Source organism: Blastomonas sp. (genome assembly GCF_046294995.1).
Taxonomy (GTDB): Bacteria; Pseudomonadota; Alphaproteobacteria; order Sphingomonadales; family Sphingomonadaceae; genus Blastomonas.
The window spans coordinates 9112-64361 of the sequence record NZ_JBKBOG010000004.1; the positions used below are offsets into that span (position 1 = coordinate 9112).

A 55250-nucleotide genomic window follows, 5' to 3' on the forward strand; every position below is an offset into this window, starting at 1 on the left:
CGTTCAAGCGCGCGCTGGCGGTGCTGGCCTTTGTCGCATTGTTCTTTTTCGATCTGCCGTTTCCGCTCGTGGTGCTGGGCTCGGGGCTGGCCGGATTGCTGGTTGCGTCGTGGCGGCCGGGCCTGCTGCATGTGCCGGGCGACGCGCCGATGCCTGACCGCGCGCCGCGCCCGTCGATTGCTGCAACCGCACGCACCGTCGCGGGCTGGGCAGTGCTCTGGGCCGCGCCGCTGGTCCTCGCATGGGCGGTGCTCGGGCGCGATCACGTGCTGGTCGATATCGGGCTGTTCTTCTCGCAGCTGGCCTTGGTGTCGTTCGGCGGCGCCTATGCGGTGCTCGCCTATATGGCGCAGGAGGCGGTGCAGGGCTTTGGCTGGCTGAATGCGGGCGAGATGGTCGATGGGCTGGGAATGGCCGAGACCACGCCGGGGCCGCTGATCCTGGTCACGCAGTTCGTCGGCTTCATCGCCGCCTATCGCGATGCCGCGCCATTCGCGCCGCTGGTCGCGGGCATCCTAGGCGCGCTGCTGACCGTGTGGGTGACCTTCGCGCCGTGCTTCCTGTGGATATTCACCTTCGCGCCCTGGATCGACCGGCTGCAGCATGCCCGGCGGCTCAAGGGCGCGCTTGCGGCGGTCACCGCTGCGGTGGTCGGGGTGATCGCCAACCTCAGCCTGTGGTTTGGGCTGCACGTAGTCTTCGGCGAGGTCGGCCAGCTCGGTTTCGGTCCGTTGCGGGTTTACTGGCCCGATCTCGCGACGCTCGATGCGGTTGCACTGGCGCTGGCGCTGCTGGCGGGCGTGATGCTGATGGTGCTGCGGCGATCGGTGGTCGAGGTGCTTGCGCTGTCGGCCTTGCTCGCGCTCGGCATCCACCTTATGGCCGGGATGTTCATTTAAGGCGCCATTATCCTGAACGAACGCTGTCAGCCCAGTTCAGGCTTGCCACAGCGGCGACTCGCTATCCCCTCCATTGTGACGCCGGACAGGTCGGCGATCGGAACCAGATGGAGGAGACTTTGATGTTCGTAAAAACGTTGCTTGGCATCGCCGCCCTCGGCTCCGCTGCCATATTCGCCAGCCCTGCCGAAGCGCAACGCTGGGGCGGTGGTCCCGGATTTGCGCGTGGCGGCCCTACGCAAGCCGTCAACCAGTGCACCCGCGCGGTGCAGGCGGATCTGCGCCGCTTTGGCCGCTTTGGCCAGGTCACCGATATCCGCCGGGTCAACGATACCCGCTTTGGCTATCAGGTCCGCGGACGGGTCGCGGTCGAGCAGCCGCGGGGCCCCCGCGTCAGGCTCAACAGAGGAAATTTCACCTGCTTCGTGGATCGGGGCCGGGTGCGTGACGTGCGTTTTAGCGGACTCGGCAACTTTCGCTAAGACGACACTCGCCCACCGGGCTCCCGGGCGGTTCAGCGTGGCGACAGGCTGAACCGCCTAAACAATCGGTTAAACACGGTACAGCCCACCGCAGCTGGACCATTGACTTGAAAGGCAAATGACATGCTGAAAGCTTTGACAGGCCTGGGTGCAGTGGGTGCGATGATGGCAACCGGCTTTGCGCCAGCGATGGCCGCACCGGTGCAGGCGCCCGTTGGCACCTCGGACTATTCGGCGGATTATTCGGCGCTGGCCGATCTCGCATGGGATCAGCGCGACGAGCAGGCCGAGCAGTGGCGCGGCGGATGGAACAACCGCGGCTGGCGCGGGCGCAACCGCGGCATCGATGGCGGAGATATCCTTGCAGGCGCGCTGATCATCGGTGGCATTGCCGCCGTCGCCAGCGCCGCAACCAACAGCGCCAACCGGCGCGGACCCAATGACCGCTACAGCTATAACGACGATGTCCGCTCGGCCTCCAGCCAGTGTGGCGCGGCGGCAGCGGCGCAATCGGGTCTGGGCTCGCGGATCGAGCGGATCGACAATGTCGTGCGCGAAGGCAATGGCTGGCGCGTTGAAGGGCTGGTCGGGTCGCGCAATGCCGGCGTCGACAGCTTCACCTGCGGCATCAGCTTTGGCCGGATCGATTACGTCCGCTTCAACCGTGCCAACGGCGCCTGGGGCGCGGATGGCCAGAATTATGGCGGGCCAAACTATGGCGGGCCGAATTACGGCGGACAGGCCTATGGCGGGCAGGACTACGGCAATCCTGGCGACCCTTCCTATGCACCGTATCCGGACGACGACGATTACGGCTATCGCAACGGCGCGGACCCGTATCTGCCTGAATAACCAATGCCTTTGCCGGGTGGCGGGGTGCCAATCACGCCCTTTCGCCTGGCTTCCACCCCTGCGGCGCGCTGCGCCCCTTCGCGCGCCGCAGGGGTAATAACATGATCCCGATCAGGATCGATATTCCCATTAACCCATCGACCGGCACCTCAGCCTGAATGCCATCGCGTCAGTCCTCGGGCTGGCCGCCGCCGCGATAGGCGGGCAGCGCGATGTTGTAGCGGATCGCAAGACCACGCAACGCGAACCCAGCGATCGCCGCGATGACCGCGGCGACGGGGCGGTCGACTGCGATCAGCCGCAGCCCGACATACGAGCCGGATGCCAGCGCGGCGGCGGTGACGTAAAGCTCGGGCCGCAGGATGATCGAGGGCACGCCCGCCAGCACGTCGCGGATAATGCCGCCGACGCACGCGGTGATCACCCCCATCATCACCGCAGGCAGCGGGTCGACGCCATATTGCATCGCCTTGGCCGCGCCGAACACGCCGTACGCACCCAATCCCACCGCATCGAACCAGTCGAGCATCCGCCCCTGCCACCAGCGTTGCGGCGTGATCCACAGCAGCACCGAGACCGCGAGCACCACGACCAGCACCGACGAATTGACGATCCAGAACACCGGCGCGCCGATCAGCAGATCGCGCACCGTCCCGCCGCCGACCCCGGTGACGAGTGCGAAGAAGGTGAAGGTGACAAAGGTCTGCCGCTTGGCCGCCGCCGCCAGCGCGCCCGATGCGGCAAACACCGCGATCCCGAACATGTCGAGCACGCTGAATATCATGCCGAGATCGAAGGCCGGGCCGAGCTGGCCGGACAGGAGCGGACTGGTCATCCGTGCCGATTAGCGCACGTTTGCCGCAATGGAAGCAGATTCAGGCGGGGTGACCCAATTCGTCACCAGGCCTCGGAGCAGGTTTCATGCAATACACCGCCTGCTTGCGCGGGGCACGGTGCACTGCATGGAACCTGTGCTCGATCAATCCTCGCGTTCGCGGCTGATGATCTTGTAGTCACGCGACAGCTTGAAATCGTAGACGCCATCCTTGCATTTGGCGTTGTCGGCTTCGAATCCGCCATCCTCGCGCTCGATTTCGGTCGGGTTGGTGCAGCCGACCTTTTTCAGCGCGGCGATCACGCCCGCGCGCTCCTGGGCCGTCGGCGTGTCGTTGTCCGCAAGTGCGGGGGTGGTCATAAGAAGGGCGGCGACTGCGGCAATGGCAGCCTGGCCTGCGATCATGGGCTTCATGGCGTGTTCCTTTGTTGGGGTTACCCCAACCTTACGCAGCACCGCCGCTGATCGTTGCAAGCGCCGCCCGCCCGTGCGCCGTACGTCCGCCTCTCGCTTGAGGGGAGAGGTTCCTTCCAATGGCCCCTCCCTTGATGGGAGAGGCAGCGACACTTGGCAGCTTGCTGCCTAGTTGCAGCGGTGAGGGTGAGGGTGCGGCTGGGCGCAGCGACGCAGCATTCGTACAATCCGGAGGGATCACCCCCACCCAACCCTCCCAATCGAGGGGGAGGGCTTTTAGGTGAGGGAGAGGTCGATCAGATGTGGATCGGCTTGCCCTGCACCGCCATCGCGGCTTCCTTGAGCGCCTCGCTGTGCGTGGGGTGGGCGTGGCAGGTGTAGGCGATGTCTTCGGACGTGCCGCCGAACTCCATCGCCTGGGCGGCCTGCGCGATCATCGTGCCGCCGAGCGAGGCGATGATCCATACGCCCAGGATGCGGTCAGTCTTGGCATCGGCGATCACCTTGACCATCCCGTCGCCCTCGTGGTTGGTCTTGGCGCGCGAGTTGGCCATCATCGGGAACTTGCCGACCTTGATTTCGCCACGCTCCTTGGCCTGCTCTTCGGTGAGGCCGACGCCCGCGATCTCGGGCATGGTGTAGACCACGCTCGGGATGATGTCGTGGTTCACGATTCCGGTGAGGCCTGCGATGTTCTCGGCGACCGCAATGCCCTCGTCCTCGGCCTTGTGCGCCAGCATGGGTCCGGGAACGACATCGCCGATCGCCCAGATGCCGGGGACCGCGGTGCTGAAATCATGCTCGATCTCGATCTGTCCGCGGCCATTGACGGCGAGCCCCGCCTTGTCGAGCGCGAGCCCATCGGTGTTGGGACGACGGCCGATCGAGACCAGAACGACGTCGGCCTCGATGGTTTCGGCATCGCCGCCCGCCGAAGGCTCGACCGAGAGCATGGCCTTGCCATCCTTGACTTCAGCGCCGGTGACCTTGGTCGACAGCTTGAACTCGATCCCCTGCTTCTTGAACAGCTTGAGCGATTCCTTGCGGATTTCGCCGTCCATGCCGGGCAGGATCATGTCGAGATACTCGACCACGGTGACCTTGGCGCCGAGGCGCTTCCACACCGATCCGAGCTCGAGCCCGATCACGCCGCCGCCGATGACGACCATGTGATCGGGGACCTTGGCAAGCTCGAGCGCGCCGGTCGAATCGACGATGATTTGGCTCTCGTTATCAACCGTGATTCCGGGCAGCGGGGTGACCGACGATCCGGTGGCGATGACGATGTTCTTGGCGCGATAGCTCTTGCCACCGACATCGACCGTATCGGTGCCGGTGAACGCGGCGCGGCCCTTGATCCACTCGACCTTGTTCTTCTTGAACAGGAACGCGATTCCGCCGGTGAGACCTTTTACGGCATCGCGCCGCTGCGCGTGCATGGTCTCGAGGTCGAGCTCGCCCGAGCCCTTGATGCCCAATTTGGCGAGCTTGCCGCTGGCGGCTTCCTCGAACAGTTCGGACGCGTGCAGCATCGCCTTGGACGGGATGCAGCCGACATTCAGGCAGGTGCCGCCCAGCGTCTCGCGGCTCTCGACGCACGCGGTCTTGAGGCCAAGCTGCGCCGCCCGGATCGCGGCGACATAACCGCCGGGACCGGAACCGATCACCAGAACGTCGAAATCATAGTCAGCCATTTTCAAACTCCATCGTGCGCCGGATTTAACCGGGCTACGTTTGCAATTCCATCCCCGTCATTCCCGCGAACGCGGGAATCCCGCTTTGCGCTGCCGGAGAGAAAAAGCGGGACCCCCGCCTGCGCGGGGGTGACGAGAGCAGGAATTTCGTTTTCCTGCTCACGCCGGACACGAAATCAAAGATCAATCAGCAACCGCGTGGGATCCTCGATCGCTTCCTTGATACGCACCAGGAACGTCACAGCCTCGCGGCCATCGATCAGGCGGTGGTCGTAGCTGAGCGCCAGATACATCATCGGGCGGGCGGCGATCGAGCCGTCGGGCATCACGACCGGACGCTGGTCGATGCGGTGGAGGCCGAGGACCGCGCTCTGCGGGGGGTTGATGATCGGGGTCGACATCAGCGAACCGAAGACGCCGCCGTTCGAGATGGTGAACGTGCCGCCCATCATCTCGTCCATCTTGAGCGTGCCGTCCTTGGCGCGCTTGCCGAAATCGGCGATGGTCTTTTCGATGCCGGCAAACGACAGCGTCTCGGCATTGCGGATGACCGGCACGACCAGGCCGTTCGGCGCGCTGACCGCGACCGAGATGTCGGCGTAGTTGTGATAGACAATTTCGTCGCCCTCGATCTGCGCATTGACCGACGGGACATCCTTGAGCGCCAGGCACGCGGCCTTGGCGAAGAAGCCCATGAAGCCCAGCCGGATACCGTGCTTCTTCTCGAACAGATCCTTGTACTTGGCGCGCGCCTCGATCACCGCGGTCATGTCGACGTCGTTGAACGTCGTCAGCATCGCGGCGGTATCCTGCGCCTCCTTGAGGCGGCGCGCGATCGTCTGGCGGATGCGGGTCATGCGCACGCGCTCGGTCTCGCGACCGGCTTCGCCGCTGGCTGCAGGCTTGGCGGCGGCGGGTGCGGGGGCAGCGGCGGGAGCAGGCGCGGCCTTGGCGGTTTCGGCCGCGGCGAGCACGTCTTCCTTGGTCAGGCGGCCATCCTTGCCGGTGCCCTTGATGCTGGTCGGGTCAAGCCCATGCTCGAGCACCAGACGGCGCACCGCAGGCGACAGGCTGACAGGTTCGCCAGAAGGCGCGGGCGAGGGGGCGGGCGAAGGCGCCGACGCGGCAGGCGCGGGGTCGGCCTTGGCGGCAGCCGGAGCAGGCGCGGGCGAGGATGCGGGCGCCGACGATCCGCCGCTGCCAGCCGCCTCGATCATCGCCAGCAATGCGCCGACCTGCACGGTGTCGCCGGCGGCATACATCTGCTGGCCCATCACGCCGGCGGACGGCGCAGGCACTTCGACCGCGACCTTGTCGGTTTCCAGGCTGGCGATCGGCTCATCGGCGGCCACGGTATCGCCGGGCTGCTTCAGCCACTCGCCGATGGTGGCTTCGCTGATCGATTCACCCAGGACGGGGACTTTGACTTCGATGCTCATGGGTCTCAAACCTTCAACTTTGCCCGCGTTGTGACGGGCGGAAACGACTGTATTCTCTGCGGCGATCAGCTGCCGCGCTGACGGCGGATTTCATCGCGGACATCATGGCCCAGCGCGTCTGCGATCAGCGCGCCCTGTTCGACCTGGTGCCGCTTGGCCAGCCCCGTGGCGGGGGATGCCGCCGCGATCCGGCCGGCATAGCGCGGCCGCTTCGGCGCGACGCCCGCATCGGCAAGGCACTCCTCGATGAACGGCTCGACGAAGAACCAGCTGCCGTTGTTCTTGGCCTCTTCCTGCGCCCAGACGACGTCCTCGAGATTGACCATGCGCTTGAGGCGGATGGTCAACGGGTCACCCGGGAAGGGATAGAGCTGCTCGAGCCGGATGATCGCGGTTTCGGTATCGCCTGCGGCATCGCGCGCTTCCATCAGATCGAACGCGACCTTGCCCGAGCACAGCACCAGACGCTTGACGTCCTTGTCGTCGGGCTGCTTGGGATCGGACAGGATGCGCATGAAATGGCTGCCGGTGGCGAAGTCCTTGGCCGTCGACACCGCCATCTTGTGCCGCAGCAAGGACTTGGGCGTCATGATCACCAGCGGCTTGCGGAACGGGCGGTGCATCTGGCGGCGCAGCACGTGGAAGTAGTTGGCCGGCGTCGTGATGTTGCACACCTGGATGTTGTCGCCCGCGCACATCTGCAGGAAGCGTTCGAGACGCGCCGAGCTGTGCTCGGGGCCCTGGCCTTCCATGCCATGCGGCAGCAGCAGCACCAGACCGTTGGCGCGCAGCCACTTGGCCTCGCCGCTGACGATGAACTGGTCGATCATGATCTGCGCGCCGTTGGCGAAATCGCCGAACTGCGCTTCCCACAGCACCAGGGTCTTGGGGTCGGCCATCGCATAGCCGTACTCGAAACCGAGCACGCCATATTCGGACAAGGGGCTGTCGAGCACCTCGAACCGGCCGTGCGGAACCTGCTCGAGCGGCAGGTAGCGGCCGCCGGAGTTCTGATCGATCCACACCGCATGCCGCTGGCTGAAGGTGCCGCGACCCGAATCCTGGCCCGAGAGGCGGACCGCATAGCCTTCCGACACCAGAGACCCGAACGCCAGCGCTTCGCCGGTCGCCCAGTCGAAGCCTTCGCCCTTGGCGAACATCTCGCGCTTGGCGTCGATCACGCGGCGCAAGGTCTTGTGCACCTCATGGCCTTCGGGGACGGTGGTCAGCGTGCGGCCAAGGCTCTCGAGCAACTTCTTGTCGATGCCGGTCTCGACGTTGCGGCGCGCGCTTTCGGGGTCGGCGGGCATGTGCAAGCCCGACCAGCGCCCGGCGAACCAATCGGCCTTATTGGCCTTGTAGTTCTTGCCCGCCTCGAACTCGACCTCGAGATGGTCGGTGAAGGTCTTGGCGGTGTCGTCGATCCAGTCCTGGCTCACCACGCCCTGCGCGATCAGCCGGTCGCCATAGATCTTGCTGACGCGCGGATGCTGGCGGATCTTGGCGTACATCAGCGGCTGGGTGAAGCTTGGTTCGTCGCCCTCGTTGTGGCCGAAGCGGCGATAGCACCACATGTCGATGACGACATCGCGATGGAACCGCTGGCGGAAGTCGATCGCCATCTTGCAGGCGAAGGTCACGGCCTCTGGATCGTCGCCGTTGACGTGCAGGATCGGGGCTTGCACCCCCTTGGCGACATCCGAAGGGTAGGGCGAGGAGCGCGCGAACTGCGGGCTGGTCGTGAAACCGATCTGGTTGTTGACGATGAAGTGGATGCAGCCGCCGGTGTTGTAGCCACGGATGCCCGAGAAGCCGAGGCATTCCCACACGATCCCCTGACCCGCAAACGCCGCATCGCCGTGCAGCAGAACCGGCAGCACCTGGGTGTGATGATCGAGATCGTCGCGCACGACCTGCTGCGCGCGGACCTTGCCGAGCACGACCGGATCGACCGCCTCGAGGTGCGAGGGGTTGGGGACCAGCGACATATGGACGCTGATACCGTCGAACTCGCGGTCGGTGCTGGTGCCGAGGTGGTACTTCACGTCGCCCGATCCGCCGACGTCGTCAGGGTTGGCCGAGCCGCCCGAGAATTCGTGGAAGATCACGCGATAGGGCTTGGCCATGACATTGGCGAGCACGTTGAGGCGGCCGCGATGCGGCATGCCATAGACGATTTCCTTGAGGCCCAATTGGCCGCCATACTTGATCACCGCTTCGAGCGCTGGGATCATCGATTCGCCGCCGTCGAGCCCGAAGCGCTTGGTGCCGACGTATTTCTTACCGAGGAAGTTCTCGAAGGTTTCGGCCTCGATCACCTTGGAGAGGATCGCCTTCTTGCCGTTCTCGGTGAACTCGATGTTCTTGTCGACGCCTTCCATCCGGTCCTGGAAGAAGCGGCGCTCCTCCACGTCCGAGATGTGCATGTATTCAAGCCCGACCTTGCCGCAGTAATTGGCGCGCAGGGTGTCGATCAGCTGGCGCACGGTGGCCTTGTCGAAGCCCATCGTGCCGCCCAGGAACACCTCTTCGTCCATCTCGGCAGCGGTGAAGCCGTGATATTCGGGGGTGAGATCGGCGGGGAGCTCCTGCTGCGACAGACCCAGCGGGTCGAGCTCGGCTGCCAGATGGCCGCGCACCCGGTAGGTGCGGATCAGCATCATCGCGCGGATCGAGCGGTCTGCGGCGCGCGCGATCGCGGCCTCGTCGATCGGCTTGCCAGCGCCCTTGCCTGCATCGCGGATCGCCGCCTTGACTGCGGCCTGCATCTGCATCGGATCGAGCGCCGCGGTCAGATCATCGCCATCGCCCAGCGGCCAATTGTCGCGCTGCCAGCTCGGGCCCGCCTGGGGCGCTTCGGCAGGGTCAAAATCATGTGCGTCGTAGGTCATAATCTAGCGTCCCAATATCCCCTCTCCCCACCGAGGGAGAGGGTTGCGCAGACTTGGGCACGTATGTGCCCTAGTCGAAGCTGGGAGAGGGGGAAAACGCGCTACCGGTCGTCCTCCCAGCCCTCTCCCTCGCATCGCTTCGCGATGCTTTCCCTCTCCCGTGAAGGGAGAGGGAAGATTACGTCAAACCGTCTCGAGCAGTTCCGCCAGCGTGGTGCCGAGCAGCGAGGGTGAGGGCGAGACGCGGATGCCGGCGGCTTCCATTGCCGCGATCTTGTCGTCCGCGCCGCCTTCGCCGCCCGAAACGATCGCGCCTGCATGGCCCATGCGGCGGCCCGGAGGTGCGGTCTTGCCGGCGATGAAGCCGACCATCGGCTTGCTGCGGCCGCGCTTGGCTTCGTCCTTGATGAACTGCGCGGCTTCTTCTTCGGCGCTGCCGCCGATTTCGCCGATCATGATGATCGAGGTGGTCTCGTCATCGGCGAGGAACAGCTCGAGCACGTCGATGAAGTTGGTGCCGTTGACCGGATCGCCGCCGATGCCGACCGCCGTGGTCTGGCCCAGGCCAACCGCAGTTGTCTGGTGCACGGCTTCATAGGTCAAGGTGCCCGAACGCGAGACCACGCCGACCGAACCCTTTTTGAAGATACTGCCGGGCATGATGCCGATCTTGCATTCGTCGGGCGTGAGCACGCCGGGGCAGTTGGGGCCGATGAGGCGCGACTTGCTGCCGACCAAAGCGCGCTTGACGCGCACCATGTCGAGCACGGGGATGCCTTCGGTGATGCACACGATCAGCTCCATCCCGGCGTCGATCGCCTCGAGGATCGAATCCGCGGCGAACGGCGGCGGAACATAGATGCAACTGGCGGTCGCGCCGGTCGCATGCCTGGCTTCGGCAACGGTGTTGAAATTGGGCAGGCCGATATGCGTGGTGCCGCCCTTGCCGGGGGTCACGCCGCCGACCATCTGCGTGCCATAGGCCAAGGCCTGTTCGGTGTGGAACGTGCCGGTCGCGCCGGTCATGCCCTGCGTGATCACCTTGGTGTGCTTGTTGACGAGAATGGACATTCAGAGCTCCTAAAAGGCTGCGCCGATAATACGGACTTTGGGTTGGTCAGATTTGGTGTCCGGGAAAAATTGAAGCCCGCGGGTAACGGTGCCAGATTTTTTCATCCAGATGCTGGAGTCGGTTTGCTTGACGCCACGGCCTAATGCTTTCGAAAACGAATTTTCGAGCTGTTGCTGATCTGCTGCAGTATCCAAAGCGGATTCAACAACACAAATGCGTGTTACGCCATCTTTGTCAGGTGGAAAGGTCACGGCGATAGGCAATGTGCCGTGATTAAATCGATCTCCTTCAGGAGATGCGATCCAGGTTTCCGACCCTTGAAAACTCTCGCGTGATGCGCCGTTTTTCGATGCTGACAACATGCAATCCATGCCTGCCCGGTACGTATAGTAGATCAGCGGCGGTGGCACAGAGGCGTGAGCCGCTGTGCCAACGAGAACCGCTAGAGCCAAGGGCAGGCGGACGAAGTTAGCCAAGGCTCGAGTCCAGCGCCTTACACGCGTCGAGCAGTTCCTTGACCGCGTCGACCGAGACCTGCAGGTTGCCCTTGGCTTCGTCGTCGAGTTCGATCTCGACGATCTGTTCGACCCCGCCGGCGCCGATGATCACCGGAACGCCGACATACAGGCCATCAAGGCCATACTTGCCTTCGACATAGGCCGCGCAGGGCAGCAGGCGCTTCTGGTCCGACAGATAGGCTTCGGCCATCGCGATGCCGCTGGTGGCGGGTGCGTAATAGGCCGAGCCGGTCTTGAGCAATGCGACGATCTCGCCGCCACCGCCACGGGTACGCTTGACGATTTCGTCGATGCGCTCCTTGGTCGAGCGGCCCTGCTTGATCAGGTCGGGAACGGGGATGCCGGCAACGGTCGAATACTGGACCACGGGCACCATGGTATCGCCATGGCCGCCGAGCACGAAGGTGTTGACGTCGCGGACCGAGACCTGGAACTCGTCGGCGATGAAGTGGCTGAAGCGCGCGCTGTCGAGCACGCCTGCCATGCCGACGACCATGTGGTGCGGCAGGCCGGAGAATTCGCGCAGCGCCCAAACCATTGCGTCGAGCGGGTTGGTGATGCAGATGACAAACGCGTCGGGCGCGTTGGCAGCGATGCCTTCGCCCACGGCCTTCATGACCTTGAGGTTGATGCCGATCAGGTCATCGCGGCTCATGCCCGGCTTGCGGGCAACGCCTGCGGTGACGATGATGACGTCGGCGCCTGCAATATCGGCGTAATCGTTGGTGCCGGTGATCTTGGCGTCAAAGCCTTCGACCGGGCCGCACTGCGACAGATCGAGCGCCTTGCCCTGCGGCACGCCTTCGACCACGTCAAACAGCACGACATCGCCCAGTTCCTTGAGCGCAGCCAAGTGCGCGAGCGTTCCGCCGATGTTGCCTGCGCCGATCAGCGCGATCTTCTTGCGTGCCATGGTCAATCCTTTTTGCGAAAGTTATGAATTCCGGCCGAAGCTGCCTGTCACGAAAGCGCGGGGTGGAGTGGGTGCGTGCGCATTCCTTGAGCAGAAGTCCGGCATTATGCGTGTCCGTTTCACGACCTGTAGGTGGCGCGCACCGGATTCCCCCGGCCTGAATCGTCGCCTTGTCGGCATGCCTAGGCCGCTTGCATAACCATTTCAACCGTCAAAAAGCCCCCGAGCTGAATTATCTCTGCAATTGAAAACTGTTAGCAATAAACCCGCTGGTCGGCGCGCAGGTGGTGCAGCTCGTCTTGTCGGTATAATGCAGAAGGACTATGAAATGGCCCATTTCGAAACAAAGCGAATTAACATGGAATCGACTTTGCCCGCCCTCGGGTGTACTTCTTGCCGTGCTGCGACATCGGTAAGCTGGTCTTAACCGCCTCGACATAGAGAGTGAATGATGGTTACCAGAGTTCAGTTCACCGTCGATACCGAATTGTCGCTCAAGCTCTATCAGGAGGGTGCGAGCGCGCAGGAGAATTTCGACAGTTCGATCGCCGGCAAATGCCGCGACGGCGAGTACGGAATTTTTTACCAGATGGACCGGCTGGAGGCCGCCGGATTGACCGGTGTGTTCTTCGTCGATCCGATGCCCGCTCTGGTCTACGGCCCTGGCGTGGTGGCGCGGATCGTCGAGCCGATCCTGAAGCGCGGGCACGAGGTGCAGCTGCACATCCACACCGAATGGCTGGAATTTGCCCGCGATCACGAATATGCGCACCTGCGCGGCCGCAACATCGCTGATTTCGCGCTCGACGACCAGATCCGCCTGCTCGAGCAGGCGCGCGCGCTGCTGATGATGGCGGGCGCGCCCAAGCCGACGGCCTTTCGCGCAGGGAACTTCGGCGCCAACAACAACACGCTGCGGGCGCTGAGCGCGCTCGGCATCCCGTATGACAGCAGCTTCAATCCGGCATTTCTGGCGGGCGAATGCGATATCGATCTGCCGGTCCACACACCGCCGTTCAGCAAGCACCTCGGCGTCGGCATCATTCCGGTGAGCGTGATCGAGGACCGTCCGGGCAGCATCCGCGGGGTGCAATTGTGCGCGTTGTCCGCCTGGGAAATGCGCGATGCGCTGGTCCACGCCGCCGACGATGGCTGGCCGTGCTTCACCATCGTCAGCCACAGCTTCGAGCTGCTCAGCCGCGATCGCAGCCGCGCCAACCCCATCGTCGTCCGCCGTTTCGACGCGATGTGCCGCAACATCGCCAAGCATGGCCAGCTCGAGCCGGTCGGCTTCGCCACGCTCGAGCCGCATGCCCGGCAGTCGTTCACCCGGCTGCCGACCAATCTGGTGCGCACGGTGCTGCGCTATGGCGAACAGGCGGTCAGCCGCATGCGGTACGAAGCGGGGATATTGTCGACGCTTTTCCTCAACGAATTTGTCGCGCTGGAGGGAATGGTCGCGATTTGACGGTGGCCAGGCGGATGTCGCGGAGCCTGGGGCAGGCGCTGCACGACGTCTCTCGACTTCGCTCGGGAACACGGGCGGCCGGCAAAATGCGGATCGTTGCCCCCCTCCGTCTGTCCCGAGCGAAGTCGAGGGACGTGTGTTCCGAGGTAGCCGAAAGGTCGTGCCTTCAGGATTGAAGGGCCGGTTTGGCTAGCCTCACCCCCGCAGCAATTTCCTGATCTTCGCCTTCGCGCCGATGCGGTCGAGCCAGGCGCCGGTGCCTTCGACCGCGGTGTTGAAGCCGTGCTGCCCGGCGAGCAAGGCGCGGTTGGCCAGTGTCGGTTTGAGCAGGAACACCGTCGCGCACTGCACCTGATCGGTGCCGAACAGCATTTTGTGCGCGCCGTCGCCTTCGGTGAAATCGAAATAGCGAAAGCGCTGCTCGGCGAACAATTGCTCGAGCGCGTGCATCTGCAACACCGTGCCCGGCGACAGGTGCGCGCTCGCCTGATCGTAGCCGAGATAGGCATAGATCAACACGTCATCTTCGACCGGGAGATACAGATAGGCGATCGCGCGACCTTGCAGAAACAGGATATAGGCGCGCAGATTGTCCGACCCTGCCAGCCTGTGCGCCTCGGCGCGGAAGGCATCATTGCAGGGCAAGCCCGAATTGAGCAGCCGTGCCTGATAGGTCTGCTCGGACAGCGGCAACGCCGCTGCGAAGAATGCATCGATCTGGTCGGGGCGGTGATAGCTGCGGATATCGAGCGAACCGCCGCCAGCATCGGCCAGCTTGCGCATCTTGCGCTTGAGCGTTGCGCGGGTCTTGGACGAGAATTGGGCGAGATAACCGTCATGCCCGGTCGCCATGTCGATATAATGCCGCGCGTAAATCTGTGGCTGCGAGGCGATCAGCCCCGGAAAGTCACGGCCCAGTTGCGCGATCCGTCCGATCGGCGCCGATTGCAGGCGATAGCCATCGGCAGCGTCGGTCAGCGGCGCTGCCACCAGCGGCGCATCGCGCAGGATCGCATTGAGGCCGTACGCCACCGGCACCAGCATCCGCGTCGCAGCGAACACCGGCCGGTCTCCCAGCAGAAAACGGACGTGTGTGGCGACGGGCTGCATGAAGCGAAAGGGTCCGGCAAGATTGGCGATGTCTCCGCCCTAACCCAGCCCGGTTAAGATCGCTTGAACCCTCGTCTCGGCCGTTCGTCCTCAGTCGAGGATTTCATAAGCGATCGGCTTGAACGATCCGTTGTTCGATTGCAGCGCCGAACACGCGGTAAGCCCGATCACCAGATCCTGATGCGCCAGGAAGCTCACGCTCTCGCCAGCCTTGCTGCGCGGCGGATCGACCCGCAGTTCGCCGGTTTCGCCATCGACCGGCACGTTCATGAAGCAGTTGAACGCGATCGGGATCATGTCCTCGGTCACGCCATAGGGCTCGAGCGCTGCAGCGAGATTGCCGAAGCAACCGCGGTGCGGATCGGTATCGCCATAGATGATGCGAAAGGTATCCTTCGAGCACGGCGTGAGCAGGAAATCGTGCCGCCCGACCTCGTCGGCGGTGATTTCCAGCATCACGTTGCTGCGGTTGGAATACAGCAGATCGCCCGTCGTCAGATAGATCCTGCTGGCGTAATCGAGCGTGCGGCCCGAGGAAATCACCTCGTGGATGTCGCTGCGGTTGAACGCCAGCAGATCGGCCACCTGCTCGCCGCGCGGGTCGATGACGCGCAGCGTCTGGCCCTTGCGCAGCTCGAACGCGGTGCCCGAGCGCGGCGGGATTTCGTGGACGAAATCAGAAGGCATTTTGCGGTACCTTGCGCTGGCTCATCGGGCATTTCCAAGCATTGTCGACCGCCCGCCCGCTATACTGTCGCGCTTCCGACATCGTTCCGTGGACCGCGAGCATCGGATTGATGTCGCCCGCCAGCTTGATGTCGCGGTCGAGGATCGTGCCGCGCAATTTCTCGTACAGTCCGTTGGCGCGCAATTGCTCGAACTGGTCGTGCAGGTTGAACACCAAAGCCGGACGCTCGAAGCGGCGCGCGGGGCGGCTGGCACCTGGGTGCAATCCGACGACGAAGAAGGCCTCGCCGCCGAAGCTCAGCGAGAAATGCGGGTCGTCGGGATCGGCGCTGACGCGCGGGTCGGGCTTCTGTCCCAGCCATGCGTCCTTGTCGGTCAGCGACTGCACGCGCTGCCACAGATGCCGTTCGAACTGCTCCTCGGTCAGCCCGGCGTCTTCCTCGAACAGCACCGCGAGCGACTGGAACGGCACGGGGTCGCGCGCATAATCCTGCGCGATGTCCATCAGCGAGGGCAGGATGCGCAGATCGTCCCAGCCGGAGCGCAGATCGCGCCCGACGATGATCCGCATCTGCCCCTTGGCCAGCGCAGACTTGGCACCGACGCAGGGGAACTGAGGAGTCTTGATGAAGGCCCGAAACCGCTGTGCCAACGGGTGGTCTTGATTGCTGCTTGGGGTGAACATGCCTCCCCTACGCATTGGGGTGGCGCGGGTTGCATAAAACTGAATCACGCCGAGATGGCTTTGGCCAGCGACCGCGCGACGGCGAGATCGGCGACGAATGCGGCGCGTTCCACCGCCGCGCGCTGGCGATCGGGTAGCCGCAGCAGGAACGAGGGGTGCACCGTCGCCACCAGCCGCTCACCGCCTGCCAGCGTAATCGGTTTGCCGCGCATCGAGCTGATGCTCGCGCTCTTGCCAGTCAGGCCGCGCAGCGCGCTGCCGCCCAAGGAAACGATGATGTCGGGCTTGACCAGATCACGCTCCTGATCGAGCCACCAGCGGCAGATATCGATCTCGCCGGCAGTCGGGTTCTGGTGCAGGCGCCGCTTGCCGCGCGGTTCGAACTTGAAGTGCTTGACCGCATTGGTGACGTACAGTTGCGCGCGGTCAAGCCCGGCCTCGTCGAGCGCTTCATTGAGCAATTGGCCCGCAGGCCCGACGAACGGGCGGCCTTCCAGATCCTCGCGGTTGCCGGGCTGTTCGCCGACCAGCATGATCCGTGCGTCCGCCTTGCCTTCGCCTGCGACCGCCTGGGTCGCGTTGCAGTGGATCGGGCAGCGGGTGCAGGCCTGCAGGCCGCGCGCGAGACCCTCGATCGTCGCCGTTTCGCCCGGCATCACCGCCTCCGGCTCCCCGCGCACGCGCCATTTGTCGCTGCGGGGGTTGGCGAGCTGAACGGCGGTTTCGCGCATCCGCTCGACCCGCGCCCCGGCGCCTGCGAGCAGCGGGGCGATGTCCTGCGCCTCGGGCAGGTTGTGCCAGTATTTCTTGGGCATCTCGGCGCGCATCGCGGCGATCTTGACTCGCGCGGGGTTGAAGATCGATCCGTAATACATCCGCCACTGGTCCTCGACGACATCGCTGTCGGGCACCTCGTCGCGGGTGCCGCCGGGGCCGAAGCTGAGTGTCTCGTTCTGCCAGATCGCGCGCGCGTCCGGCGTCAGAATCGCCCAGTCCATGCCGTAGAAGCGCTTGCGGAAGAACGGTGCGCCCAGCCGCAATATGCGGTGTTCGGGCTCGAACCAGGCGGCGAAGGATTCGCGGCCGGTCTCGTCTTCGCCCAGCCTGCGAAAGCGGACGAAGGCGTGCATCTTGTGCAGGTCGCGGCGGATCGACTTGTCGGCCTTGGCGAGCCAGTCGACATCATCGTCGGTGCGCCGCTCGAGCAGCCGCCGATCGGTCAGAGCGCGCCAGGCGATGGTATAGAGCCGGGTCGGCACATTGGCGTCGCGGTGGCAGACCACGCGGTCGAGCGTGGTTACGAGCGCGCGGGGCAGGGTGATCGCGCGTTTCGGCACCAGCGGCGCGGTATCGGAAAACAGCGACGCACTCTCGCCTGCCTGCCGCCAGACGATATCCTCGGGCGGCACTTCGGCGGCGAGCAGGGTGCGCGCAGCATCGCGCCATTCGGCAAAGTCGCCCGGGGTGTTGAGGATGATCTCGCGCATCGTTCGTGGCTTCAGAGCGCGAGGCTCATCTGCTCGGGCGGCGGGGCGAAGCGCGCGCGCAAGTTTTCGCTGTCGGTCAGCCCGCCGGGCCGCCAGTCGGGGGTGGTGATGAACGGCAGCACCTTCTTCACCGACGCGGTCAGCTTGGCGAGATCGCCCAGCCGCACCGCCCCCAGCCTGCGTGCCATGATGATCCGCTCGACCGCCTTGGTGCCGAGGCCAGGTACGCGTAGCAGCATCTCGCGCGGCGCGCGGTTGATATCGACCGGAAACGCCTCGCGCCGCTGCAGCGCCCAGGCGAGCTTGGGGTCGATGGTCAGGTCGAGCATGCCGTCGTCGGCGCCCTCCATGATCTCGGCGCGCGAAAATCCATAGAAACGCAGCAGCCAGTCGGCCTGGTACAGCCGATGCTCGCGGATCAATGGCGGGCGTACCGGGGGCAGGTCGCTGCTCGCATCGGGGATCGGGCTGTAGGCAGAGTAATAGACGCGGCGGAGCTTGTACCCCGAATAGAGGCTGGTCGCCGATTGCAGGATATCGTCATCGCGCGAGGCATCCGCGCCAACGATCATCTGGGTCGACTGGCCCGCAGGCGCAAAGCGTGGCGCCTTGGCTTTCTTGAGCAACCGCCCGCGCGAGGCTTCGGCCGCATCGTCGAGCCCGACCCGAACGCCGGCCATCGTCTTACGGATCGTCGCCGAGGTCTTTTCGGGCGCAAAGCTCTTCAATCCCGCTTCGGTCGGCAGCTCGACATTGGTCGAGAGCCGGTCGGCATAAAGCCCGGCACGCGCGATCAGCTCGGGCGATGCGCCAGCGATGGTCTTCAGATGGATATAGCCACCGAACCGGTGCTCCTCGCGCAGCAACCGCGCGACCTCGACAAGCTGCTCCATCGTGTAATCTTCCGAGCGGATGATGCCGGAGGACAGGAACAGCCCCTCGATATAGTTGCGCTTGTAGAAATCGAGCGTCAACCGCACGACCTCTGCCGGATTGAACCGCGCACGCGGCACGTTGCTCGACGCGCGGTTGATACAGAATCGGCAATCGTAAATGCAGAAATTGGTGAGCAGGATCTTGAGCAGCGAGATGCAGCGGCCATCGGGAGCATAGCTGTGGCAGATTCCCATCCCGCCGGTCGAGCCGATGCCCTTGGTGCCGGTCGAATCGCGTTTGACCGTTCCCGACGACGAGCACGAGGCATCATATTTCGCCGCATCCGCAAGGATGGCCAGCTTTTCGAGAATCGGTTTTTCGCTCATCCCTCCGCTATAGGGTCAAGAACAAAGAAAGAACAGCGGCTTGGCAGCTTCGTCCGCCCGGTCCGTCGCAAATCCGGACCGGGCAGGGGAGCGCGGGTCAGCTGCGGATGAACGCCAGGATGTCGGCGTTGAGCTTGTCGGCGTTCACCGTCAGCATGCCGTGCGACAGGCCTTCGTAGATCTTCAGCTCGCAATCGGGGAGCAATTCGGCCTGGTGGAGCGCTGCGTTCTTGTACGGCACCACCTGGTCGTCGTCGCCGTGCAGGACCAGGGTCGGCACCGTGATCGCGCGCAGGTCTTCGGTCTGGTCGGTTTCGGAGAAAGCCTTGATGCCTTCGTAATGCGCCTTGGCGCTGCCCATCATGCCCTGCCGCCACCAGTTCTCGACCACCGCCTCGTCGGGCTCCGCATCTTCGCGGTTGAAGCCGTAGAACGGACCCGATGCGACATCGCGGAAGAACGCGGCGCGGTTTGCGGCGAGCGCGCTGCGGAAGCCATCGAACACCTCGATGTCGAGACCATCGGGATAGCGATCGGTCTTGAGCATGATCGGCGGCACCGCCGCGACCAGCACCGCCTTGGCAACGCGTCCCTGCGGAATGCCATGCTGCGCGACATACCGCGCGGCCTCGCCGCCACCGGTCGAATGGCCGATATGCACCGCGTTCTTCAGATCGAGATGCGCGGTGACGGCGGCGGCATCGCTGGCATAATGGTCCATGTCATGGCCCTCGCTCACCTGCTCCGACCGACCATGCCCGCGCCGGTCGTGCGCGATGACGCGGAAACCGTGGCCGAGGAAGAACAGCATCTGCGCATCCCAGTCGTCGGACGACAGTGGCCAGCCGTGGTGGAACATGATCGGCTGCGCGTCGCGCGGCCCCCAGTCCTTGTAGAAGATCTGCGTACCATCGGATGCGGTTACATAGGCCATGCTGGGTCTCCCTTGCTGCAGTTGAAGATAGCCGGTGTTTTGGACTCAAGCATGACATCGGCCAGGCGCCCATCCCATGCGGGCAGCCGATCAGTCGGGCTGGGGCATCGTCCCGGGTCGGATGAAAGCGAACATGTGCGCTGCATAATCCGCCTTGCCCAGAGCGATACCTTCGGCGCGAAGGATCGCATAGGCCGCCATCAGATGGAAATAGAATTGCGGGATCGCCCAGTCGCGGACGTATTGCGCGGCGGTGAGATCGAAGACCATGCCGTTGGGCAAAGCGTGCGCGACCGCCGTGTCGGGCGCCAATTCGGGGGTTTCGGCAGAGGCGGTTTCGACGATGCCAATCGTATCGGCAATCACCGCCTGTGCATCGGCAATGGTCTGCGCGCCCGATCCGGCGTCGAGCCCTTTGTTGCGCAACGTGTCGACCGAGGCGGGCGGGTCCTCCTGCCGGAGCCGGGCCATGCCCTCCTGCGCCTGGACGCAGGCAAAGCAGACCTGGGTGAACAGCGGGAACATGTCGGGGGCCAGCCGCGCACTCATGATCGCTGCGGCCTTGTCTTCGGGCAACTGATCGGCGGCCTTGCCCAGCCATGCCGACAGCGCGGCGAGCGTCTGGAGATAGGTTGGCACCAGAGTGTCGTTGAGCGTCATGACCTGATCCTTTCGTAAGCCACGACCATAAGCCGGCGCGAAGGCAGAACAAGCTTTGATCGACGAGCGAAGGATCTGGGAAAAAGTGGTGCCCGGGGACGGGGTCGAACCGCCGACACTGCGATTTTCAATCGCATGCTCTACCAACTGAGCTACCCGGGCATCCGGCCGCACCATAATGCGGCGTCGATCGCCTCACCGGCGATTTGGAGCGCCGCCTATAGGCAGGCGGGGCGGGACTTGTCCATAGCAAAATCGCTGTGCATCATCACAGCCTCAATCATAGTCCGCATCGGGATCGTCCACCGCCGGGCCGGGGACGGCATAGCCTTCGCCCAGCCATTGCAGCAGGTCGCGATCCTTGCAGGCCTTGCTGCAGAACGGCGTGAATTCGGCGCGCGCGGGCTTGCGACACAAGGGGCAGGGGCGGGGATTGGCCATGCCGGGTATCTAGGAGGGCTGCGGCGCGACTGCAACCGGGCGGCCGGTGCGCTGCTCCAGGGCCTGCGCCAGCGACCATTCGCGCGCCAGCAATTGCGATTCGGGCGGCGACAATGCCAGCGTCAGCGTGCCCGTGCCCTGATCGCGTTCGGCACTGCGCAGGCTGGCGAGCAATCGCCAGCGCACAGGGTCTGCGGCATAAAGCTCGATCAGCGAGGGGCGGGTGCGCTTGAGCACGATCTGCATCAGCCCGAAGCCGTTGATCGCGGTGCGCTCGCACGGGGTGGTCATCGCCGCATCGAAATAGTTCGCCACCGCGTTGCGGTCGGCCTTGTCGGCGAGCGTGGGAAAATCGACGACGATCCCGCCGCCGATGCCATGGCGGCGGATCGCATGCGCCACCTGAGTCGCAGCGGCCAGGCCCAGCGCGCGCGGGGCGATGTCGCCATCGACGTCGATCACCATCATCGCAGGCGTGGGCGACAAGGTCAGCGCTCCGCCGGCAAAGGCGATCTGGCCGGTCTCGGCTTCGGCGAGAACCTCGTGCCAGCCCGCCTCCGCGAGCAGATCGGGTCCGTGCGCGGAGGTTTGCCTGATCTCGTGGCCATCGGCGGTGATTCGCTCGAGCAGGGTGGGGCCGGGAGTGAGCGGCGTGGCGTTGGTGACCGCGCGCAGACGGGCGGGCTTGTGCCGCGCGGTGCCGGGCTCGAACAGGGCTTCGCGCAGCACCTCGGCGCGCACGGTCTTGCCCTCGCTCAGCTCCTTCGGCACCGGCTGCAGCATCGCCTCGCCACCAGCGGCCAGCGCAACGCGCGCGCGGTGACCGCCAGCGCTTTTCGCCAGCAGCCGTCCTTCGACGACCGCGCCGCAGCCCAACGTCGTATCGCTCCGCTGGATGCGCGCTTCGATGATCCGGCCCAGCTCGATCAGCGCCGCGCGTTCCTCGCCGATGCCGGCTTCGTAAATCCAGTGGGTCATGTGGCGGTACTCGCAAGCGCGGGGTTGAGCAGGCCGGCGGTGACCAGCATGCTGCGGGTCTCGTACAGCGGCAGCCCCATGATGCCGCTGTAACTGCCCGCGATCGAGCGGATCAGCGCCTCGGCGCTGCCCTGGATGGCATAGCCGCCGGCCTTGCCCTGCCACTCGCCGCTGGCGATATACGCGTCGATTTCGTCGGCGTGCAGGCGTTTGAAAATGACGGTGCTTTCGGACAGTCGGTGCAGGCTGCGGCCATCGGGGAGCGTCAGCGTAACGGCGCTGAGCACCATATGGCGGCGTCCAGAGACCAGATCGAGGCACATCCGCGCCTCGGCCTCGCTCTCTGCCTTGGGCAGGATGCGGCGGCCGACCGCGACCACGGTATCGCCCGAAAGGACGGCGCTGTCTGGATGCAGTGCGGTCACGACCGCGGCTTTCTCGGCCGCCATCCGCCGCGCATAGACGCGAGGCAGCTCGGCCTTGAGCGCGCTTTCATCGATATCGGCAGGAACAATGGCATCGGCGGTCACACCGATCCGTGCCAGCAACTGCTGGCGGCGCGGACTGGCCGATGCGAGGATGAGATGGGGCATGGCCGCCATGCTCATTTGAAGCGGTAGGTAATCCGGCCCTTGGTCAGATCATAAGGCGTCAGTTCGACCAGAACTTCGTCGCCCACCAGCACGCGGATGCGGTTCTTGCGCATCTTGCCGGCGGTGTGGCCGAGGATTTCATGGTCGTTTTCCAGCTTCACCCGGAACATGGCATTGGGAAGCAGTTCGACCACCTGGCCGCGCATTTCGAGAAGTTCTTCTTTTGCCATTCGGCCCCTGCAATGTGGTTCTTGTGACGAGAGTGCAGGTCTTGCACCAACGTTATGCGCCGCTGTTCCGGGGAATGCCCTGCGCAAAGGTGAGCGCGCCTTACAGACAAAGCGTGCAAAAGAAAAGACGGGACTTGCTGCCCCGTGCCACGCCGTCTCAAAACCCTTCGCTAAAATTTGTTACAATTCAGCACTGGCTAAGGTGGGTCGCCGCATCATATTGCGCTGCAACACGATCTCTCCCCCCGATGCCGTTCCCCACGGCGCTTGCAAGACAGAAGAGCATAAGTCCCCCATGACCCTAACGCTGCGCCTCCCGACCAGCCCGTTCCCGCTCGCTCCGGCCCAGCTGATGCGCCCGGCGCTTGGCCTTTCGCTGACGACGTTGCTGGCGCTGACCGCCAGCCCCGCTGCTTTTGCCGCTGCGGTCGATGCAGCCGCGCAGACGTTGACCCAGCCCCAGGCGCAGACCCCCGACACCGCGCCAGCCGATATCGAGCCCGATGACGACGGCGATACCATCGTGGTGCGGGCAGAGCGGCTGCGCGGATCGGTGCAGACCGATGTGCCCCCGGTCGCCGAACTGACGGCCGAAGATGTCGCAAGCTATGGCGCGTCGTCGCTTGCCGAACTGCTCGAGCAGATCGCGCCGCAGACCGGCAGCGCGCGCGGGCGTGGCTCGGGTGGCCCGGTGGTGCTGCTCAACGGCCAACGCGTCTCGGGCTTCCGCGCGATCCGCGATCTGCCGCCCGAGGCGATCCAGAAGGTCGAGGTGTTTCCCGAGGAGCTGGCGCTCAAGTTCGGCTTCCGCCCCGACCAGCGCGTCATCAACATCATCCTGGTCGACAACTATCAGAGCATCGCCGCGGAGGTCGAAGGCGGGCTTTCCACCCAGGGCGGCTATGGCACGACCGAGTTCGAGGCGACCTATACCAAGCTGGGCAAGAACACCCGGCTGATCGTCGATGTCGAATACGAGATGGCGACCGCCCTGCGCGAGAGCGAGCGCGGGATCATCCAGCCCGACAGCAGCGCGCCGTTCGCGCTGGGCGGCAACATCGGCGCGTCGCCTTTTGCCTCGGGGAGCGAGATCGACCCGGTGTTGAGCGCGCTGGCGGGCCGTCCGCTGACGCTGGCAGGCGTGCCGCAGGGGATCACCGGGGCGCCCGCGCTGTCGGCGTTCAACAACCCTGCCAACACCACCGATCTGGGCGAGTTCCGCACGCTCATTCCCAACTCGGACCGGATCCAGGCCAATGCGACCTATATCCGCAACCTGGGCCCCGACACCAATGTGCAGGTCAACGCGACCTACACCAACAATTTCGCGACATCGTTGCTCGGCCTCAACACCGCGACGCTGCTGATTCCGGCAACCAACCCGTTCTCCCCGTTCAGCCGCGATGTGTCGCTGCTCACCGCGTTCGGCGATCCGCGTGCGATCACCCGCACCATCGACAGCGACACCTATTCGCTGGGCTTCAACGCCAATGGCGTGCTGCCTGCCTCGTGGAAGTGGTCGCTGACCGGGGACTATACCCGCGTCGATACGCTGACGATCATCGACCAGGCGGTCGACGTTTCGGCGCTGCAGGCGGGAATCTCGAGCGTCACTAACCCGGTCAACCCGTTCACCGGGACGCTGGGCACGCTGCTGCCTGCGCTGATCAGCGATTCGGCGCAGAGCCGCAACCAGCTGTTCAACAGCCAGCTGACGGTCAACGGCACGCTTGCCGATCTGCCCGCCGGCCCGGTGAGCATGACGCTGGTCGGCGGATTTGCCCGCCGCCTGCAGGATTCGACCGACAGCCGTCTCGCCGGACAGGCCAGCACCTCGCTGACCCGCAGCGAGGCGAACGTCTCGGCCAACATCGACGTGCCGTTGGTCGACCAATATGCCAGCGACTGGTTCGGCAAGCTCTCGGTCAACGGCAATCTGGGCTATCGGCAGCTCAGCGATGCCGGCGGGTTGCTCAGCTTCGGCTACGGCCTCAACTGGTCGCCGACCGACACGCTGACGCTCCAGGCCTCGCTGATCGCCGAAGAGGCCGCGCCGGGAATCAGCCAGCTGGGCGATCCGCAGATCGTCACCCCCAATGTCAGCACCTTCGATCTGGCACGCAACGAGACCGTGCTCGCGACGGTCATCTCGGGCGGCAATCCACTGCTGACCCCCGAAGAGCGTCGCGACGTCAAGATTTCGCTCAACTATCGCCCGCCGTTCCTCGAAGGGCTCGATTTCCTCGCCGAGTTCATCCGCAACCGCAGCTATGGCACGACCTCGTCGTTCCCGATCCTGACGCCAGAGATCGAGGCGGCATTCCCCGACCGGATCATCCGCGATGCCGACGGGTCGCTGCTCGCGATCGACCAGCGCGCGATCAACTATGACCGCGTGACCAGCGATCGGCTGCGCTATGGCATCAACTTTTCCAAGCGCATCGGCGGCGACGAACAGCGCGGGGGCGGATTTGGTGGCGGTCGCGGACCCGGCGCCGGTGGCGCTCGCGGTGCTCCGCCGGCAGCGGCGCCCGGAGGCGAGGGCGGTCCGCCGCCCGCCGATGGTCAGCCCGGCGCGGCGCCTGCGGACGGCCAACCGCGCGGCGAGGGGGCAGCGCCCGACGGCCAGCGGCGTGGCCCAGGCGCTGCGGCCGGCGGTCAGCGTGCCGGGGCAGGCGGTCCTCCCCGCGGTGGACCTCCGGGCTTTGGTCCCGGTGGTCGCGGCGGCCGCTGGAACATCTCGGTCTATCACACCGTGCGCTTTGCCGAGACGATCCGCATCCGTCCGGGTCTTGCCGACCTCGATCTGCTGGGAGGCTCTGCCACCGGCTCGAGCGGTGGCGTGCCGCGCCATGGCGTCGAGATGGAGGGCGGATTGTTCCTCAACGGCGTGGGCCTGCGCTTTACCGGCAACTACCAGAGCGGATCGCGGGTCGATGGCGGCACGGCGGCGGGCGCGACCGATCTGCGTTTCAACGACATCGCCACCTTCGGCATGCGCACCTTCGTCAATTTCGACAACAAGCCCGCGCTGACCGAGGCTGTGCCTTTCCTCGCGGGCAGTCGCCTGCGGTTTTCGATCGACAACATCTTCAACGCCCAGCAGCGCGTGACCACGCAGGACGGCACCGTGCCGTTGCGCTATCAGCCTGGCTTCATCGATCCGCAGGGCCGCGTCGTCTCGCTGAGTTTCAGAAAACGCTTCTGAAACCGGCGTTAACCAGCCCAAATTTGCCATGGCTTTTGCACGTTGCGGCGGGTAAAGACGCCAGCTTGAGCCGGAGCGAACGCTTGCGGCACCAGGATTGATTCAGGGAGTCCCAATTGGCACTGACACCTAACAAGGGCGCAGATGCCGCGCGTGACAACATGTTCATGCGTGAGGTCGATGATGCCCTTCGCCAAGACCAGATGGCCGGAATCGTTCAGAATTACGGCAAGTTCATTGTCATCGGCGTCGTGGCGCTGCTGCTCGCGCTGGGCGGCTGGTTCTATTACCAGCACGCCAAGTCCGAAAATGCAGGCGAGCGCGGCGAAGAGCTGACCGCTGCGCTCGACGCGGTGCGCAACAACAACCTGACCGGCGCCGCCAACGCGCTGGAGCCGCTCGAGAATGCGGATCAGCCGGGCTATCGCGCGGTTTCGCAGATCCTGGCGGCAGGCATCCAGCAGCAGCAGGACAACCCCAGGGGCGCAGCTGCGACCTTCGCCAAGGTGGCCGCCGACGAAAGCCTGCCGCAGCATTTGCGCAATCTGGCGCTGATCCGCCAGACCGCGGCAGAATATGACCTGTTGAAGCCTGCCGACGTGATCGCCCGGCTGAGGCCGCTTGCGGTGCCCGGCAATCCGTGGTTCGGCAGCGCGGGCGAGATGGTCGCCATCGCGCACATGCGGATGAACAAGCCCGATCTTGCCGGGCCGCTTTTTCTGCAGCTCGCCGATGACGAGCAAGTGCCGGAGACCATCCGTTCACGTGCGCGTCAGTTGGCAGGTGTCATGGGCGTGGATGCGGTGAGCGACCCCAGCAAGGCGCAGGGCGTTGCCGAGGCAGTGGCGGCGCCGGGTCTTTCCGCGCCTGCTGCGGAACAGTAATATCGATTTTGCGGGTCGCTACCGTTGATGATGCACTTTTGAAGATTCGGGAGCTGGACTGGCAATGCACAAAGGCAAATGGGCAATGATTCTCGCGCTGTCGGCGACGCTGGCAGGCTGCGGCGTGCTGGGCGGCGGCGACAAGCCCAAGGTTACCCCCACCGTGGGCAACCGCACCTCCATTTTGACCCGCGCGGAAAGTGGCGCGGATGTCGACAAGGATCTCGCGGGCGTGGCCATCATCCTGCCGCCTGCAGTGACCAATGCCAATTGGAGCCAGCCCGGCGGCAGCGCCACCAAGGCGACCGGTCACCTGACGATCGGCGACACGCTGACCCGCGCGTGGACCGCGAAGATCGCAGGATCGAGCCTGCGCGTCCGTCTGGCCGCGGCCCCCGTGGTCTATGGCGGGCGGCTGTTTGCGGTCGATACCGACGGCATGGTCCACGCCTTCGATACCGCCACCGGTGCCAAGGTCTGGTCGGTGGCGCTCAAGGCGCGCAGCGACGGTTCGTCGTCGGTGTTCGGCGGCGGCGTCAGCGCGGACGCAGCGCGGGTCTATGCGACCAACGGCGTCGGCGAAGTCGCTGCGCTCAATGCGGCTGACGGTTCGGAAATCTGGCGGGTCAAGCCGGCAGGCCCGCTGCGCGGTGCGCCGACTTTGGCGTTCGGATCGGTCTACGTGATGACGCAGGACAACCAGCTCGTCTCGCTCAACCAGACCGATGGCAAGGTGGCGTGGAACCAGAGCGGATCGCTCGGCCAGGCCGGCGTGTTTGGCGTTGCGGCGCCTGCTGCGGGCCAGGGTACCGTGGTCGCGGGCTTCTCGAGCGGCGAGCTGATCGCCTATCGCTATGAAAACGGCCGCAACCTGTGGTCCGATGCGCTTGCGCGCACCAGCATCTCGACCTCGGTGTCGTCGCTGACCGATATCGATGCCGACCCGATCATAGATCGCGGCCGCGTCTATGCGGTGGGCGAGGGCGGCCGCATGGCAGCGTACGAGCTGGTCACCGGCCAGCGCATCTGGGAACTCAACATCGCAGGGATTTCCACCCCGGTGATCGCGGGCGAGTGGCTGTTCGTGCTGACCGACGATGCCCGCGTGCTGTGCATCGCGCGCGCCACCGGCAAGGTGCGCTGGTCGACCCAGCTGCAGCAGTTCCGCAACGAAAAGAAGAAGACGGGCCAGGTCTACTGGAACGGTCCGGTTCTGGCCAGTGGCCGGTTGTTTACTGCAAACACCGAAGGCGAGGTCGGCACGATCAACCCGGCCGATGGCAGCTTCACGATGCTGTTCGACATCAAGCAGAAGGTCTCGCTTCCGCCGATCGTTGCCGACAACACGCTGTATGTTCTGGACGACAGCGGGACGATCACCGCCTGGCGTTGATCGTCGCTAAGCCACGCTTCTCAATCGCGGGGGGAGACAAAGTCTCTCTTCCGCGATACAGGCGTGGGCATGTTACCTGAAATCGTCATCATCGGCCGGCCCAATGTCGGCAAGTCCACCCTGTTCAACCGTCTGGTCGGCAAGAAGCTGGCGCTGGTCGACGACCAGCCCGGCGTCACCCGTGACCGGCGGCTGGGCAAGGCCGAGCTGCTGGGCCTGCATTTCCAGATCGTCGATACCGCAGGCTATGAGGACGAGGACCCCGAGACGCTTCCCGGGCGCATGCGCAAGCAGACCGAGCAGGCGGTTGCGACCGCCCGCGCGGCGTTGTTCGTGTTCGATGCCCGCGCCGGCATCACCCCGCTGGACGAGGAAATCGCGCGCTGGCTGCGCACCACCCGCACCCCGATCATCCTGATGGGCAACAAGGCCGAGGGCCGCGCTGCCGACGGCGGGCTGATGGAATCCTATTCGCTGGGGCTGGGAGAGCCGATCGCGTTCAGCGCCGAGCATGGCGTTGGCATGGCCGAACTGTTCGACGCCTTGCGCCCGCTGATCGAGGACTGGGACGAAGGCGGCGACGATGCCACCCAGCTGCCTGCGGTCAACCTTGATGCCGAGACCGTCGATGAAAACGCGCTCGAGGCAGCGCCGCTGCAGCTTGCCATCGTCGGGCGCCCGAATGCGGGCAAATCGACGCTGATCAACATGATCCTGGGCGAAGACCGGCTGATCACCGGTCCCGAAGCCGGGATCACCCGCGATTCGATTGCGATCGACTGGACCTGGCAGCCCGCCGACGGGGCACCTTCGCGCGCGGTGCGGCTGATCGACACCGCAGGCATGCGCAAGAAGGCCAAGGTCGTCGACAAGCTCGAGAAGCTTTCGGTTGCCGATGCGCGCCGCGCGATCGACTATGCCGAGGTCGTGGTGCTGCTGCTCGATGCGACGCGGGGGCTGGAGTTGCAGGAGCTCAAGATCGCCGACAACGTGCTCAAGGAAGGCCGCGCGCTGATCATCGCGATCAACAAATGGGACGTGGCCGAGGATGCCTCGAGCCTGTTCAACGGCATCAAGGCCGCGCTCGACGAAGGGCTCGCGCAGTTGCGCGGCGTGCCGGTGCTGACCATCTCGGGGATCACCGGCAAGGGCATCGATACGCTGATCAAGGTCGCATTCGAGACCCGCACCGCCTGGTCGCGCCGCGTCTCCACCGGACAGCTCAACCGCTGGTTCGAGATGGCGGTCGAGACCAATCCACCGCCCGCCCCCGGCGGCAAGCGGATCAAGCTGCGCTATATGACCCAGGCCAAGGTGCGTCCGCCGGGCTTCATCATCTTCGGCACCCGGGTCGACGAGCTGCCCGAAAGCTATTCGCGCTATCTGATCAACAGCCTGCGCCGCGATCTGGGCTTTGGCGCAGTGCCGGTGCGGCTGACCTATCGCGCGCCCAAGAACCCGTTCGCCAAGGACTGATGCGTAACTGGGATCAATTCGTCGGTTTGCCGATAGTTAATTGCATCCTTGTTGGTGATTGAAAGACTTCATTTACCAGTGTCGGTTTATTTTGCGCGCGCAGTGCCGTGGGGGGCACGACGGGAGATTGCAGCATGTCGTATCAAGAGGCGCCATTGGTCAACTGGTCGACCTTTGCCGAAACGCGTGCCGCGCTGGGGACCGATTTCGTCCGCATCCTGGGCTATTTTCGTGAGGATGGCACCAAGTCGGTCGATGCGATCGAAGACGCCATGCGCGAGCGGAGCGCGGCGAAGCTGGTGCTGCCCGCGCACACGCTCAAGGGCGAATCCTGGCAGTTCGGCGCCGAGCAGCTGGCGATGCTGGCCGAAAAGATCGAGATGATCGCGCGGCATTGCGTCGAGGCCCAGCAGGAGCCCGACGAGCTGCTCGAGGATATCGTCGGCCTGCGCGACGTTTTCCGGCTGTCGCTGACTTCGCTCGAGAAGGAGGCCAATCCGCTGGTCGAACGCCGCACCTTCGGTCGCCGCAACCCGATGGCGGCAGCGGCGATGGGCGCGCAACGCGGATTTGGCCGCGGCTGACGCTGGTCGCCTGCGCCGCGATCCCTTGACCGGGCCGCGTTGCAGTCATATCTGGGCGACATGGCTATCCGTCCTATCCTTGAAGTGCCCGATCCGCGGTTGAAGACCGTCTCCACCCGCGTCGAGACGTTCGACGACGACTTGCGCACCCTTGTCGCCGACATGTTCGAGACGATGTACGACGCGCCCGGCATCGGCCTGGCCGCGATCCAGGTCGGCGTGCCCAAGCGCGTGCTGGTGATCGATCTGCAGAACGAGGGCGAGGACGGCGAACCGGTGAAGACCCCGCGCGTGTTCATCAACCCCGAGATTCTCGATCCCTCGGCCGATTACACGCTGTACAACGAGGGCTGCCTGTCGGTGCCCGACCAGTACGCCGACGTCGAACGCCCCTCGTCGATCCGCGCGCGCTGGCAGGATCTTGACGGCAAGGTCCACGAAGAGGCGATGGACGGCCTGATGGCGACCTGCCTGCAGCACGAGATGGACCACCTCGAAGGCGTGCTGTTCATCGACCATTTGTCGCGGCTGAAGCGCCAGATGGTGCTGAAGCGGCTGGAGAAGCTGCGCAAGGCGGCTTGAGCGGCCTCGGTTTTAGCGTGAACTTCATCGTCACCCCCGCGCACGCGGGGGTCCCGCTTTTGCGCCGACGTCCCACTAAAGCGGGAGTCCCGCGTGCGCGGGACGGCCGGGGTTTTACAGTGTTCCGTTTCTCCGTTTTCCGGCGAAAGCCGTAATCCAGCCCGATGTCGCGCCATGGCCGCTCTGGATTCCGGCTTTCGCCGGAAAACGGAATTGTGGATTCCCAACCCCATCGAGCATTGCCAACCACCTCCCCGCGCTTTAGGTTCGCTTTTCGTTCTCAATACCCCGATCGGAAAGTTGCAGCATGGACCCCGTGGTCGCAGTCATCATCGTCGTCGCACTGATCGCAGGGCTTGCCATCGGCTGGTGGCTGGGCGGCAAGCCCGTCGCGCAGGCGCGCGCCGAGCGCGAGGAGGCGCAGGCGTCGCTCAAGGCGCTGCAGGAGCAGTTCAATGCCGCGATCCGCGATCTGGCGGGCGCGAGCGAGCGGGCAAAGCTCGCCGATGACCTGTCGCTGCGGCTCGAGGCGGTGCGCACCGACAACGCCGCGCTTTCGGGACAACTCGCTGCCGCCGCCGAACGCGCGCGCCAGGCCGACGATCTGGCCGCCCGGCTCGATACCCTGCGCGCCGACCACGCCGCCGCGGCACGCGAACTCGCGACGATGAAGGCAGACGCGGCCAACCACGAAAAGCAGATCCGCCAGCTGGTCGAGGCGCGCGAGCAATTGACGCAGCAGTTCGGCGAGGTCGGCAACAAGTTGCTCGGTGAGGCGCAGGAGGCGTTCCTGCGCCGTGCGAACGAACGGTTCGCGCAGTCGGAAGAGAAGAACGAGGAGAAGATCCGCACCCTGCTCGCGCCGGTGGGCGAGCGGCTCAAGACCTATGAGGAGCAGGTGCAGAAGATCGAGGCGACTCGCAGCGAGGCCTATGGCACGCTCACCGGGCTGATCGAGCAGATGCGCGCCGGGCAGGACCGGGTGCAGGCCGAAGCCGCGCGGCTGGTCAATTCGCTGCGCAACGCGCCGAAGGCGCGCGGGCGCTGGGGCGAGCAGCAGCTGCGCAACGTGCTCGAAAGCTGCGGTCTGGCCGAACGCACCGACTTTGCGATGGAGGTCAGCCTCGATACCGAGGACGGACGGCTGCGTCCCGATGCGGTGGTCAAGGTGCCCGGCGGCCGCTCGTTGGTGATCGACGCCAAGGTCTCGCTCAACGCCTATCAGGACGCGTTCGGCGCGGACGACGATGGCGCGCGCAAGATCGCGCTTGCGGCGCACTGCGCCTCGATGAAGGCCCATATCGATGGCCTGTCGCGCAAGGCCTATTGGGACCAGTTCTCCGACGCGCCCGATTACGTGATCATGTTCGTTCCCGGGGAGCATTTTCTCTCCGCTGCGCTAGAGCACGACCCGTCGCTGTGGGATCACGCGTTCGACAAGAAGGTGCTGCTCGCGACGCCGACCAATCTCGTCGCGATCGCGCGCACCGTGGCGAGCGTCTGGCGGCAGGAAGGGCTGGCGGCAGAGGCCAAGCAGATCGGGCAACTTGGCAAGGAACTCTACGACCGGCTCGCGGTCTCCGCCGAACATTTGAAGCGCGTCGGCTCTGGTTTGTCGAGCGCGGTGGGGCATTACAACAAGTTCGTCGGCAGCTTCGAACGCAACGTGTTGTCCACCGGCCGCAAGTTCGCCGCGCTCAACATCGAGACCGGCAAGCGCGACCTGGAAACCATCGACGAGATCGAGGCGCTGCCGAGATATGGCGATGCGGCGCTGATCGAGGCGGACGAGGATATGAAGGACGCGGCGAAACTGGCGGCGGAGTAAACGCACGGCTGCGTGCTTCTACCGTCATCCCGGATCACGTCCGGGGTGACGAACAGGGGGGAGCGCTGCATGAGATTGCGGTGAATCCCTCAAAATCCTCCCCTGCAAGGGGAGGATTTGCGCCGCGCTGCAGTCCAAATCCTCCCCCAGCTTGCTGGGGGAGGGGGACCGCCCGCGTAGCGGGGGGTGGAGGGGCAGCGGGATCGTGCTGCCGTCCGATTGTTGTGCCATCCCGCTTCCCCTCCACCATCCTTCGGATGGTCCCCCTCCCCGAGACGAGCTCGGGGAGGATTTAAGAACGGGCGGATTTCCTGATCAGGTGGCAAAGCAACGGAGCCAAGCGGCACGCGGGGCGTTGACATCGTTCGATCCCCCCACGCCGCTAAGGAATTTCGTGATGAGCAAGACAGCTTTGGTGGCCGGTGTCACCGGGATCGGAGGCAGCGCGACTGCGGCGCTGCTGGTCGAGAAGGGATGGACGGTTTACGGGCTCGCCCGCAGCGGCACCGATCAGGCGGGTGTCCTCCCGGTGTCCGCCGATCTGCTCGACGCGGACGCCACCGCGGCAGCGCTTGCCGATATCCACCCCGACGCGGTGTATATCACCACCTGGCTTCGGCAGGACACCGAGGCCGAGAACATCCGGGTGAACGCGAGCATGGTGCGCAACCTGCTCGCTGGCCTGCCCAAAGGCCCGCGCCATGTCGCTTTGGTCACTGGTCTCAAGCACTATCTCGGCCCGTTCGAGGCGTACGGCAAAGGCTCGCTGCCGCAGACGCCGTTTCGCGAGGAGCAGGGGCGGCTCGATATCGAGAACTTCTATTATGCGCAGGAAGACGAGCTGTTCGCCGCCGCCGGGCGCGACGGCTTCACCTGGAGCGTTCACCGCCCGCACACCGTGATCGGCAAGGCCGTCGGCAATGCGATGAACATGGGCACGACGCTGGCGGTCTATGCGACCTTGTGCCGCGAGACCGGGCGGCCGTTCACCTTTCCCGGCTCAGCAGCGCAATGGCGCAGCCTCACCGACATGACCGACGCCGGCCAGCTCGCGCAACAATTGCTGTGGGCCACGCAAACCCCGGCTGCGCACAATCAGGCATTCAATATCGTCAACGGCGATATCTTCCGCTGGGAATGGATGTGGGGCCGGATCGCCGATTGGTTCGGTCTGAGCCCTGCGCCTTTCGACGGCACCGAGCGCCCGCTGGCGCAGCAGATGGCCGATGACGGCGATGTCTGGCGCAAGATCGCCGAGCGCGAGCAGCTGGTCGAACCCGATCTCGCGCGGCTGGCGTCGCCCTGGCACACCGATGCCGATCTGGGCCGCCCGATCGAGGTGGTCACCGATATGTCGAAGAGCCGGCGGATGGGCTTTACCGGCTATCAGCCGACCGACGATGCGTTCTTCGCGCTGTTCGAGCAGCTGCGGGCCGAGCGCATCATCCCCTGACGGACGCACGGCTGGCGCACGGTCACATCATTTGCCGGTGAACTTCTTCGCAAAGCCCATGATGTCGTTCATCGGATTGCCGTCGCCATCGCGGTCGAGGAAGCCGGTGACTTTTTTCAGCGCATCCTCGCCGCCGACCTGCGCCAGCAGTTCGTTCAATTTGTCCATCGGCAGGCCGGTCGATTGCGCAGCGGTGGTGACGGTGTCGCGGGGCTGCGGTGCGGCCTTGCCCAATGCTGCCATCGCCGATTGCACCTGCGCTTCGCTGAGGCCGACCTGGCGAGCGAGGCTGGCGATCCTGTCGGTTCCGCCGAGTTGGCCGACGATGGTGTTGAGGAAATCCATGCGTCTAACTCCCATGCTCGCATCGACACGTTTTCCGGCGAAGGCCGGAATCCAGGGCGGATGCAGTGCAATCTGACTCCTGGGCTCCGGCTTTCGCCGGAGAACGATGAAATCTAGCATGGGCGCGGGGCGCTGCCCACGCCATTCATGCCGGCAACGGCGCCAGATCTGGTAAAATCACCGCACGCCTCGCCTCGACGCTAAGCAGCCGGTCGCGCGAGTAGAACCGCAATGGCCAGTCGCGCCTTCCCTCCGGCGCGTCGAGCAGCATACTGACCTTGGCGACCAGCGGCAGCGTCGCATCAATGCGCGCAAGAAACGCGGCAATGCCCGTGACATAGCAATGCGTAATCGTCGCATGGAAGCCGCTGCTGTCGGTGTTGGGCGTGCCGACGCTGTCGTTGTGGCGGCGGATGATCTGCGGCAAGTCGCGCGCTGCATCAAGGTCGCGGCGCTCGTCGATCAGCCACAGACACGCGGCGATGTGCGCCTCGTGCGTCCATGCGGATCGCGGCAGGCTGGCAGCAATCAGCCGCTCGCCCATAAGGCGAACGGCTGATGACGTTTCAAAGTAGAGTATCGTACGTCCGGTCATGATCGGGCTTTCGTATCGAAGCGCCCGATGTTGACCGGGCAATCAGGCGGGGACCGACTGGCGTTGCGGGGCAGCGGCGCGGACCGCTTCATCGACATGGTCTTCGAACTGCGCGAAGTTGTCGATGAACTGGCCGACCAGCTTCTGCGCGGTGGCGTCGTAATCCGCCTTGTCCGCCCAGGTGCCGCGCGGATCGAGGATCGCGCTATCGACGCCCGGCACGCTCACCGGAACCTCGAAGCCGAAGTTCGGATCGGTGCGGAACTCGGTGTTGCCCAGGCTGCCGTCGAGCGCAGCGTTGAGCAAGGCGCGGGTCGCCTTGATCGGCATGCGGTTGCCGACGCCGTACTTGCCGCCGGTCCAGCCGGTGTTGACCAGCCAGCAGGTGACGTTGCCCTTGGCGATGCGCTCTTTCAGCAGGTTGCCGTAGACCGACGGGTGGCGCGGCATGAACGGCGCGCCGAAGCACGTCGAGAAGGTGGCGGAGGGTTCGGTCACGCCGATTTCGGTGCCGGCGACGCGCGCGGTATAGCCCGAGAGGAAGTGGTACATCGCCTGTTCGGGCGTCAGCCGCGCGATCGGGGGCAGCACGCCATAGGCATCGGCGGTGAGGAAGATGATGTTCTTCGGCACCGGGCCCAGATTGTCTTTCGACGTGTTGGGGATGAAGTCGATCGGGTACGAACCGCGGCTGTTTTCCGCCAGCGTGTTGTCGGCGAAGTCGAGCGTGCGGGTGGCAGGGTCCATCACCACGTTTTCGAGCACCGTGCCGAAACGCTTGGTGGTGGCGTAGATTTCGGGCTCGGCTTCGGGCGAGAGGTTGATCATCTTGGCGTAGCAGCCGCCTTCAAAGTTGAACACCGCAGTGTCCGACCAGCCATGCTCGTCATCGCCGATCAGCGTGCGGCTGGCATCGGCGCTCAGCGTGGTCTTGCCGGTGCCCGACAGGCCGAAAAACACCGCGGTTTCGCCCTCGGGGCTGATGTTGGCCGAGCAGTGCATCGGCATCACGCCCTTGGTCGGCAGCAGATAGTTGAGGATGCCGAACACCGACTTCTTCATCTCGCCGGCATAAGCGGTGCCGCCGATCAGGATCAGCTTTTCGGTGAGGTTGACCGCGATCACGGTTTCGCTGCGGGTGCCGTGCCTGGCGGGATCGGCGCGGAAGCTGGGCAGATCGATGATGGTGTATTCGGGTGCGAAATCGGCAAGCTGGTCAGGCGTCGGGCGGACCAGCAGCGTGCGGATGAACTGGCTGTGCCAAGCGAATTCGTTGATCACGCGAACGTTGACGCGGTATTCTGCCTGCGAGCCGCCGAACAGGTCCTGCACGTAAAGCTTGGGCTTTTCGGCGAGGAAGGCGAGAAAATCGGCCTTGAGCGCGGCGAAGTTTTCCGGGGTCATCGCGACGTTGGTCTTGCCCCACCACACCGAGTTTTCGGTCTCGGCATCGCGGACGATGAACTTGTCGTTGGCGCTGCGACCGGTGTGCTTGCCGGTCGCGACCACGAGCGCGCCGCCGGCGGCCAGCGAACCTTCGCCATTGCGCAGGGCCTCTTCCACCAGTGCCTCGGTTCCAAGGTTCCACAGCTGGTTGTCGGTTGCGGTAATGCCCTGATCGGCAAGCGAAACTTTCGAAATTTTAGCCACTGGTACAATTCTCCCATGTCGCGGTCGCCAAGGACTGGGCCTGCGCCCACGGACCAGCGCCTCACTTCGTTGAGACGACTCGCGTAATTCATCGAACTTCTCCACCCGTCCAAGACTACCGATACGCACCCTGTCAATAGCTGCTACCGGTGTCATAACATGGGTGGGCAAATCGTGCGGGCAGGGACCACACACTGTGCCGCACAAAGCTGTTGTCCCTGCCGCTGCGATATGCGACCGGCAGATATTGATCGAGGAGGGTTCAGCCCGGCATGGCCGCAACGATTGCGCTGGTCGACGACGACCGCAACATTCTGACATCGGTATCGATTGCGCTGCAGGCGGAAGGATACGTGACGCGGCTGTACTCGGATGGCGAGGCTGCGCTGAAGGCGATCGTCGAAACGCCGCCCGACCTGTGCCTGTTCGATATCAAGATGCCGCGGATGGACGGGCTCGAGCTGTTGCGCCGGGTGCGCGAGCATTCCGCCGTTCCGGTGATCTTCCTGACCTCCAAGGACGAGGAGCTCGACGAGGCCCTGGGCCTGGCGATGGGGGCGGACGATTATATCTCCAAACCGTTCTCGCAGCGGCTGCTGATCGCGCGGATCAAGGCGATCCTGCGCCGCGCCGAACCGATGCGCTCGCCCGCCGATGCCAGCGACGAACCTGCCGCCGAGCCGATCGTGCGCGGGCGGCTGGAGATCGATCCGGCGCGGCACATGGTCAGCTGGGATGGCAAGCGCGTGACGCTGACCGTCACCGAATTCCTGATCCTCGAAGCGCTCGCGGCGCGGCCCGGCGTGGTCAAGAGCCGCAACCAGCTGATGGATGCGGCCTATCAGGACGACGTCTATGTCGATGACCGCACCATCGACAGCCATATCAAGCGGCTGCGGCGCAAGTTCCGCGAAGTCGATACCGAGTTCTCAGCGATCGATACATTGTATGGCGCCGGCTACCGTTTCTCGGGCGAGTAGCCCGCCCACGCTGCCGATGGGCTGGACGCGACGGGTCTCGCTGACCTGGCGCATTCTGGCGGTCAATATCTTCGCGGTCGCGATGCTGGGCGGCGGCCTGCTGTATCTCGACAGCTATCGCGAGCAGATCATCCACGAGCGGCTCGAGCAGGAACAGCAGAGCATATGGCTGCTGGCGCACGCGCTGGAATCGCTCGACCAGCCCGCCCGGATCGCGATGATCCAGGCGGTGTCGCGGCGCTATTCGTCGCGGGTGAGGCTTTATGGTGCGGATGGCGCGGTGCAGCTCGACAGCTTTGCGTTCGCGCCGCCGACCTATGTCCCGCGCGATCCCGCCGACGAACCATGGCAGCGCCATGCCGCGCGGCTGCTCGATCAGGGGTTCGACTGGCTGGTCGGCGCACAGAAGGTCGAAAAATATGTCGAACGCCAGCCCGACCGCCTGACCAACTGGGCCGAGGCGGTGGCGGCGCGGACGAGTGCGCGCGCGCACGCCCGGATGCGCTATGCCCCCGATCGCACCCCGATGCTCAGCGCCGCGATCGCGCTGCCGCGCGGATCGGGCGTGCTGTTCACCAGCTACAACGCGCGCGACATCACCCGCATCGTCCGCGCCGAGCGCTTCAACCTGACGTTGATCGTGCTGGCGACGGCTCTGGTGTCGGTGCTGTTCTCGCTGTTTCTGGCGCGGACCATCGTCAAGCCGCTGCGGCGGCTGGCGAGCGCTGCGGTGCGGGTGCGGCTGGGCCGCGCGCGCGAGGTGGTCGTGCCGCGGCTGCCCTCGCGCGGCGACGAGATCGGCCTGCTGGCGCGCTCGCTGTCCGACATGAGCATGGCGCTCAGGCAGAAGATCGACGCGACCGAGGCGTTCGCCGCCGATGTCAGCCACGAGCTCAAGAACCCGCTCGCTTCGCTGCGTTCAGCGCTCGAGGGGCTGGGCAGCGTCAAGGACGAGGGTTTGCGCGCGCAGTTGTTCGATATCGCATGCAGCGATGTGCGGCGGCTCGACCGGCTGATCACCGATATTTCGGAAGCTTCGCGGGTCGATGCGCAGCTCACCCGCACCCGGTTCGAGCCGATCGATCTGGGCGAGATGATCGAGAACCTGCTCGAACTGCGCCGCGCGCGCGGGCTCAACCACGGGCGCGAGATCGTGTTCGCCCGGCCCAGGCGCGGGGTGGCGGTGGTGATGGGCGAGGGGACCAGGCTCGAACGCGTGATCTCCAACCTGCTCGACAATGCGGTGTCTTTCTCGCCGCCCGGCGGGCTGGTGCGGATCGAGGCGACGCAGGTGCGCATGGACGACCAGTGGCGGGTGCTGGTGCGGGTGATCGACGCAGGGCCGGGCGTGATGCCATCCGAGCGCGAGGAGATCTTCCGCCGCTTCCACAGCGCGCGCCCCGAGGGCGAGGCATTCGGCCAGCACAGCGGGCTGGGGCTGGCGATTGCGCGCACGATCATCGAGGGGCATCATGGCACGATCAGCGTCGATGACCGCGACGATGGCGAACCGGGTGCGTGCTTCGACATCAGTCTGCCGGGAATCGAACGCAACGGGCTGCCGATATCATCGGCCTGAGACCGACGGACGCGCAAGGCGAGGAGGGGGAGGACGCGATGCAGCCTGGGGAACAGTGCACCTATCCGGCAAGCTGCGTGAGCATCGGCGGGGCGGCGATCCTGATCACCGGCGAATCGGGCATCGGCAAGTCGGAACTGGCGCTGGCGCTGATCGATCGCGGCGCGCGGCTGATCAGCGACGACCAGGTGGCGTTGCGCTGCGCGGGCGCAGGTCTCATCGCGACGCCGGCGCAGAACATCGCCGGGCAGATCGAGGTTCGCAACTTGGGGCTGATGCCGATGGCGACAGGGCCCGAATGCCCGGTGGCGCTGCTGGTGGAGCTCAATCGCGACGCCCCGCGCTGGATCGAGCGGTGCGACCAGCGCGTGATCCTGGGGGTCGCGATCCCGCAGATCGGGTTGACCCCGGACAGCCGTGTGCTTGCGATCAAGGCCGAAATGGCGTTGCATGCCTATGGGCTCAAGGTCTAGGTCTGGCGCTTGTCTGCGGCCATATGCATGCCGCACCGGGGTGGCAAAATGACCGATGCGAACACTGATCACGCCGCTGATGGAGCTGCTGACGCCGCTGCCGACATCGGCGCGCCACCACGCCAGCGGGTGATGCTGGTCACCGGTCTGTCGGGCGCGGGCAAGACCACCGCGCTCAAGACGCTCGAGGATCTGGGCTGGGAGGCGATCGACAATTTCCCGATCCGGCTGCTGCCGCTGCTGATCGATACCCCGCATCCTGTGGGGCAGAGCGGCCAGGACCGGCCGCTGGCGATCGGCTTCGACACGCGCACCCGGGGATTCGATCCGGCCTCGATCGTGCGGCAGGTGCGCGATCTGGAGCAGCGCCCCGAATATGCGGTGAGCACCCTGTTTCTCGATTGCGCGGGCCGCGAGCTGCAGCGGCGCTATGCCGAAACCCGCAGGCGGCACCCGCTGGCGCAGGATCGCTCGGCCGAGGCGGGGATCGCCGAGGAGCGCGAATGGCTGCAGCCGCTGCGCCGCTGGGCCGAGAACGTCATCGACACCACCGACATGCCGCTGTCCGATCTGCAGCAGGAAATCCGCCGCCGCTTCGCGCTCGACCAGTCGCCGACCAGCATCATCCTTTCCAGCTTCGGCTTCGCGCGCGGCATGCCGCCCAGCGCCGATCTGGTGTTCGACATGCGCTTCCTGCGCAATCCGCACTGGGACAGGGGCTTGCGCGAACTGACCGGGCTGGATGCGCAGGTGGGGGAATTCGTGATGGCAGACCCTGCCTATCAGGGCGCGGTCGACCGGATCGTCGACCTGCTTAGCTTCCTGCTGCCGCGCTATCAGGCGTCGGCCAAGGCCTATGTCCACATCGCGATCGGGTGTACCGGCGGGAGACACCGCTCGGTGTTCGTCGCCGAGCAGATAACCAAGCGCTTGCAAGATGCGGGCTTTTGTCCCACTGTCCAGCATCGCAACCTGACGTCACGACCTGTCGATGCCATAGAAGGAAGTCCCGGCAAGCCGCCCGAATGATGGCGGCACGAGCGGGCAAGGAGGGGTGAGGCATTCGGCATATGGTCTGACCGAGATATCCTCACGAACCAAATCTCTTGGCTCAGATAAGTTCTGGCTCAGATATAGGCACATTGGTACAAGCACCCCCTATGATCGGTCTTATTCTCGTCACCCACGGACGGCTCGCACAGGAGTTTCTGGTCGCGATGGAACATGTGGTCGGCAAGCAGCAGAACATTGAAACCATCGCCATCGGCCCCAATGACGACATGGAGCAGCGCCGCGTCGACATCGCCAACGCCATCGCCAAGGTCGATAACGGCAAGGGCGTGATCGTGCTGACCGACCTGTTCGGCGGCACGCCCTCCAACCTTGCTATCTCGCTGCTCGATGCCGGGCGCGTCGAGGTGATCGCAGGCGTCAACCTGCCGATGCTGATCCGTCTCGAAGGCGCGCGCCGGTCGATGAACGTGCGCGACGCGGTCGCCGCCGCGCGCGATGCCGGGCAGAAGTACATCAGCGTCGCGTCCGACCTTTTGGGGCAGGAAAGCGCGCGATGATCGCCGAAACGGTGATGATCACCAATGCGCGCGGGCTCCACGCCCGTGCCAGCGCCAAGTTCGTCACCGCCGTGGCGCGCCTGCCCGAAACGGTGCAGGTGCGCGTCAGCAAGGACGATAACACCGTCACCGGCAATTCGATCATGGGGTTGATGATGCTGGGCGCGGCGCGCGGCGACAGCATCACCATCACCGCCGAGGGTGATGGCGCCGATGCCGCGCTCAAGAAGCTCGTCGGGCTGGTGATGGACGGCTTCGGCGAGGACTGATCGTCCCGCCTGATACGCCATGACCATCGAACGGCACATCATCACCGGCTTTTCCAACCCCGCGGTCAAGGCCGCGCGCTCGCTGCGCGAGAAGAAGCACCGCAAGCGCGAGGGGCGGTTCCTTGCTGAAGGCCTGCGGCTGCTGACCGAGGCGCGCGAAGCGGGCATCGTTCCGGAAGCGCTCTGGCTGGGCCAGCAGCGCGATCCGCACCCTTTGGTCGATGCGCTCGAGCGCGCGGTGGCGGACGCTGGCGGCGTCATCTACGAGACCACCACCGACATCCTCTCCAAGATCTCGGGCAAGGACAACCCCCAGACCGTGCTCGGCGTGTTCGCCGACCTGCCCACATCGCTGGCGCGGCTCGACCGCAGCCGATCGGGCATCTGGCTGGTGGCGCAGGCGATGCGCGATCCCGGCAATCTGGGCACGATGCTGCGCACCTGCGATGCGGTGGGGGCAGGCGGCCTGATCCTGGTCGACCAGTGCGTCGATCCGTTTTCGGTCGAAGCGGTGCGCGCCAGCATGGGCGCGGTGTTCACCGTGCCGCTGGCACAGGCGGACTGGGCCGACTTCCTCACCTGGCTGCGCGCAGGCCCGGGACAACTGGTCGGCACCAGCCTCAACACCACCAATGATTATCGCGGCGCGGCCTATGTCAGCCCGACCTTCCTGCTGATCGGCAACGAGGCGCAGGGGCTTCCAGCGGACTATGAGGCCGCGTGCGACCTGCTGGTCAAGATCCCGATGCTGGGCAAGGCCGACAGCCTGAACGCGGCGGTGGCAGGGGCGGTGATGGCGTACGAGGTGCTGGCGCATGACCGGGCGACCAGCGGCCAGGCTTCATAATCAACGGCCTGTAAGCGACAGTCCTTGATCGGTGCGGCGCGTCGGCCGCTTCTTTGTCCTCTTCTTGTATTCCTTGCCCAGCGACCTTGCTTCGTCTTTTCCGCAGCGCTTGGGACTGAGGTCAGCCGCCTCCAACGCTCTCCACGACGAAAAGCTTTTGATCATCGCAGTATTGCAATGCTTGCAATTGCTTCGCCAATTGAGGTTGTCGAACCATGCGCGGCGTCGAGCGGGCTTGTGACCCGTAAAAAGACAAATAAAGGGGACGCGAATCGACATATTGTTAACATACTGCACTGCAACATGGAGTCAAAACAGTTATTGTAACTTATGTTGTGATGATCGCATCGAAATGAGACATTTGATTGTGGTGCAATTGCGTCAATTAGAACTGCAATTTGGATATACAACTAGATCAGAGATACCATCTGGTAACCATCCGTTATTTCAATAGAAATAATTGGGCATCCATCAAGGCAATATCGCTCCTCGCACCAAGGCGACGTGAGACTCATGCACTTGCACGGGACGGTCATCGTAAGGGCGATGTCTTCGTTTCAAGACTGTCGGGTCAAGCGGCTCGCTCATGTAATCGTCTCATGCATCGTCCACAGTTCGATAGTGTCTGCATTCAATTGCGTGCGAAATTTACGTATATTTGCATCACTGGTCGTGAGCGGCGCGCTTTACGCGGTTGCTTGCGCTCGGGCGCAGGAACGGCGCCTACTCGTGCAGGCCCTGGTAACCGAAGTCAGAAGGGCTTCGACGTCCGACTGGCCCGCTCGGCAGAGTCCGCCCGGGTCAGCACTTTCGCTTCATCCTTGCTGCAGCGGCCGACATCGTAGTCGCAGTCGCGGAACGTGCGCCAGCCATTGAACGTCTTGATAAGCGATGTCTGGCAATAGATGCAGTTACTGCGCCAATTCAAGTTGTCGAACCAGGCGCGACCGCGATTCGGTTTATGCCCGATAGCAACACATGCAAGGGGAATACGAATCTCCATATGATTACTATATTGCAATGCAGCATCGAATCATAATGCAAAGTATGCACTCGTAATGCATTTGGACGCAATTTTATGAAGTTGTCCAAAACACAATTGCTTACGACGCAACATCGGTTTGTCATCGGATGGACTTATTTAGAATACGGATAACCGACTGATTCTGTTTGGATTGATACGGAGCGTCCCCGTTTTCACGACGCGCGCAACCGCCGCTTTCCCTTCAACCGGCTGGTCAGATGGTAACGCCCGCAGCGGTCGCAGGCATAGACGCGCAGGTCGATGTCCGCTGCCAGCGCCGCGTGCACCGCCTGTGCCTCGTCGGCGAAGCTCTGTTTGCGCTGGCAGATGCTCAGCCGGGTGCGGGGCATATTTGCAACAGCCTCGTTTTTTTAGGGGTAGGCGATCGGCTGACCGCGCACGCCTCTCTTGCACCACGGCGTCGGTTTGCGCCATGAGGTTGGCATGATCATTTCCTTCGGGTGTCGCGCCCTCTCCGCCCTCGCCGTTTCGGCGGCATTTCTTCAGATCCCCGTTGCTGCGCAGGAAAGACCCGCGCCGATCAGCGAGAGCGAAGTGCGCAGCCATATCGCCGTGCTGGCAAGCGACGATTTCGAGGGGCGTGCGCCGGGGACATCGGGCGAGACCAAGACGCTCGATTATCTCGCCAAGACCTGGGCATCCTATGGCCTGGTTTCGGGCACCAATGATCCAGCGAGGCCCTGGTTTCAGCCGGTGCCGCTCGTCGAGCGCAAGCCTTATGCGCAGAGCTTCCAGGCGATGCGTGGTTCCCGGCCGCTGAAGGTCGACAACGATGCGCTGATCCTTGCAAGTCGCAACCCGACCGACAGCGTCAGCGGCGCACCGTTGTTCGTGGGCTATGGCGTGGGTGCCGATGGCAAGCTCAACGCCGATGTGCGCGGGCGGATCGTCATCATGCTGTCGGGGGAGCCCGATTTCGCCGGTGCCGCCAAGCTGCCGGGCAGGCGCGACCGTGAAAAAATGCTCGCCCAGGCGGGGGCATCGGCCGTGCTTGTGACTGCGTCCGAAGGCGCATCGTGGAGCAGCGCGCGCGCGTCGCTGGCATCCGGATCGATGCGGCTGGCGAACGACGATGTCAGCGCGTCGATCCACGGCCTGCTGCGTGCGGACGCCGCCGATGCGCTGATGCGGCCCGCCGGTCTGTCGCTCCAGGCCGCCACCCGGCGCGCGCGCGAACCGGGCTTCGCGCCGGTCGAGCTGCCGGTGACGCTTGATCTGACCGCAAGCACGCAGGTGCGCAGCTTTGCCAGCCACAACGTCATCGGCAAGATTCCGGGCGCCAAGCCAGGGTCGGGTGCGGTGCTGCTGCTGGGCCATTGGGATCACCTGGGCATCTGTCGCAGCGAGGAGGCCGAAAACCGGATCTGCAATGGTGCGGTCGACAATGCCAGCGGCATGGCGGTGCTGCTCACCGTCGCCGAGCGGCTGGCGCGCAATGCGGCCAGCGGCGCACCGCTTGACCGCGACGTTTATTTCATGGGCACCACCGCCGAAGAGCGCGGCCTGCTCGGCGCGTATCATTTCGCCGACAACCCTGTCGTTCCGCTCGACCAGATCGTGGTCGCGCTCAACGTCGATACCGTCGCGATCGCGCCCAAGGATGCGCCGGTGGCGATCGTCGGGCGCGGCGAGAGCGGGCTTGACGAGATCGTCGATCAAATCGCGATCGGCATGGGCCGAACGGTCGATACCGACACCGAGGCCAACGCCTTCATCCGCCGGCAGGACGGCTGGGCGCTGGCGGCCAAGGGGGTCAAATCGATCATGGCCGGCGGATCGTTTTCGGACATGACGCTGCTGCAGGCATTCCTCACCAGCGTCTATCACCAACCCGAAGACGAGCTGACCGATGCGACGCCGCTGGGCGGTGCGACCGATGACGCCAATCTGCATGTCGAGCTGGCGCGTCATTTTGCCGATGAGGCGAAATATAACCCCGCAACCACTGGCGATTGAGGCGCAGCTTGGTTACATGGGCCGCCACCGGTCGCGGATAGACCGACCGAATCAGCAATCGAAAGTGGCATCGCGCATGGACATCCCCCTCGGCCTCACCTTTGACGATGTTCTGCTGCGTCCCGCAGCGTCGGAAATCGTGCCCAGCCAGGCAGATACCTCGACCTATCTGACCAAGACGATCAAGCTCAACATCCCGGTGCTGTCGTCGGCGATGGATACCGTGACCGAGGCGCGGATGGCGATCGTCATGGCGCAATTGGGCGGCATCGGCGTGCTCCACCGCAACTTGAGCATCGAAGAGCAGATCGCCGCGGTCCGCCAGGTCAAGCGCTTCGAAAGCGGCATGGTGGTCAACCCGATCACCATCACCCCCGATGCCCCGCTCGCTGAAGCGCAGGCGCTGATGCGCTTGCATTCGATCTCGGGCATCCCGGTGGTCGAAGCCTCGGGCCGTCTCGCGGGCATCCTGACCAACCGCGACGTGCGCTTTGCCGAGAACCCCAACCAGCCGGTGCGCGAGCTGATGACGCGCGACAACCTTGCCACCGTGCCCGCCGATGTCGGGCAGGAAGAAGCGCGCCGCCTGCTGCACCAGCGCCGGATCGAAAAGCTGCTGGTGGTCGACAAGGACTATCACTGCATCGGCCTGATTACGGTCAAGGACATCGAAAAGGCGGTGATGAACCCCGATGCGACCAAGGATGCCGCAGGCCGCCTGCGCGTCGCTGCCGCGTCCACCGTCGGCGAGGCGGGTCTTGAGCGCAGCAAGGCGCTGATCGATGCCGAGTGCGACCTGATCGTGGTCGATACCGCGCACGGCCACTCCAAGATGGTCGCAGTCGCGGTCGAGGCGATCAAGAAATATTCGAACCACGTCCAGGTGATCGCGGGCAACGTCGCGACCGGCAGCGCCACCCGCGCGCTGATCGATGCGGGCGCCGACGGCGTCAAGGTCGGCATCGGCCCCGGATCGATCTGCACCACCCGCGTCGTCGCCGGTGTCGGCGTTCCGCAGCTGACCGCGATCATGGAATCGGCCGAGGAAGCCGACAAGTCGGGCATCCCGGTGATCGCCGATGGCGGCCTGCGCACCTCGGGCGATGCTGCCAAGGCGCTGGCCGCAGGCGCTTCGACGATCATGATCGGGTCGATGCTGGCGGGCACCGAAGAGGCGCCGGGCGAAACCTTCCTGTACCAGGGCCGCGCCTACAAGAGCTATCGCGGCATGGGCAGCGTCGGCGCGATGGCGCGCGGCAGCGCCGACCGCTATTTCCAGCAGGACATCAAGGACCAGCTCAAGCTCGTCCCCGAAGGCATCGAGGGTCAGGTGCCGTTCAAGGGCCCGGCGCGCGATGTCGTCCACCAGCTGGTCGGCGGGATCAAGGCGGCGATGGGCTATACCGGATCGCCGACGATCGATTCGCTGCGCCGCAACGCCGAGTTCGTGCGGATCACCAATGCGGGCCTGCGCGAAAGCCATGTCCACGACGTGTCGATCACGCGCGAGGCCCCCAATTACCCGACCCGCTGACGCACGATGATCGAACTGGTCCCTTATATGCTGATGCTGGTCTGGGCCGCGCCCGATCAGCCGGGCGGGTTCGAGATCGAGCGGGTGGCAAGTCTGTTTGCCAGCGAAGCGGATTGCGACCAGACGGCAGCGCAACTGGTGGCGGAAGCCTCGGGCAAGGCGATGGCACACCGGTGCCTGCCGGTGCCCAAGACCGGGGAATATGACCGGCTGTTCGCGCAGATCGACTCTGATCGCAGCGCAGCTACGCCCGAGCGCGGCGAATGAACCCTTCGGCCCGTGTCCAGGCGGCGATCGACCTGGTCGATGCGATCCTCAATGCCGCGCGCGGGCAGGGGGCGAGCGCGGATACGCTGGCGCGCAATTTCTTCCGCGACCGGCGGTATATGGGATCGGGCGACCGGCGCGCGGTGCGTGACCTCGCCTATCGCGCGGTGCGGCGCTTCGGTGAGATCCCCGATAACGGCCGCGCCGCGATGGCGGGGCTGGCGCGCGAGGATGCCGCGCTTGCCGTCTTGTTCGACGGCAGCGGCTATGGCCCTGCGCCGCTGGGCGATGCTGAACCGGTTGCCACCGGCGGGGTGATCCCCGGCTGGATCGAGTCGCGGCTGCCCGGGCTGTTCGATGCCGCCGAGAAGCACGCGCTGCTCGATCGCGCCGCGCTCGACCTGCGGTTCGATCCTCAGCGTACCGATCGTACGGCCCTGAGCGCGCAATGGCCCGAGATCGAATTCAGCGATGCGCTGCCCCGCGCCGCACGGCTGCCCAACGGCACCGCTGTCGAGGACAGCGCATTATGGCAGCAAGGCGCGATCGATGTGCAGGACTGGGGCAGCCAGGCGATCGTCGCGGCGTGCGACGTTCCCGATGCCACGCTGGTGATCGATCTGTGCGCGGGGGCGGGCGGCAAGACGCTGGCGCTGTCGGCGATGTTGCCTGAGGCGCGGATTATCGCATCGGACACCAGCCGCGACCGGCTCGCGGCGATGGAACCGCGGCGCAGGCGCGCCGGGCCGGACAGTATCGAGACGTTGCTGCTCGATCCACGGCGTGAGTGGGAAAAGCTCGAAGCCTTTGCCGGCCAGGCCGATGTCGTATTGGTCGATGCGCCGTGCAGCGGGTCGGGCACCTGGCGCCGCAACCCCGAAACGCGCTGGCGGCTCACCCCCGAGCGGCTGGACCGGCTGGTCGCCGAGCAGGCGCGGCTGATCGAGATCGCGATGCGGCTGGTGCGGCCCGGCGGGACGCTGGTCTATGCGGTGTGCTCGCTGCTGCCCGACGAGGGGGCACGGCAGGTCGCGCGCGCCTTGTATGGTCAGCCCGGTTGGCATATATCCTTGGAACATATGAACATTGGCCGCCTGCTTGGGTTGGATGGTGAACTGGCAGATGCGGGCGATCCCGCGCCGCAGTCTGCTGGAATCCTCCTGACGCCGCATCACGACGGCACCGATGGCTTTTTCTTCACAAGAGCGATGCGGTCGTGTTAGCCTTGCGGTCAGCCTGGGAGAATATCATGCGTTTTGCGCCCGCAGCCGTCGCGCTGTCTTTGTTGCTTGCCACCGTATCCAGCACCAGTATCGGCCAACCGATGCGCCATGCGGTCAACCCCGTGTCGCAGGCGCTGGTCGATGAAGGATCGAGCGTCCAGCAGACCGGCAGCCTCGACGATGCGATCAATCTTTACGAAGCCGCACTGGCGGTCGATCCGGGCAATCGCGGCGCCTATATCGCGCTCGCGCAGGTCGCCAGCGCGCAGGGCTTGCCGGGCAAGGCGATCCGTTTCTATCGCGAGGCGCTGCGGCTTGACCCCAATGATGTCGCGGCGCTTGCAGGCCAGGGCGAGGCGATGATCCAGCGCGGCGCGGTGGAAAAGGCACGGCGCAACCTGGTGCGGATCGAAGCGATCTGCACCTCCGCCTGCACCGAATCCGCCCGGCTGATCGCCGCAATCGACAAGGCCGCCACCAAGCCGGTGCTCTCTGCCGAAGCGGTGGCATCGACGCCGACGGTGACCCCGATTACCGAGCAGCCTTGAGCCTCTAATCGCATTCGGTAGCTTCCGTTTTCCGGCGAAAGCCGGAATCCAGGGCGGCTGCAGTGCAATCCAACTCCTGGGCTCCGGCTTTCGCCGGAGAACGGGTTTTGGAACAATGTGGGATACCCATAGTCCCGTCATTCCCGCGAACGCGGGAATCCCGCTTTCTTGCTAACCAATGCGCACAAGCGGGACCCCCGCGTGCGCGGGGGTGACGATAAACGGTAAGGCTAATTCGACATCAAAACCCGTAAACCAGTGTCAACCGGCTCGTCGTATCCGTCGGCTGGCGGCCGATCGCGGGCGTCGATTCGTACTGCACGGTGTACGACAACCGCGCCTTCAGTTTGCCGATCAGCTGGCTGTCGAGCGCGGCGACCGAGAACAGGGTGCTGCGATCTTCATCGACATAGGCGCTGGCCGCTTCGGACAGGCTGATCGTCGGGGTCAGCCTGAGTTTGATATCGACCGAGGCCAGGCCCGCCAGCACCGATTCGTCCGTTCCCGTGGTCAGCCTGGTGAACCGCCACGCCGGGCCCGCCTTGACGTTGAGCTTGGCATCATCGCCGGTCAGCAGGCTGTAGCCGATCCCGCCCGAGACGCTGTAGCGCGCGTGGAAGCCCTGGAACCGGTCCTGCTCATACTGGCCCAGCCCATAGACATAGCCGCGCTCGTTGAACTTGTAGTTGGGCTCGGCGCTGACGCGGTACTGTTCGCGCACGACCACTTCGTTGGTTTCCTGGTAATCGGCGCGCCCGAGCAGGCCCAGGCGCCAGTCCTCTCCTTCGGCGGTCAGTTTTAGCCCGGCGGCGAATCCCATTCCCGGCGCGTTGCCCGTGCTGGTGAACGCGCCCAGTTCGCCTTCGCCCGTATATTTGATGTCGGCCGCCGCGGTTTCCTTCACCGCTGGCGCGGCAGCGGGCGCAGACCCGGATGCGGCGGCCTGCGCCACCACGACCGGAGCGGCCGGAACGGGGACCGGTACAGGGACGAAGGCCTGCCTGCTGGTCGAGCTGTCGGTGCGGAAGGCTGCGACCTGCGCGTCGATCGCCTCTGCCGATTGCGGGTGCGCCTGCTTGGCATAGCGCAGGACCGCGTCGAGCCCGGCCTGATCGCCCGAGCGCAGCGCGGTATCGATCAGCTTGGAGACGCCATCGGGCACCTGCGCGGCCAGCGGCTGGGCAGCGCACAAGATCGCTGCGATTGCGCAGAGCAACGCGCGGGTTGCGGTCAAGGCTGGTCTCCCCACTCGGGCTGAAGCAAGCATGCAGCCTAGATCAGCGGACGGAACTCTTCCACCACCGCGCGATACAACCGTCGCTTGAAAGGCACGATCAGTCCCTCCAGGCTCTCTGCCGGAACCCAACGCCATGTGCGGAACTCAGGGTGGTCGGTCTCGATGTCGATATCGGCATCGGTGCCCATGAAGCGCATCAGGAACCAGAACTGGCGCTGGCCGCGATATTTGCCGCCCCACATCTTGCCCATGAGGTCGGTGGGAAGGTCGTAAAGATGCTCGTCGCGCGAGCGTGCGATGATCTCGACGAGATGCGGCGCGATGCCGGTTTCCTCGCCCAGTTCGCGATAGGCAGCCTGTTCGGGTTCCTCGCCCGGATCGATCCCGCCCTGTGGCATCTGCCAGGCGTCGGCGCTGCTATCCAGCCGTTGGCCGACGAACACCTTGCCATCGTTGTTGACCAGCATGATGCCCGCGCAGGGACGATAGGGAAGACTGTCAAATTCGCTCATGGTGCACGCCTTAGCGGTCAGCGCACGGAAAAGGCAATTGAACAATCGTCGGCAGGCGCATTGTTGCGGCGAACGCCGGGCTGTCGCGGCAATCCCGCCCCTTCGCCGCGCGCGACTTTGCGCCTACGGCTTGAGCATGGCGTTCATCGCGCGGAAGATCGCATCGCAATCGCCCTGCGCGCTGGGCGCGCCCTTGCGCAGGCAGATGAAGCCGTGGATCGTCCCGCGCATTTCCATAAAGGTCACGTCGACGCCCGCCAGGATGGCGCGCGCGGCAAAATCGCGGCCCTGGTCCCGCAACGGGTCGAGCCCGGCGGTGACCAACAAGGTCGGCGGCAGGCTGGCAAGATCGCCGTTGATGCAGTCGTTGCGCACGTCACCGGGGGTGGCGGCATAGGCGTTGCCGAACCAGTTCATCGTATCGGCGGTGAGCAGATAGCCTTCGGCGAATTGAGTAAACGATCCGCCGGTCTGCGACGAATCGACCACCGGGTACAGCGGCGCCTGCGCGATCACCGGGACGGCTGCGGGATTGGCGACCAGCGCCTGGGTGGTGACGATCGCGAGATTGCCGCCTGCGCTGTCGCCGGTGAAGACGAGGCCGGTGATGTCCAGCCCCAGCGTGCTGCCGTTGTCCGCCAGCCAGCGTGCCGCGGCCTCGCAGTCCTGCGGCGCTGCGGGGAAGGGGTGTTCGGGCGCCAGCCGGTAATCGACCGCGATCACCGGCAGGTCGACTGCGGCTGCCAGCGCGGTGCAATAGGGGTGGTGCGTATCCAGATCGCCGATCACGAAGCCGCCGCCATGGAAGAACATGATCACAGGACCTGCCTCGCGGGTTTCGCGCGCATCGTAATAGCGCAGGCCGATCTCGCCGCCAGGTCCGGGGCAGCTGAGGTCGCGCACGATCGCCAGTTCGGTGGGCTCTGCATCGGCGACGAAGCGCATCATGCGATAGGCCTCACGCGCATCGGCGGGGGTCAGCTCGTTCATCGGCGGCGCGCCTGCGGCGGCCAGCATCGCCAGCAGCATCGCGACATCGGGGCGGACGAACGGGCCGGTCTGGTCGTCGCTTGCGCGCTGCAATTCCATGGTGTCGCTCATCCTTGTGTCATCCTCTGTGCTGCTTTTAACCGGGAGGTTAACGCGTCGGATGCGGCGGGTCCATCGACAATCTCGTGCGTCCTATCGCGACATCGCGCGTAACCGTGTGTCAGCATCGGTTCAGCGATGCAGCCGTAGCGAACACCGGTGGCCGCGCGTAACGGTTGCCGACACGATGCCAAGGAGTGCCCGATGCCCGATCCCTTCAACCGACGAACCCTTCTGGCCGGTCTGGGCGCTGCAGGCGCTGCGGTGGCGGTGGGACAGGGCGGTGCCGGCTGGGCGTTGCAGCGGGTCTCGGCGGCAATGAACTCTGGCCCACCCACGCTGCCGGCACGGATGCGCGGGTTGAACCTCGAGCTGTCCCCCGGGAGCCTTGTTCCAGGGATCGCGCGCGAACTTGCAGGCTGGGGCGTCAATACGGTCCGCGTCAACTTCTCGACCGATCTGGCCGCCGGCACCGCGCCCGACAAACGCATCGTCCGGCCCGGCCGGACCGATCCGCTGGCGCCTTATCGCACCAACCTGGCGATGCTGAAGGCTTTCACCGCCGAATGCGCTGCACTGGGAGTCGGCGTGATGCTGTCGGCGAGTGGGATTTACGGGCGCGACACGGTCAATCTGGACGACAGCAGCGGCGCATCGTTCCGCGCCGGGGTGGGCAACAGCCTGATGCAGTTCTGGCCCGCCATCGCCCGCGAACTGCGGGACGACCCTGCGATCTTCGCATACGACGTGTTCAACGAACCCAATTACACCTTCCGCCGCGAGGCCGATGGCGCGGTATGGTACGAGCAGCTGATGCCCGAGGCGATCCGCCGGATCCGCGCGGTCAATAAGTCGATCTGGCTGGCGGTGATGCCCTGGCCGTGGGGCTTTGCGTCGCGCTACACCTCGATGCCGCTGATCGACGACCCGGCGATCCTCTATACGTTCCACAATTACACGCCGCACAACTACACTCACCAGGGCCTGGGTACCGCGCCGCGCGGGGTCCGTTATCCCGGCGACATCAGCGAGTACGACACCGAAGCCCCGCGGCGGTGGGACCGCGCTGCGCTCGCAGCATCGATGCAGCCCGCATTCGATTTCGCCCGTCGCCATGGTGTCAGGATGATGGCGAGCGAATTCGGCGTGACGCGCTGGGCACCGGGACGCGACCGCTGGGTCGCCGATATGCTGTCGATTTTCGAGGAGAACAACGCGGACTGGCTGTTCCATACCTACAACACATGGAACGGCTGGAACCCCAGTTTCCGACCCGATGCCGAGGAGGTGGGCGTCTATCCGACACTGTACGGCGGATACAATTCGCCCACGCACCAATTGCTGCGCCGTCACTGGCGGCTGAACGCCGGGTAATTCGGAGGCAGAGCTTGCAGGAAAGAGCGAGGCAATCAATCGTGACCATGCTGCCGGACATGCGCAGTTGGGCGAAGGCATTCGCTGGTCGATCGATTGCCGAATAGACTTGAATTGAATTTGATTTCAGATGCCCGGGCACGGACGATACGCTATAGTGATGCCGCTGCGACTACCTAGCTTCCGTTTGAGGTCGATCGATATGGCACACCGACACTTGCTTGCATCCCTGGTTCTGCCCGCCCTGCTCGCCTTGCCAGGGCCCTCGCTGGCGATCGCTCCGGGCGATGACGATCCGATCGTCGTGACCGGCCAGCGGATGACGCGCGGCGAAGCGCATCAGATGGCCCGCGCCTACACCCGCGCGGTGCTGGCTGCCCCGCAGTCCGATCAGAACGCACGCTGGGCCGAGCCGTTGTGCATCGGCGCGATCGGGCTGCGCGCCGAGGTCGCCCAACCATTGATCGACCGGATCGAGGCAACTGCGCGCCAGGTCGGCGCACGGGTGGCGAAGGGACAATGCCAGCCCAATGTGATGATCGCATTCCTGCTGGACAGCGACGCCGCGTTCGCGAGGCTGGAGCGCAAGCGTCCCGATCTGCTCGACACCACCCGCAGGGACGAGCGCCGCACGCTTGGGCAGCCGGGGCTGCCCGTGCGCTGGTTCTATGGCCAGGTGGTCGAAGGGCTGGGCGGACGAGGCGTCGGCCCCGATGCAGCAGGCCTTGGCGGAGCGCCTGGCGCACTGATGGACCTGCCGGTGCTCAACCAGGGCGCGGCCAGCCGGATCAACAGTCCTGCACAGGTCAGCATCAAGGGTGTCACGGTGATGGTTGACGTGCCGCGTATTTCCGATGTGCCGTTCGACACGCTCAGCGACTATCTCGCTTTCGGCATCCTATCGCGCACCCGGCTGGATGCCGAGCCGGAGGGCATGAGCATCATGTCGCTGTTCAGTCCTGCGGCAGCAGCGACCGAACGCCCGACCGGCCTGTCCGACCTCGACCGCGCAATGCTCAAGGCACTCTACAAGATCCCGATCAACCGCAGCGCTGCGGTGCACCGCAACCAGATGGCAAGCGAGATGATCAAGGAAATCGCTGCGGTGCAGTGATCGCAAGCGCCGCTGCCGCTGCCCTGATCCAGCCCGCCCACCCCGCGCCGGCAGGGTGAGCGCGGGCGTCCGGATCAATCCTCGGCGGGGCTCGACTGCAACTGGACGTAGTTCTCGATGCCCATGCGCGCGATCAGGTCGAACTGCGCCTCGAGCGTATCGACATGCTCTTCCTCGCTGGTGAGGATGTAGGCGAGCAGGTCGCGGCTGCCATAGTCGCGGACGCTTTCGCAATAGGCGATCGCTTCCTTGAGCATCGGGATCGCTTCGTTCTCGAGCGCGAGATCGGCCTTGAGGATTTCCTCGACCGTCTCGCCGATCTTCAGCCGTCCGAGCAGCTGGAAGTTGGGCAGGCCATCAAGAAACAGGATGCGATCGGCGAGCTTGTCGGCGTGCTTCATCTCGTCGATGGATTCTTCGTACTCGAACTTGGCGAGCTTCTTGATGCCCCAGCTCTGCAGCATCTTGGCGTGCAGGAAATACTGGTTGATCGCGGTCAGTTCATTCTTGAGCGCGTCGTTGAGAAATTCGATGACCTTGGGGTCGCCCTTCATATAATGCTCCTGTGCTGCCCGCGCACCGACTTGAGGGGCGGGCATGTGAAATGCAGGAAGCAACTATAGCGGGAAAACGGGTCTTTGGGAAGCGTTGCAGCGCGGGAAATAGTTGAATTTTAAAGGGAAATTACCAGGCTATTGCTATGCGGTCGCAGTTTCCCGGCTGATAATGCTTTGCGCAAACGACAGACACTGGCCGCATTTGGGACGCCGGCCCAGACGGGCGTAAACCTCGGACGGGCGGCCCGCGCCATCGCGCAAAGCGTCCTTGAGGTCCTGTTCGCGAATCGCGTTGCAGATGCAAACTACCATGCGTCTCTCCTGTTGATGCAGGAATAGCGATAATGCGAACGCATCGCAACAGACTTTTTGCGACCCTATCGCAAACGCATCGGTTGCAGGCTCCGACGCGCCAGAGAGCGCCACAGCCATTCCGCAGGTCCGAACCGGAATCGCTGCAGCCAGGGCTTTGACCATAATAGCATGATTCCCCAGGTTCCGAAAACGAACAGCATCGATGTTATGCGATCGAT

At 64.8% G+C, this 55250-nt stretch carries 56 protein-coding genes and 1 tRNA gene (1 of these 57 running past the window's edge); 26 read left to right on the forward strand and 31 right to left on the reverse strand.

All coding sequences use genetic code 11. The features are described 5' to 3' along the window. The 3 genes from ACK4R0_RS07030 to ACK4R0_RS07040 form a co-directional block, all read left to right on the forward strand. Nucleotides 1-899, forward strand: an 899-nt coding sequence (locus tag ACK4R0_RS07030; protein ID WP_409672284.1) for a chromate transporter, incomplete at its 5' end; no start/stop codon positions are given. A gap of 122 nt (nucleotides 900-1021) precedes the next feature. Then, complete coding sequence (locus ACK4R0_RS07035) at nucleotides 1022-1381, forward strand: hypothetical protein (RefSeq protein ID WP_409672287.1); 360 nt, start codon at nucleotides 1022-1024, stop codon at nucleotides 1379-1381. Nucleotides 1382-1504: 123 nt separating this feature from the next. Further along, entirely contained in the window at nucleotides 1505-2233 is a 729-nt protein-coding gene (locus tag ACK4R0_RS07040; RefSeq protein WP_409672289.1) for a hypothetical protein, read from the forward strand. A 169-nt stretch (nucleotides 2234-2402) separates the two neighbouring features. Here ACK4R0_RS07040 and ACK4R0_RS07045 read toward each other — a convergent pair whose 3' ends face one another. From ACK4R0_RS07045 to mdh, 8 genes are all read right to left on the reverse strand, one after another. Then, the gene (locus ACK4R0_RS07045; RefSeq protein WP_409672292.1) at nucleotides 2403-3068 is read right to left on the reverse strand and encodes a trimeric intracellular cation channel family protein; all 666 of its coding nucleotides are present in this window, start codon (nucleotides 3066-3068) and stop codon (nucleotides 2403-2405) included. A gap of 144 nt (nucleotides 3069-3212) precedes the next feature. Continuing rightward, nucleotides 3213-3482 (reverse strand): PepSY domain-containing protein, encoded by a 270-nt coding sequence (locus ACK4R0_RS07050; protein WP_409672295.1) that lies wholly within the window; start codon nucleotides 3480-3482, stop codon nucleotides 3213-3215. A gap of 296 nt (nucleotides 3483-3778) precedes the next feature. Then, a complete protein-coding gene (lpdA, locus tag ACK4R0_RS07055; protein ID WP_409672298.1) occupies nucleotides 3779-5176 on the reverse strand; it encodes a dihydrolipoyl dehydrogenase in 1398 nt (465 codons plus the stop codon). A gap of 176 nt (nucleotides 5177-5352) precedes the next feature. Then, nucleotides 5353-6615: a 2-oxoglutarate dehydrogenase complex dihydrolipoyllysine-residue succinyltransferase gene (gene odhB / locus ACK4R0_RS07060; protein ID WP_409672301.1), complete on the reverse strand. Its 1263-nt coding sequence runs from the start codon at nucleotides 6613-6615 to the stop codon at nucleotides 5353-5355. A gap of 65 nt (nucleotides 6616-6680) precedes the next feature. After that, nucleotides 6681-9506, reverse strand: coding sequence for a 2-oxoglutarate dehydrogenase E1 component (locus ACK4R0_RS07065; protein ID WP_409672303.1), 2826 nt, complete (start codon nucleotides 9504-9506; stop codon nucleotides 6681-6683). A 183-nt stretch (nucleotides 9507-9689) separates the two neighbouring features. Then, nucleotides 9690-10577, reverse strand: a complete 888-nt coding sequence (gene sucD, locus ACK4R0_RS07070; RefSeq protein ID WP_409672306.1) for a succinate--CoA ligase subunit alpha — start codon at nucleotides 10575-10577, stop codon at nucleotides 9690-9692. A 9-nt stretch (nucleotides 10578-10586) separates the two neighbouring features. Then, nucleotides 10587-11054 (reverse strand): hypothetical protein, encoded by a 468-nt coding sequence (locus ACK4R0_RS07075; protein WP_409672308.1) that lies wholly within the window; start codon nucleotides 11052-11054, stop codon nucleotides 10587-10589. After that, the gene (gene mdh / locus ACK4R0_RS07080; protein ID WP_409672311.1) at nucleotides 11047-12009 is read right to left on the reverse strand and encodes a malate dehydrogenase; all 963 of its coding nucleotides are present in this window, start codon (nucleotides 12007-12009) and stop codon (nucleotides 11047-11049) included. The genes ACK4R0_RS07075 and mdh overlap by 8 nt, the downstream gene beginning before the upstream one ends. Before the next feature lie 448 nt (nucleotides 12010-12457). Between mdh and ACK4R0_RS07085 the strand changes: the two genes are divergently transcribed. Continuing rightward, complete coding sequence (locus tag ACK4R0_RS07085; RefSeq protein ID WP_409672314.1) at nucleotides 12458-13477, forward strand: polysaccharide deacetylase family protein; 1020 nt, start codon at nucleotides 12458-12460, stop codon at nucleotides 13475-13477. Nucleotides 13478-13672: 195 nt separating this feature from the next. Here the strand turns inward: ACK4R0_RS07085 and ACK4R0_RS07090 are convergent, their stop codons facing one another. The 12 genes from ACK4R0_RS07090 to infA form a co-directional block, all read right to left on the reverse strand. After that, nucleotides 13673-14587 (reverse strand): GNAT family N-acetyltransferase, encoded by a 915-nt coding sequence (locus tag ACK4R0_RS07090; protein WP_409672317.1) that lies wholly within the window; start codon nucleotides 14585-14587, stop codon nucleotides 13673-13675. Nucleotides 14588-14677: 90 nt separating this feature from the next. Further along, the gene (locus tag ACK4R0_RS07095) at nucleotides 14678-15274 is read right to left on the reverse strand and encodes a DUF1989 domain-containing protein (RefSeq protein WP_409672320.1); all 597 of its coding nucleotides are present in this window, start codon (nucleotides 15272-15274) and stop codon (nucleotides 14678-14680) included. Continuing rightward, complete coding sequence (gene gntA / locus ACK4R0_RS07100; RefSeq protein ID WP_409672323.1) at nucleotides 15264-15959, reverse strand: guanitoxin biosynthesis heme-dependent pre-guanitoxin N-hydroxylase GntA; 696 nt, start codon at nucleotides 15957-15959, stop codon at nucleotides 15264-15266. The genes ACK4R0_RS07095 and gntA overlap by 11 nt, the downstream gene beginning before the upstream one ends. A gap of 44 nt (nucleotides 15960-16003) precedes the next feature. Continuing rightward, nucleotides 16004-17446 carry a UdgX family uracil-DNA binding protein gene (locus tag ACK4R0_RS07105; RefSeq protein WP_409672326.1) on the reverse strand — a complete coding sequence of 481 codons (1443 nt, stop codon included), beginning with the start codon at nucleotides 17444-17446 and terminating at the stop codon, nucleotides 16004-16006. An 11-nt stretch (nucleotides 17447-17457) separates the two neighbouring features. Further along, the gene (locus ACK4R0_RS07110) at nucleotides 17458-18708 is read right to left on the reverse strand and encodes a putative DNA modification/repair radical SAM protein (protein ID WP_409672328.1); all 1251 of its coding nucleotides are present in this window, start codon (nucleotides 18706-18708) and stop codon (nucleotides 17458-17460) included. Between the two features lie 97 nt (nucleotides 18709-18805). Continuing rightward, nucleotides 18806-19642, reverse strand: a complete 837-nt coding sequence (locus ACK4R0_RS07115) for an alpha/beta fold hydrolase (RefSeq protein WP_409672330.1) — start codon at nucleotides 19640-19642, stop codon at nucleotides 18806-18808. A 90-nt stretch (nucleotides 19643-19732) separates the two neighbouring features. Beyond that, entirely contained in the window at nucleotides 19733-20302 is a 570-nt protein-coding gene (locus ACK4R0_RS07120) for a DUF1993 family protein (protein ID WP_409672333.1), read from the reverse strand. Nucleotides 20303-20388: 86 nt separating this feature from the next. Next, a tRNA-Phe gene (locus tag ACK4R0_RS07125) sits at nucleotides 20389-20464 on the reverse strand. Nucleotides 20465-20578: 114 nt separating this feature from the next. Beyond that, entirely contained in the window at nucleotides 20579-20743 is a 165-nt protein-coding gene (locus ACK4R0_RS07130; RefSeq protein WP_409672335.1) for a DNA gyrase inhibitor YacG, read from the reverse strand. 9 nt (nucleotides 20744-20752) lie between these two features. Continuing rightward, entirely contained in the window at nucleotides 20753-21721 is a 969-nt protein-coding gene (locus ACK4R0_RS07135; protein WP_409672338.1) for a ribonuclease E/G, read from the reverse strand. Next, complete coding sequence (locus ACK4R0_RS07140; protein ID WP_409672340.1) at nucleotides 21718-22314, reverse strand: Maf family protein; 597 nt, start codon at nucleotides 22312-22314, stop codon at nucleotides 21718-21720. Before ACK4R0_RS07140 ends, ACK4R0_RS07135 begins: the two co-directional genes overlap by 4 nt. Nucleotides 22315-22325: 11 nt before the next feature. Then, nucleotides 22326-22544: a translation initiation factor IF-1 gene (infA, locus tag ACK4R0_RS07145; protein ID WP_010162480.1), complete on the reverse strand. Its 219-nt coding sequence runs from the start codon at nucleotides 22542-22544 to the stop codon at nucleotides 22326-22328. Nucleotides 22545-22839: 295 nt separating this feature from the next. On the opposite strand from infA, the gene ACK4R0_RS07150 reads away from it, so the two are divergent. From ACK4R0_RS07150 to ACK4R0_RS07185, 8 genes are all read left to right on the forward strand, one after another. Further along, the gene (locus ACK4R0_RS07150) at nucleotides 22840-25752 is read left to right on the forward strand and encodes a TonB-dependent receptor (RefSeq protein ID WP_409672342.1); all 2913 of its coding nucleotides are present in this window, start codon (nucleotides 22840-22842) and stop codon (nucleotides 25750-25752) included. Between the two features lie 116 nt (nucleotides 25753-25868). Further along, complete coding sequence (locus ACK4R0_RS07155) at nucleotides 25869-26636, forward strand: tetratricopeptide repeat protein (protein ID WP_409672345.1); 768 nt, start codon at nucleotides 25869-25871, stop codon at nucleotides 26634-26636. An 85-nt stretch (nucleotides 26637-26721) separates the two neighbouring features. Continuing rightward, entirely contained in the window at nucleotides 26722-28029 is a 1308-nt protein-coding gene (locus ACK4R0_RS07160; RefSeq protein WP_409672348.1) for a PQQ-binding-like beta-propeller repeat protein, read from the forward strand. Nucleotides 28030-28098: 69 nt separating this feature from the next. Then, entirely contained in the window at nucleotides 28099-29505 is a 1407-nt protein-coding gene (gene der / locus ACK4R0_RS07165) for a ribosome biogenesis GTPase Der (RefSeq protein ID WP_409672351.1), read from the forward strand. A gap of 134 nt (nucleotides 29506-29639) precedes the next feature. After that, nucleotides 29640-30089, forward strand: a complete 450-nt coding sequence (locus ACK4R0_RS07170; protein WP_409672353.1) for an Hpt domain-containing protein — start codon at nucleotides 29640-29642, stop codon at nucleotides 30087-30089. Between the two features lie 60 nt (nucleotides 30090-30149). After that, nucleotides 30150-30671 carry a peptide deformylase gene (gene def / locus ACK4R0_RS07175; protein ID WP_409672356.1) on the forward strand — a complete coding sequence of 174 codons (522 nt, stop codon included), beginning with the start codon at nucleotides 30150-30152 and terminating at the stop codon, nucleotides 30669-30671. 307 nt (nucleotides 30672-30978) lie between these two features. Next, nucleotides 30979-32499 (forward strand): DNA recombination protein RmuC, encoded by a 1521-nt coding sequence (rmuC, locus tag ACK4R0_RS07180; protein WP_409672359.1) that lies wholly within the window; start codon nucleotides 30979-30981, stop codon nucleotides 32497-32499. Between the two features lie 397 nt (nucleotides 32500-32896). Beyond that, nucleotides 32897-33952, forward strand: coding sequence for an SDR family oxidoreductase (locus ACK4R0_RS07185; RefSeq protein ID WP_409672362.1), 1056 nt, complete (start codon nucleotides 32897-32899; stop codon nucleotides 33950-33952). Nucleotides 33953-33979: 27 nt separating this feature from the next. On the opposite strand, the gene ACK4R0_RS07190 is transcribed toward ACK4R0_RS07185, so the two are convergent. The 3 genes from ACK4R0_RS07190 to ACK4R0_RS07200 form a co-directional block, all read right to left on the reverse strand. Next, entirely contained in the window at nucleotides 33980-34297 is a 318-nt protein-coding gene (locus ACK4R0_RS07190; protein ID WP_409672365.1) for a hypothetical protein, read from the reverse strand. Between the two features lie 145 nt (nucleotides 34298-34442). Next, on the reverse strand, nucleotides 34443-34892 hold the full coding sequence (locus ACK4R0_RS07195) for a hypothetical protein (RefSeq protein WP_409672367.1): 450 nt from the start codon (nucleotides 34890-34892) through the stop codon (nucleotides 34443-34445). Between the two features lie 42 nt (nucleotides 34893-34934). Continuing rightward, the gene (locus tag ACK4R0_RS07200; protein ID WP_409672370.1) at nucleotides 34935-36542 is read right to left on the reverse strand and encodes a phosphoenolpyruvate carboxykinase; all 1608 of its coding nucleotides are present in this window, start codon (nucleotides 36540-36542) and stop codon (nucleotides 34935-34937) included. Nucleotides 36543-36814: 272 nt separating this feature from the next. Here ACK4R0_RS07200 and ACK4R0_RS07205 point away from each other — a divergent pair, with 272 nt between their 5' ends. From ACK4R0_RS07205 to ACK4R0_RS07235, 7 genes are all read left to right on the forward strand, one after another. Next, the gene (locus ACK4R0_RS07205; protein WP_409672373.1) at nucleotides 36815-37522 is read left to right on the forward strand and encodes a response regulator transcription factor; all 708 of its coding nucleotides are present in this window, start codon (nucleotides 36815-36817) and stop codon (nucleotides 37520-37522) included. Continuing rightward, the gene (locus ACK4R0_RS07210; protein ID WP_409672376.1) at nucleotides 37491-39101 is read left to right on the forward strand and encodes an ATP-binding protein; all 1611 of its coding nucleotides are present in this window, start codon (nucleotides 37491-37493) and stop codon (nucleotides 39099-39101) included. The genes ACK4R0_RS07205 and ACK4R0_RS07210 overlap by 32 nt, the downstream gene beginning before the upstream one ends. Nucleotides 39102-39139: 38 nt before the next feature. Continuing rightward, entirely contained in the window at nucleotides 39140-39574 is a 435-nt protein-coding gene (locus ACK4R0_RS07215; protein WP_409672379.1) for an HPr kinase/phosphorylase, read from the forward strand. Between the two features lie 132 nt (nucleotides 39575-39706). Beyond that, nucleotides 39707-40603: an RNase adapter RapZ gene (gene rapZ, locus ACK4R0_RS07220; RefSeq protein ID WP_409672803.1), complete on the forward strand. Its 897-nt coding sequence runs from the start codon at nucleotides 39707-39709 to the stop codon at nucleotides 40601-40603. A gap of 131 nt (nucleotides 40604-40734) precedes the next feature. Further along, on the forward strand, nucleotides 40735-41145 hold the full coding sequence (locus ACK4R0_RS07225) for a PTS sugar transporter subunit IIA (RefSeq protein WP_409672382.1): 411 nt from the start codon (nucleotides 40735-40737) through the stop codon (nucleotides 41143-41145). Next, nucleotides 41142-41414 carry an HPr family phosphocarrier protein gene (locus ACK4R0_RS07230; protein WP_409672385.1) on the forward strand — a complete coding sequence of 91 codons (273 nt, stop codon included), beginning with the start codon at nucleotides 41142-41144 and terminating at the stop codon, nucleotides 41412-41414. Before ACK4R0_RS07225 ends, ACK4R0_RS07230 begins: the two co-directional genes overlap by 4 nt. Nucleotides 41415-41433: 19 nt before the next feature. Further along, nucleotides 41434-42261 (forward strand): TrmH family RNA methyltransferase, encoded by an 828-nt coding sequence (locus ACK4R0_RS07235; RefSeq protein ID WP_409672388.1) that lies wholly within the window; start codon nucleotides 41434-41436, stop codon nucleotides 42259-42261. A gap of 751 nt (nucleotides 42262-43012) precedes the next feature. Here ACK4R0_RS07235 and ACK4R0_RS07240 read toward each other — a convergent pair. Both ACK4R0_RS07240 and ACK4R0_RS07245 read right to left on the reverse strand, forming a co-directional pair. After that, on the reverse strand, nucleotides 43013-43264 hold the full coding sequence (locus tag ACK4R0_RS07240) for a hypothetical protein (protein WP_409672390.1): 252 nt from the start codon (nucleotides 43262-43264) through the stop codon (nucleotides 43013-43015). Nucleotides 43265-43458: 194 nt separating this feature from the next. Continuing rightward, the gene (locus ACK4R0_RS07245; RefSeq protein ID WP_409672393.1) at nucleotides 43459-43635 is read right to left on the reverse strand and encodes a hypothetical protein; all 177 of its coding nucleotides are present in this window, start codon (nucleotides 43633-43635) and stop codon (nucleotides 43459-43461) included. Nucleotides 43636-43729: 94 nt separating this feature from the next. Here ACK4R0_RS07245 and ACK4R0_RS07250 point away from each other — a divergent pair, with 94 nt between their 5' ends. The 5 genes from ACK4R0_RS07250 to ACK4R0_RS07270 all read left to right on the forward strand — a co-directional run bounded on the left by ACK4R0_RS07250 (nucleotide 43730) and on the right by ACK4R0_RS07270 (nucleotide 48834). Further along, nucleotides 43730-45262: a M28 family peptidase gene (locus tag ACK4R0_RS07250; protein WP_409672396.1), complete on the forward strand. Its 1533-nt coding sequence runs from the start codon at nucleotides 43730-43732 to the stop codon at nucleotides 45260-45262. A 76-nt stretch (nucleotides 45263-45338) separates the two neighbouring features. After that, nucleotides 45339-46796, forward strand: a complete 1458-nt coding sequence (guaB, locus tag ACK4R0_RS07255) for an IMP dehydrogenase (protein ID WP_409672399.1) — start codon at nucleotides 45339-45341, stop codon at nucleotides 46794-46796. Between the two features lie 6 nt (nucleotides 46797-46802). Continuing rightward, nucleotides 46803-47063 carry a hypothetical protein gene (locus ACK4R0_RS07260; protein WP_409672402.1) on the forward strand — a complete coding sequence of 87 codons (261 nt, stop codon included), beginning with the start codon at nucleotides 46803-46805 and terminating at the stop codon, nucleotides 47061-47063. Beyond that, nucleotides 47060-48286, forward strand: a complete 1227-nt coding sequence (locus tag ACK4R0_RS07265) for an RsmB/NOP family class I SAM-dependent RNA methyltransferase (RefSeq protein WP_409672405.1) — start codon at nucleotides 47060-47062, stop codon at nucleotides 48284-48286. The genes ACK4R0_RS07260 and ACK4R0_RS07265 overlap by 4 nt, the downstream gene beginning before the upstream one ends. Nucleotides 48287-48312: 26 nt before the next feature. Further along, complete coding sequence (locus tag ACK4R0_RS07270) at nucleotides 48313-48834, forward strand: tetratricopeptide repeat protein (RefSeq protein WP_409672408.1); 522 nt, start codon at nucleotides 48313-48315, stop codon at nucleotides 48832-48834. A gap of 241 nt (nucleotides 48835-49075) precedes the next feature. Here ACK4R0_RS07270 and ACK4R0_RS07275 read toward each other — a convergent pair whose 3' ends face one another. The 3 genes from ACK4R0_RS07275 to ACK4R0_RS07285 all read right to left on the reverse strand — a co-directional run bounded on the left by ACK4R0_RS07275 (nucleotide 49076) and on the right by ACK4R0_RS07285 (nucleotide 51684). Then, nucleotides 49076-50068 (reverse strand): YdiY family protein, encoded by a 993-nt coding sequence (locus tag ACK4R0_RS07275; RefSeq protein WP_409672411.1) that lies wholly within the window; start codon nucleotides 50066-50068, stop codon nucleotides 49076-49078. A 38-nt stretch (nucleotides 50069-50106) separates the two neighbouring features. After that, entirely contained in the window at nucleotides 50107-50583 is a 477-nt protein-coding gene (locus tag ACK4R0_RS07280; protein WP_409672414.1) for an RNA pyrophosphohydrolase, read from the reverse strand. A 123-nt stretch (nucleotides 50584-50706) separates the two neighbouring features. Then, nucleotides 50707-51684: an alpha/beta hydrolase gene (locus ACK4R0_RS07285; RefSeq protein ID WP_409672417.1), complete on the reverse strand. Its 978-nt coding sequence runs from the start codon at nucleotides 51682-51684 to the stop codon at nucleotides 50707-50709. Nucleotides 51685-51876: 192 nt separating this feature from the next. Between ACK4R0_RS07285 and ACK4R0_RS07290 the strand changes: the two genes are divergently transcribed. Further along, nucleotides 51877-53046, forward strand: coding sequence for a glycoside hydrolase family 5 protein (locus ACK4R0_RS07290; protein WP_409672420.1), 1170 nt, complete (start codon nucleotides 51877-51879; stop codon nucleotides 53044-53046). Nucleotides 53047-53263: 217 nt separating this feature from the next. Next, nucleotides 53264-54160 (forward strand): hypothetical protein, encoded by an 897-nt coding sequence (locus ACK4R0_RS07295; RefSeq protein ID WP_409672423.1) that lies wholly within the window; start codon nucleotides 53264-53266, stop codon nucleotides 54158-54160. A gap of 74 nt (nucleotides 54161-54234) precedes the next feature. Here ACK4R0_RS07295 and bfr read toward each other — a convergent pair whose 3' ends face one another. The 3 genes from bfr to ACK4R0_RS07310 form a co-directional block, all read right to left on the reverse strand. Then, entirely contained in the window at nucleotides 54235-54714 is a 480-nt protein-coding gene (gene bfr, locus ACK4R0_RS07300) for a bacterioferritin (RefSeq protein WP_409672806.1), read from the reverse strand. A 144-nt stretch (nucleotides 54715-54858) separates the two neighbouring features. Then, nucleotides 54859-55029, reverse strand: coding sequence for a bacterioferritin-associated ferredoxin (locus ACK4R0_RS07305; RefSeq protein ID WP_409672426.1), 171 nt, complete (start codon nucleotides 55027-55029; stop codon nucleotides 54859-54861). A gap of 65 nt (nucleotides 55030-55094) precedes the next feature. Continuing rightward, nucleotides 55095-55250, reverse strand: partial view of a DUF418 domain-containing protein gene (locus ACK4R0_RS07310; protein ID WP_409672429.1) — the 3' portion only. It continues 1083 nt past the right edge of the window; 156 of the gene's 1239 nt are visible here — the last part of the coding sequence; the start codon falls outside the window, past its right edge; its stop codon occupies nucleotides 55095-55097.

What these genes read in the sequence shown, in the direction of transcription:
- def (WP_409672356.1), top strand. Translation starts at nt 30,150, where the DNA reads ATGGCTATCCGTCCTATCCTTGAAGTGCCCGATCCGCGGTTGAAGACC.
- ACK4R0_RS07115 (WP_409672330.1), bottom strand. Translation starts at nt 19,642, where the DNA reads ATGGCCTATGTAACCGCATCCGATGGTACGCAGATCTTCTACAAGGAC.
- ACK4R0_RS07170 (WP_409672353.1), top strand. Translation starts at nt 29,640, where the DNA reads ATGTCGTATCAAGAGGCGCCATTGGTCAACTGGTCGACCTTTGCCGAA.
- ACK4R0_RS07120 (WP_409672333.1), bottom strand. Translation starts at nt 20,302, where the DNA reads ATGACGCTCAACGACACTCTGGTGCCAACCTATCTCCAGACGCTCGCC.
- ACK4R0_RS07265 (WP_409672405.1), top strand. Translation starts at nt 47,060, where the DNA reads ATGAACCCTTCGGCCCGTGTCCAGGCGGCGATCGACCTGGTCGATGCG.
- ACK4R0_RS07065 (WP_409672303.1), bottom strand. Translation starts at nt 9,506, where the DNA reads ATGACCTACGACGCACATGATTTTGACCCTGCCGAAGCGCCCCAGGCG.
- der (WP_409672351.1), top strand. Translation starts at nt 28,099, where the DNA reads ATGTTACCTGAAATCGTCATCATCGGCCGGCCCAATGTCGGCAAGTCC.
- ACK4R0_RS07225 (WP_409672382.1), top strand. Translation starts at nt 40,735, where the DNA reads ATGATCGGTCTTATTCTCGTCACCCACGGACGGCTCGCACAGGAGTTT.
- ACK4R0_RS07285 (WP_409672417.1), bottom strand. Translation starts at nt 51,684, where the DNA reads ATGAGCGACACCATGGAATTGCAGCGCGCAAGCGACGACCAGACCGGC.
- ACK4R0_RS07085 (WP_409672314.1), top strand. Translation starts at nt 12,458, where the DNA reads ATGATGGTTACCAGAGTTCAGTTCACCGTCGATACCGAATTGTCGCTC.
- ACK4R0_RS07035 (WP_409672287.1), top strand. Translation starts at nt 1,022, where the DNA reads ATGTTCGTAAAAACGTTGCTTGGCATCGCCGCCCTCGGCTCCGCTGCC.
- ACK4R0_RS07190 (WP_409672365.1), bottom strand. Translation starts at nt 34,297, where the DNA reads ATGGATTTCCTCAACACCATCGTCGGCCAACTCGGCGGAACCGACAGG.
- infA (WP_010162480.1), bottom strand. Translation starts at nt 22,544, where the DNA reads ATGGCAAAAGAAGAACTTCTCGAAATGCGCGGCCAGGTGGTCGAACTG.
- ACK4R0_RS07185 (WP_409672362.1), top strand. Translation starts at nt 32,897, where the DNA reads ATGAGCAAGACAGCTTTGGTGGCCGGTGTCACCGGGATCGGAGGCAGC.
- ACK4R0_RS07305 (WP_409672426.1), bottom strand. Translation starts at nt 55,029, where the DNA reads ATGGTAGTTTGCATCTGCAACGCGATTCGCGAACAGGACCTCAAGGAC.
- odhB (WP_409672301.1), bottom strand. Translation starts at nt 6,615, where the DNA reads ATGAGCATCGAAGTCAAAGTCCCCGTCCTGGGTGAATCGATCAGCGAA.
- ACK4R0_RS07090 (WP_409672317.1), bottom strand. Translation starts at nt 14,587, where the DNA reads ATGCAGCCCGTCGCCACACACGTCCGTTTTCTGCTGGGAGACCGGCCG.
- lpdA (WP_409672298.1), bottom strand. Translation starts at nt 5,176, where the DNA reads ATGGCTGACTATGATTTCGACGTTCTGGTGATCGGTTCCGGTCCCGGC.
- ACK4R0_RS07140 (WP_409672340.1), bottom strand. Translation starts at nt 22,314, where the DNA reads ATGCCCCATCTCATCCTCGCATCGGCCAGTCCGCGCCGCCAGCAGTTG.
- gntA (WP_409672323.1), bottom strand. Translation starts at nt 15,959, where the DNA reads ATGTTCACCCCAAGCAGCAATCAAGACCACCCGTTGGCACAGCGGTTT.
- ACK4R0_RS07270 (WP_409672408.1), top strand. Translation starts at nt 48,313, where the DNA reads ATGCGTTTTGCGCCCGCAGCCGTCGCGCTGTCTTTGTTGCTTGCCACC.
- ACK4R0_RS07105 (WP_409672326.1), bottom strand. Translation starts at nt 17,446, where the DNA reads ATGCGCGAGATCATCCTCAACACCCCGGGCGACTTTGCCGAATGGCGC.
- ACK4R0_RS07095 (WP_409672320.1), bottom strand. Translation starts at nt 15,274, where the DNA reads ATGCCTTCTGATTTCGTCCACGAAATCCCGCCGCGCTCGGGCACCGCG.
- ACK4R0_RS07110 (WP_409672328.1), bottom strand. Translation starts at nt 18,708, where the DNA reads ATGAGCGAAAAACCGATTCTCGAAAAGCTGGCCATCCTTGCGGATGCG.
- ACK4R0_RS07160 (WP_409672348.1), top strand. Translation starts at nt 26,722, where the DNA reads ATGATTCTCGCGCTGTCGGCGACGCTGGCAGGCTGCGGCGTGCTGGGC.
- ACK4R0_RS07245 (WP_409672393.1), bottom strand. Translation starts at nt 43,635, where the DNA reads ATGCCCCGCACCCGGCTGAGCATCTGCCAGCGCAAACAGAGCTTCGCC.
- rapZ (WP_409672803.1), top strand. Translation starts at nt 39,707, where the DNA reads ATGCTGGTCACCGGTCTGTCGGGCGCGGGCAAGACCACCGCGCTCAAG.
- ACK4R0_RS07240 (WP_409672390.1), bottom strand. Translation starts at nt 43,264, where the DNA reads ATGGAGATTCGTATTCCCCTTGCATGTGTTGCTATCGGGCATAAACCG.
- sucD (WP_409672306.1), bottom strand. Translation starts at nt 10,577, where the DNA reads ATGTCCATTCTCGTCAACAAGCACACCAAGGTGATCACGCAGGGCATG.
- ACK4R0_RS07230 (WP_409672385.1), top strand. Translation starts at nt 41,142, where the DNA reads ATGATCGCCGAAACGGTGATGATCACCAATGCGCGCGGGCTCCACGCC.
- ACK4R0_RS07235 (WP_409672388.1), top strand. Translation starts at nt 41,434, where the DNA reads ATGACCATCGAACGGCACATCATCACCGGCTTTTCCAACCCCGCGGTC.
- ACK4R0_RS07215 (WP_409672379.1), top strand. Translation starts at nt 39,140, where the DNA reads ATGCAGCCTGGGGAACAGTGCACCTATCCGGCAAGCTGCGTGAGCATC.
- ACK4R0_RS07260 (WP_409672402.1), top strand. Translation starts at nt 46,803, where the DNA reads ATGATCGAACTGGTCCCTTATATGCTGATGCTGGTCTGGGCCGCGCCC.
- ACK4R0_RS07280 (WP_409672414.1), bottom strand. Translation starts at nt 50,583, where the DNA reads ATGAGCGAATTTGACAGTCTTCCCTATCGTCCCTGCGCGGGCATCATG.
- ACK4R0_RS07135 (WP_409672338.1), bottom strand. Translation starts at nt 21,721, where the DNA reads ATGACCCACTGGATTTACGAAGCCGGCATCGGCGAGGAACGCGCGGCG.
- ACK4R0_RS07205 (WP_409672373.1), top strand. Translation starts at nt 36,815, where the DNA reads ATGGCCGCAACGATTGCGCTGGTCGACGACGACCGCAACATTCTGACA.
- guaB (WP_409672399.1), top strand. Translation starts at nt 45,339, where the DNA reads ATGGACATCCCCCTCGGCCTCACCTTTGACGATGTTCTGCTGCGTCCC.
- ACK4R0_RS07290 (WP_409672420.1), top strand. Translation starts at nt 51,877, where the DNA reads ATGCCCGATCCCTTCAACCGACGAACCCTTCTGGCCGGTCTGGGCGCT.
- ACK4R0_RS07050 (WP_409672295.1), bottom strand. Translation starts at nt 3,482, where the DNA reads ATGAAGCCCATGATCGCAGGCCAGGCTGCCATTGCCGCAGTCGCCGCC.
- ACK4R0_RS07045 (WP_409672292.1), bottom strand. Translation starts at nt 3,068, where the DNA reads ATGACCAGTCCGCTCCTGTCCGGCCAGCTCGGCCCGGCCTTCGATCTC.
- mdh (WP_409672311.1), bottom strand. Translation starts at nt 12,009, where the DNA reads ATGGCACGCAAGAAGATCGCGCTGATCGGCGCAGGCAACATCGGCGGA.
- ACK4R0_RS07150 (WP_409672342.1), top strand. Translation starts at nt 22,840, where the DNA reads ATGACCCTAACGCTGCGCCTCCCGACCAGCCCGTTCCCGCTCGCTCCG.
- ACK4R0_RS07210 (WP_409672376.1), top strand. Translation starts at nt 37,491, where the DNA reads ATGGCGCCGGCTACCGTTTCTCGGGCGAGTAGCCCGCCCACGCTGCCG.
- rmuC (WP_409672359.1), top strand. Translation starts at nt 30,979, where the DNA reads ATGGACCCCGTGGTCGCAGTCATCATCGTCGTCGCACTGATCGCAGGG.
- bfr (WP_409672806.1), bottom strand. Translation starts at nt 54,714, where the DNA reads ATGAAGGGCGACCCCAAGGTCATCGAATTTCTCAACGACGCGCTCAAG.
- ACK4R0_RS07195 (WP_409672367.1), bottom strand. Translation starts at nt 34,892, where the DNA reads ATGACCGGACGTACGATACTCTACTTTGAAACGTCATCAGCCGTTCGC.
- ACK4R0_RS07130 (WP_409672335.1), bottom strand. Translation starts at nt 20,743, where the DNA reads ATGGCCAATCCCCGCCCCTGCCCCTTGTGTCGCAAGCCCGCGCGCGCC.
- ACK4R0_RS07250 (WP_409672396.1), top strand. Translation starts at nt 43,730, where the DNA reads ATGATCATTTCCTTCGGGTGTCGCGCCCTCTCCGCCCTCGCCGTTTCG.
- ACK4R0_RS07040 (WP_409672289.1), top strand. Translation starts at nt 1,505, where the DNA reads ATGCTGAAAGCTTTGACAGGCCTGGGTGCAGTGGGTGCGATGATGGCA.